Raw genomic sequence first — 57,671 nt, forward strand, 5'->3', positions numbered from 1 at the left:
TCGGTGGTGATCAAAAAGAAAAAGGAGAAGAAGGAGGGTATGATCATTCCGGTGGCTTAGGAGGTGGGATGGGATTAGAAATTGAAACCCTGCACCAAACCATTCGTAACATCCCAAAGCCTGTCATCGCGGCAGTGAATGGATATGCCATTGGAGGGGGGCATGTTCTACACGTCATCTGTGACTTGACAATTGCATCAGAAACGGCAAAATTCGGGCAAAGTGGCCCAAAAGTAGGGAGTTATGATGCAGGATTTGGTTCTGCGTATCTTGCCAGGATAGTCGGTGAAAAGAAAGCGAGGGAAATCTGGTATTTGTGTGAACAATATTCCGCACAGGAGTCAAAAGAGATGGGACTTGTGAATAAAATCGTCCCTGCAGATCAGTTGCAACATGCGGCAAAAGAATGGGCGATGAAGATTCTTGAGAAGAGTCCGACTGCATTGAAAATGCTTAAGTATTCCTTTAATGCCGATAGTGCAAACATCCAAGGGATATCCCAGTTATCGATGGGTAGTTTAGCGATGTTTTATAACACACCAGAATCAGAAGAAGGAAAAAATGCTTTTCTAGAAAAAAGGCCAGTGGATTTTAAACAATTCAGAAGATGATAAAGGGGATGAACTCTATTGAAATTCGATACGATTTTGAGTCAGGAATATGTGGAAAAATACCAATCTATTTGGCCAAATCGAACGATTCTGGATTATTTACATGATGTAATAGAGAACAATCCGGAGAAGACGGCAATCATTGATAAAAAAAGCCGTTATACGTATAAGGAGTTGGGAAAGCTAGTCGATCGGGTCGCTTTAGGTCTCATTCATATAGGAATGGGAAAGGGAGACGTCATCTCTTTTCAACTACCAAATTGGAATGAATTCATTATTCTCCATTATGCCGTCACTCGGATAGGGGCGATAAGCAATCCCTTGATTCCCATTTATCGTGATAGGGAAATTGGATTCATGGTGGAGATGGCGGAATCTAAGATGATTGTGGTTCCGGATCGTTTCCGTGACTACTATTATCCAGACATGATTGAGAGGCTAGCTCATCGGTGGCCTTCATTAGAGCATGTTTTTGTGGTCGGTGAAGAAGTACCGAATGGAATGAAAGCGTTCTCTTCCCTGCTTGAGGAACCATGGGAAGAGCGGATGGATGTTTCCATTCTAGATGCCATCAAGCATGATCCGAACGATATTACAGAAATCATCTTCACCTCGGGAACGACCGGGAGTCCAAAAGGGGTCATGCATACACATAATACGCTTTGTGTATCAACAAATTATTGGATTGACCATCTGCGTTTAACATCAGATGACGTGCTCTTCATGGCATCCACCTTTGCCCATCAAACGGGATTTGGGTATGGTGTGCGGTTACCTACCCATTTTGGAGGTACTGGTGTCTATCAAGACATTTGGAACCCGAATGAGTTTATTGAGTGGATCGAGAAGGAGAAGATAACGTTTACTGCGGGTGCAACACCCTTCCTGCAAGATACCGTTCAATTGGAAGGGATAGAAAGGGGTCATATTCAATCACTTCGAGCCTTTGTAGCTTTAGGGGCCCCAATTCCTAGACAGCTTGTGAGAGAAGCGAAAGAAAAAGTCCCATTCAAAATACTGTCGGGGTGGGGACAAACGGAAAATGGCTTAGTGACATTGACAAGACTTGATGATTCGGAAGAAAAGTTAACGAGTACGGATGGAGCCCCTTTTCCTAATATGGAGCTCAAGATAATCGATTTTAAAGGAGAAAGTTGTCCTCCTAATGTAGAAGGTGATTTACTCGCAAGAGGCCCTGCGATGTTTGTCGGGTATCTCAAACGAATGGAAGACACTATAGCGGAACATAAGAATGGTTGGTTCATTACCGGGGACCGGGCGGTAATGGACGAGGATGGATATATCCGAATTTCCGGTAGAAATAAAGACATCATCATTCGAGGCGGAGAAAATATCCCGGTTGCATATGTAGAAAACGTATTATACGAACATCCCGATGTTTCAACCGTACAGGTTATTGCTGTACCTGATACACGCCTTCAGGAAAAAGCATGCGCTTGTATCAGCATGAAACCAGGGAAGGTTCCCATTACAATGGATTCAATGAAGGAATTTCTCTCGAAGAAAGGCTTAGCTAAACAATATTGGCCAGAACAGCTCGAAATTTTGACGGAATTTCCACGTACCCCAAGCGGGAAAATTCAGAAGTTTCGTCTGAGGGAAATGATAAATGAAAAGATTGGAGACAACATTTATGGCCAGGGTAAATGATCGATTAAAAGATAATGAGAAATTGGAGGGATTGATATGACTAAACGAGTCGCTTTTATCACGGGGGCAGGAAGTGGCATTGGCAGAGAAATCGCAAAAAAACTGGCTTCAAGAAATATGAGAGTGATTGTGGCAGATATCAATAGTCAGAATGCGGATGAAACGGTTACTTTAATTGAGCAGGAGGGGAATGAAGCTAAATCCGTTTATTGTGATGTAACGAATTTGGATAGTGTAAAAAAAGCTGTGGAAGATTCGGTGGGCCATTATAAAAAGATTGATGTATTGGTCAATAACGCAGGGTGGGACAAGGTAGAACCGTTCTTAAAAAGTGATCCAAGCACGTGGAAAAGACTCATCGATATTAATTTACTCGGCCAAATTCATACGTGTAAGGAAATTTTACCGCTTATGATAGAAAATAATTATGGGAAAGTAGTCAATATTGCTTCAGATGCTGCAAGGGTCGGCTCTAGCGGGGAAGCGGTCTATTCCGCAGCAAAGGGTGGTGTCATTGCTTTCACGAAGACAATTGCAAGAGAAATGGCCCGTTATAAGCTTAACATCAATTGCATTGCCCCAGGACCAGCGGACACTCCATTATTTCAAGAGATTGGTTCGTACAATGAAGGGATCACAGGGGCCTTGGTAAAGGCGATACCATTCCGTCGTTTGGCTCAACCGGAGGATATTGCGGGTGCTGTTGCGTATTTTGTTTCGGATGAAGCGGGATACGTCACAGGGCAAACCCTATCTGTCAATGGAGGATTAACGATGGCTTAACAAGCCCAATGAGTAAGGGTTTTCCTTGTAGAGTTGAATGACCTGTAAAGAATGCATGTTTCATAGAATGGAAGGAAACTAGATAGGGAATGACTTATGAAGGGAGTGGATTTTTTTGGATTTTGAATTTTCAGACGATGTTACCTTGTTAAAACAGGGTATCCGAGAGTTTATTGATAATGAGGTAGAGCCACATGCTATGTTAATTGAAGAAAGTGATGAAATTCCAGAAAGCATTTTACGGAAATCCAAAGAAATTGGTCTATTTGGTCTTAGTATTCCTGAGTCATATGGTGGACTGGGAATTGATATGGTGGGAAAATGTGCCATTCTGGAAGAGCTGGGGAGAACGCATAACGGCTATACCACTGTCATTGGCGGACATACGGGGATCGGTGGCGTCGGAATAGTAGAGATGGGAAACGATGCACAGAAACGAAAATATCTTCCCGATATGGCATCGGGTGAAAGAATCGGGGCTTTTGCTTTAACTGAACCCAGCGCAGGATCGCATGCTACCAATCTTAAAACGACCGCGATTAAAAGAGGTGATAAGTATATCTTGAATGGGAGCAAGCATTATATTACCAATGCGCCTATTGCGGACATTTTTACAGTCATGGCAGTTACGGACCCATCAAAAGGGGCAAAGGGCATCACTTCCTTTATTGTCGAAAAAGATTTTCCTGGATTCCACATAGGAAAAATCGAGAAGAAAATGGGTCTTCATGGATCGCATTCTTCAGAGGTTTTCTTCGAAGATTGTGAAGTACCTGTTGAAAATGTTTTGGGTGATGAGGGGCAAGGGTATGTTAATGCATTGAAAATTTTAGCAAATGGACGTGCGGGAATGGCAGCAAGAAACTTAGGTTCGTGTGATAAGTTACTCGAGATGTCGATTGAATTTGCTCATATGCGAATTCAATTCGACAAGCCAATCTTTGAGCAGCAAGTCATTCAACATTACTTGGCCGAGATGGCATTGGATACGGAAGCTCTTCGTTCAATGACCTATCGTGTAGCGTGGATGGTAGATCAAAAAATGAACATTATTAAAGAAGCGGCCATGGTTAAATTATTAGGGTCGGAAACGTATAATCGGGTGGCAGACAAAGCTCTCCAAATACATGGAGGGATTGGCTATATATCTGAATATCCAATCGAACGTTTTTATCGGGATGCACGCATTACCAGGATTTATGAAGGGACTTCTGAAATTCAAAAAAATATCATAGCGGCACAGCTGCATAAGCAATACCAAAGAAAATCAGGGAGTCAAAGGATAGGGGTATAGAGCTATGGATCTTAACCTTATGGGGAGAAATGTTTTAATAACGGGTGCAGCCAAAGGGATAGGTAAGGAAATTGCTTTAGCAGCGGCAAGAGCTGGCGCCAATATTGCACTCCACTACCATGAATCTCAGAAAGAGGCAGCAGAAACAGCAGAAAACATTAAAAAATATGGAGTGAAACTTGTACTTGTACAGGCTGACCTTTCCAGGTTAGAAGAAGTCCAAGAAATGAAAGTGGTCACTAAACGTGAACTGGGAACCATTGATGGTGTCATTAATAATGCAGGATGGACACAATTTAAATCATTTTTTAAATATGAACCGGGTGAATGGAAAAAGGAAGTGGAGGTTTGTTTTTATGGAGTCCTTCATTTGGCACATGCATTTATGCCGGATATGATGGAGAACAATCAGGGCAAATTCATTAATATCGTGGGAGATTCCGCCCGGACTGGTGATAAGAACCTAATCATATCAGGTGCAGCGAGAAGTGGGACTATCTCTTTTCTAAAATCCCTATCCCAAGAAGTAGGGAAGAGCAATGTTCAGTGCAATACCATTTCACTAGGATTAATCGATCAAGGTCAATCATTTGATACCGTCATGTTAGAAAAGCTAATCAAGCAATACCCGATGGGACGATTAGGAAAGGTGGATGACGTGATTGGAATTACCCTCTTTTTGTTGTCCAATTGGTCTGATTGGATAACCGGTCAGGTTATTCCTGTAAACGGAGGACATAGTATGATCGGTTAGAAAATATGCGGGTAACTCTGTATCTTTTAAAGGTGTTCATAAAAAGCAGGCTTCATCATTTTACTAGGGAAAAGAAAAGCTGTCGAGATTTTCTCGACAGCCTGACGAACTTGCTGGCATAGAAGTTCGTTTTTCTATTTAATGGAGTTATGATCCTGTTATTGTTACATGCTTTTAACTAGTAAATAAATAAAATAAGGTGCTCCCAAAATGGAGACAACGATACCTACTGGAAGTTCCATAGGGGCCAGGATGACTCTGCCTATCGTATCAGCGGATAACAGAAGAAGACCGCCCAATGCTGCCGTCATTGGCAGTAATCTCGTATGCCTTGGTCCCACTAATTTTCGGGCTATGTGTGGAGCAATCAAGCCTAAGAAAGTAATACCGCCACCAACGGATACACACGCGCCTGCTAAGGCCACTGAAATAAGCAATAATAGTCTGCGTTCTTTTTCGATAGGGAGACCAACCCCTATGGCAATTTGGTCACCTAATCCCATAACATCAAGTATTCTTGATTTATAGAAGGTTATCGGAATAAGGATGAGCAACCATGGTAATAAAGCCCAAACAAATGTCCAGTTCGTCCCCCAAATGGTCCCTGCCAGCCAAACGATGGTCTTCATGAAATCATTTGGCTCCATTTTCATTTGAAAAATGACCAAGCCTGCCCCAAATGCTGCATTTATACCGATACCGACCAACAATAACCTTACAGGTGTCACTCTTCCATTTTTCCACGATAGTACATAGATTAAGAAAGCGGCAAGAAATGCACCAAGTAAAGCGGTGAAAGGCATGATGAATATGGATGCCCAGCCCGTTAAGTAAGTAGTTCCCCGAAAGAAGAACATATACAATACAACGGCAAACCCTGCGCCTGAATTGATTCCGATAATCCCGGGGTCTGCTAAGGGATTTTGGGAAAGTCCTTGTAAAATGGCCCCTGAAATGGCAATTCCCATTCCGACAAGTATTGCCATGACTATACGCGGCAAACGAAATTCAAAAATGGTTAACTCGTTCTGAGGGGTGCCATCGCCCAATAGAGTTTTGATAACATCCCCTAAAGGAATTTTTATGTAGCCTGCATTAATGCTGATGAAAAAAACAAGTACGATTAAAAGGATGCTTGTAATAAGCAAAGACTTAATGTGCTTCCCCTTATTGTACATTACATTCCGCTCCCTTCTTTACGAGCTAAATATAGGAAGAAAGGGACACCTATGATGGCCGTTATGGCTCCAACAGGTGTTTCAAACGGCGGGTTAACCAAGCGTCCTAAGATATCCGAAATTAGCAATAAGGTTCCGCCCAAAACAGCAGAGCAAGGAATGATCAAACGATAATCATTTCCTACTAAAAATCGCACAATATGCGGGATGACCAATCCAATAAAGCCGATCATTCCGGCAATCGATACTGCTGCACCTGTTAATAATAACACCACGATCGTACCAATGAACTTTATCAGGGGAATGTTTTGCCCAAGCCCTCGTGCCACTTCCTCACCCAGGCTAAGGATGGATATGGAACGTGAAAGGAATAAAGCCAACAAAAGCCCTCCCAGAATAAAGGGTAGAGCAAATGAAATGTGCTGTGGTTGGACGCTCGAGATACTCCCTACAAACCAAAAGCTAATATCCTTTGAGACGTTAAATTTGATACCAATCGCTGTGGAAAGGGAACTTAGTAAGGAAGCAATGGCCGAACCGGCCAACGCCAACTTGACTGGAGTACTTCCACCTCTGGAAAGCGATGTGATTCCGAAGACAATGGCAGCACCCAATCCTGCACCGGCAAAAGAAAACATCATTAAACCTATATAGGTCATGCCAGGGAGAAAAGCGAGGGCAATCGCTATTAAAAAGGAAGATCCTGCTGTTACTCCCATAATGGAAGGATCGGCCAATGGGTTTCTTGTCATACCCTGCATAATGGCTCCAGATACGGCTAGGGCAGCTCCTACGCATACTGCAGCAATGGCCCGGGGAAATCTTAATTCTCTAATGATGACATGAGATGAATTATTCTGATCAAATTCAAATAAGGCATTAAACACATCGCGATAGTTTAAATCTGCAGCTCCAAAATTAACGGACAAGATAATGGAAATGACCATACCAGCCAAACCTACAAGTAAGATAACCATACTCACAAAGAGGTTCTTATTCGTATGAAGCGATGTGGTGTGTTCCTTTAGTTTTGAATCCATATTAACAACTACTCTCTAAAAAAATGATTGACAATATTACCTTTCTATAATTAAATTAGTTGATAACAATTATCATTACCAAACAAATAATAGTCTATCATATCTCTAGGGGGATTCAAATGTATAATGTCATGAGTAAGAAAAAAATCATTCAATTACTAGGTGCCGGCCTATTAGCAATATCTTTAGCTGCATGTGGTGACGATGATGCAACTAAAGACGATGTTTCAACAAGTCAAACTGATGAAACATCAAGTAAAGAAGCAGTTAAATCAAAAACACTGACGGATGCCATGGGAAATGAAGTGGTCATTCCAGCTAATCCAAAACGTATCATCGCTTCATATCTTGAAGATAATTTGGTGGCCCTCGGTATCAAGCCAGCCGCTCAATGGAGTGTAAGTGATGGAGCAGAAGTTCAAGGATATCTACAAAGTGAACTAGAGGACGTTCCAACCATTCCATATGATCTTCCATTTGAATCCGTGCAAAAAGTGGAACCGGATTTAATCATTATGGATTCTGCCACAATGGTTGAAGGCGGTAAATATGACCAATATAATAAAATTGCACCTACATATGTAATCGGAAACGAAGTTAATAATGACTGGCGCGATGAATTGAAACGCGTCGGTGAAGTATTCGGCAAAGAGGACGAAGCCAAAAAGGTTTTGACGGATTATGATAAAAAAGCAAAAGAAGCAAAGGGAACCCTTGAGGAAAAAGTGGGGAATCCTTCTGTAGCTGCAGTTTGGTTAGTTGGCGGGAAATTCTTCATTGTCAGCGATAACCTTTCAAGTGGAGCTGTCATGTACGGTGACTTAGGGTTAAAAGAACCGGATGTTGTGAAGGAAATCTCCGCTAACGCAACTGGGAACTGGAGTGAAATTTCTTTAGAGAAACTAGTTGAGTTGGATGCTGAACACCTATTTTTGATCAATAGTGATGATTCCTCTGGTTCAAAAGCTTTAAGCGATACGTTATGGAAAAGCGTACCTGCTGTCAAGGCTGGGAATGTTCATGAGTTCTCTCCTAATGAAAGCTGGTTGTATACAGGTGCCATTGCTAACGGGCAAATCATTGATAATATTTTAAAAAGTTTAGTAAAATAGTATAGTGTAATAAAGGCTATCACTTTTGCGAGGATAGCCTTTATTTTTTGCGGAAGTGTGTAATTGCTCTTCCTGTTTTTGTGAGTGAATATCTACTGAAAGAAGGTCATGATATGGGCCACTTATTAACAAAAGATTTGTATGTAGGCTACCAAGACCACATCATCGTCGATAATATGAATCTTCAATTCAAGAGTAACGAAATCACTACTATAATTGGGCCGAATGGATGCGGAAAATCTACATTGCTTAAGGCCATCACTAGAATCATTCCTCATATGAGAGGAAGTGTGTTGCTAGATGGTCAGTCGATAGCAAAGGAAAATACTAAGGAATTGGCAAGGAAAATGGCCATCCTGCCGCAAACCCAAGATGCTCCTGTTGGTTTAACTGTCCAGGAGCTCGTTTCTTACGGGCGTTTTCCATACCAGAAAGGGTTTGGTAAATTATCTTTAAGAGATTATGAAATAATAGATTGGGCCCTGGAGGCCACGAATACGGCAGAATTCAAATTTCGCCCCGTCGATTCTCTTTCAGGTGGACAGAGGCAACGTGTCTGGATTGCGATGGCGCTAGCTCAGGAAACGGAAATCATCTTTTTGGATGAGCCGACAACATATTTGGATATGGCACATCAACTTGAGGTACTCGAGCTGTTGAAAGATTTGAATGAAAAACAAAATCGGACGATTATAATGGTACTGCACGATCTAAACCATGCCTCGCGATTTTCACACAACATGATTGCATTAAAAGATGGTGTCCTTGTAAAAGAAGGGCTGAGTGAAGAAGTGATGAAAAAAGAAATACTGAAAGAAGTTTTCAATATTGATGCGGAAATCGTAGAGGATCCTCGTACAGGAAAACCATTATGCATGACGTATGATTTAATTCGTGATAAATGAGGTGAGAGCATGTTTTTGGTCATCAAGCGCTTTTTTGCTTATTATAAACCCTATAAAGGACTATTCATCATTGACTTTTCAAGTGCCGTTTTCATCGCCCTTTTGGAATTGATATTCCCTTTGGCCGTAAACCAGGTTATTGATGAATTACTACCGAGCAATAACTGGAGGATCATCATCCTATCTTGTGTAGGGCTCCTTGGTATCTACTTGTTGAGTACAGGGTTGCACTATGTCGTAACATATTACGGACATAAACTTGGAATTAATATCGAAACGGACCTTCGGAAAAATTTATTTTCAAAACTTCAAAAACAATCTTTCACATTTTTTGATAATAATAAAACGGGTCATTTAGTTTCAAGGATGACGAGTGATTTAATGGATATAGGAGAAGTTGCCCATCATGGTCCTGAAGATTTATTCATTGCATTTATGACCATTTTTGGTGCATTCTTCGTCATGTTTCAAATCAATTGGCAGCTAGCGGTCATCGTATTTGCCGTTGTTCCTTTTTTAATCGTTTTGTCGGTATACTTCAGCCGTAAGATGACTAAGGCGTTCCATTCCATGTTTGGTAACATTGCAAATTACAATGCCCGTATTGAAAATAATATTAGTGGCATCCGTGTTGTTCAGTCTTTCACCAAGGAATCTCACGAAATAGAGTTATTTAACCGCTCAAACTCAGAATTCCGTCATACCAAATTGTTAGCCTATAAAATCATGTCATGGAGTACATCGATAAATTTCCTTCTGATGAAATTGGTCGCCCTGACAGTATTGGGCTGCGGTGCGTGGTATGTGATTCACGGGAAAATGACGTACGGTGAATTTGTAGCCTTTATTATGTTATCCAATATTTTCGTAGCGCCGATTCAACAAATAAGCGCCATTATTGAAACGTTACCAAAGGGGTATGCAGGGTTCAAGAGGTACCTCGAATTGGTTGATATGCTGCCGGATATCCAAGACAGGGATGGGGCAGTAACCATCGAGGGGGTTAAAGGTGATGTGACATTTGAAAATGTTTCTTTTGGGTATGACTCAAATAGAAACATCCTAAACGATATTACCTTCAGTGTGCCAGCTGGGGAGACGATTGCCATGGTAGGACCATCTGGTGGTGGAAAGACCACGATAAGCAGTTTATTGCCTCGCTTCTATGATATTCAATCAGGTAGCATAAAAATTGATGGCATGGATATCAGGGATTTCACATTAAGTTCTTTACGAAAGCATATCGGAATCGTACAGCAAGATGTATTCCTTTTTGAAGGAACGATTCGTGAGAACATCATGTATGGGAACACGAATGCTACAGACAAACAATTGAACAAGGCAATCGAGGATGCTCAATTAATGAGTGTGATTGATAATTTGCCTGAGGGGTTGGATACGCTAATCGGGGAGCGCGGTGTGAAATTGTCAGGTGGGCAAAAGCAAAGGGTTTCAATCGCCCGTATCTTCCTGAAAAATCCTCCCATTTTAATACTTGATGAAGCCACCTCGGCATTGGATACCGAAACAGAGAAGGCCGTTCAAGAGGCGTTGGAGCGTCTTTCTATAAATCGAACGACCATTATCATTGCACATAGGCTAGCGACGATTAAGCATGCTGATCGGATAATCGTCGTCCAAAACGGCCAAATAAAAGAACAAGGAACTCATGAAAAATTAATTCATCACGAAGGAGCATATAAGAAATTGATTCTTGCTCAAACCGTATAATATAGCGCTCTAAAAAAGGGTTCACCAGGATATTGGTGAATCCTTTTTTTGATTGCAAAGAAAAAGCATTTTGTAGTAGAACATTTAAATGGGAATCACTTTGATTCCTATTGAATATGCGGATTATTGAAAATAAACAGAAATTAAGGTTGTAATTTTGAATGCAGTATAATAAAATAACTTAAAACCAACTAAACTAATTGGAATATTTATATATTTTAGGAGGATAGCTCTTGCAACAGCAAATCATTGAAGTAACCAATGTAAATAAATCGTTTTTAACTGGTAAACAAACAATTCATGTTCTTGATCAAGTCTCTTTCCATGTGGAAAAAGGGGAAATCGTCACGTTACTCGGAAAAAGCGGATGTGGAAAAAGTACACTTCTCAATATGGTTGGAGGCTTTGAAAAGCCGGATGAAGGTAGCGTGATTCTAGATGGTAAATCTATAAATCGCCCAACTAAAAAGTGTGTCATGCTGTTTCAACAAATCAATCTCCTTCCGTGGCGTTCGGTTCTGAAAAATGTGGAGCTCGGTCTTACCGGAGAAAAGCTATCTAATGAGGAAAAAAATGAACGGGTGATGGAAGCATTGAAGTTAGTAGGGCTTGAAGCACATCTGCATCAGTTTCCACATCAATTATCTGGCGGGATGCAACAGCGTGTTGCGATTGCACGTGCACTTGCCATTGCACCTGATGTCATTTTAATGGATGAGCCTTTCGCGGCACTGGACACATTCAACCGGTATCATTTACAAGACGAACTTCTTCGAATACAAGAAAAGAAGAAGACGACGATTTTACTTGTTACTCATGATATAGATGAAGCTGTCTATTTGTCGGACAGAATATTGATCATGGAGTCACACCCAGGGAGAATATTTAAAGATATTCCTATTAAGCTTGTAAAACCACGTGATCGGGCACATGGGGATTTTCATTATTATCGAAAGAAGATTCTAGAAGAATTCAAGTTGAGTGGTAATCAATTCGTTCCGGAGTATAACATCTGAGAGGGAGTGGGGTTTTGAGCAAGAAAAGGTGGGGTGCTTCGATACTAATGGCTTTCATTTTGCTGTTTACGACTTCATGTGCACAGCCTACACAGCAACCAGAAGGCAAACCAACTATTAAAATTGGCTATCTTCCCATTACTCATGCTGGTGTTCTCTATATGGATAACCACCTGTATGGTGGGGAGTTTGCAGAGTACAATATCGAGCTTGTTAAGTTCAGCTCCTGGCCCGATTTAATGGATGCCTTAAATACGGGTCGGGTGGAAGGTGCCTCTGTTTTAGTGGAGCTAGCTATGAAGGCGAAAGTGAAAGGTATTGATTTAAAAGCTGTTGCACTCGGTCATAAAGATGGGAATGTTATCATTTCATCGAAGGAGATTGAAAGTACAAAAGATTTAATAGGTAAAACATTTGCGATTCCTCATAAATACTCGACTCAGAATATTTTGTTGAATAAAATGCTTAAAAAAGAAGGATTGAACTATGAGGATGTGGACGTTGTCGAGATGCCTCCTGCTGAGATGCCGGCAGCACTGTCCGAAAATCGAATTTCGGGTTATGCAGTAGCCGAGCCGTTTGGAGCGATGGCCGTTCAACTTGATAAAGGGAAAGTGCTACACCAATCGGATGAAATATGGCCTAATTCGTATTGTTGTGTACTTGTTTTGAGGAATGACTTTATTCAATCCAACCAAACCGCCACCCAATCACTGGTGACACAATACGTAAAAACCAGTGAACAGGCAGAACATAAAGATAAAGATTTATTTAATTCATTTGATCAATATATGAAGGTAGAGAAAGAAGTACTCGACTTATCACTTGAATGGATATCATTTGATGGATTACGCATTGAAAAAGATGAATACAATAAGCTCCGCAATTCAGTGATCGAGATGGATTTATTTGAAAACCCGCCATCTTTTGAAGAATTCGTGGACAATACATATATTGATAAAGCGATGTGATTATGATGATGGAACTATTAAAAAAACTAATGAATTTTTTTATCGGAATGGTTGTATTAGTTCTACTATGGCAATTGATCATTTGGATAGGGGGGTATGAAGAAGCCCTCTTACCTACACCTTTAAGTGTTGGTAAAGCGATCGTTGCTCTCATAGTTAATGGAACGTTATTTGTCCACCTAAAAGTGAGCCTCGGGAGGTTTATTGCAGGTTATTTATTGGCGGTCATTCCAGCGGTTCTTTTAGGAATGTTCCTAGGTAGATCTCCTCGTCTCTGGAATATAGTGGATCCCATCGTACAAGTGCTGAGGCCGGTTTCACCGGTAGCCTGGTCCCCATTTATCGTCCTATGGTTTGGCATCGGAAACATGCCAGCAATTGCGATCATTTTCATAGCAGCGTTTTATCCTGTACTATTAACGACTGTAGCGGGGGTCAAGAAAATTGATCGTTCTTATTTGAAAATCGCGGAAAACCTAGAAATCAAGAAGCTGCAATTAATGATGAAGATTATTTTTCCAGCGGCTTTTCCTTCCGTCGTGAGTGGTCTTCACCTTGCGCTTGGTACGGCCTGGATTTTCTTGGTTGCAGGTGAAATGGTAGGTGCCCAATCAGGTCTTGGTTATTTAATCGTGGATGCAAGGAATACATTAAATCTTGATTATGTATTGGCTGGAATTGTCTTCATCGGTGTTTGCGGCTTTCTATTGGATCGATTGATTGGTTTGTTTGAGCGCTGGGTAGGCAAGCACTGGGGAAGCTTTTCAAATTAAACAGTGATTATAGTTCAAAAACTGAAAGAAACGCTAGCCCAGTGCTAAGCCTTTCTTTCAGTTTTTTCGTCTATGATATTCTTAGTGATGGTGCTGCTCAATCTTTTCCTTTTCGTCATACGTACCTAAAGTTGTAGCTACTGTGGATACGCCTAGTATTAATACAGCCAACGACACGGTCACAATAATTGTGGAAGGAATGGCTTTCCTGAAAATGGGGTATTCTTCTTTATTCCATAGCCCGATTGCCATGATTACGCTCGCAATATAGATTGTTGTAAAAAATACAATACTTAGTTCTAGATAATTTGTTGTCATAAAGCTAAGCATTGCTCCCATCATCGCTCCCATAAATAGTGCCCCTAGGCTTTCGATGAATATTTTTACAGGCAACTTATAGGTTAATGCTATAACTAAAACCAAGCTTCCTATCATAGCGATTATGGTGGATAGCACCATGTCTGGAATCCATATAGCTACTAAAATTCCGATAATTGTACTCATGGTCATTGTCACAAACATAGCTAAACAACTAGCCATATGATTTTGTTTATAATGTTGTCGAAAGGTGAAGCCAGTTAACACCGTTAAAATTACAACAATACTAAGACTGACTAGTCCTATCATAAACTTCCTCCATTCAGTTTGTGTAAGAAGTGAAATAATGGTTTCTTAATGTGAACAGGTTGAAGAAGTATTCTTGACGGAACATGAATTTTGTTTTGCGGCACGCGGTACATCAAGCGCGGGGTTACGATCAAAGAAGCCAACAGGTTTCAATTGGAAATTTATATAGGCAGTAGGCATAACCGGCCAGTCTTCCGGACGTGTAATATGATGATGTCCCATTGTATACCATACAACGATATCCTCATTATCGATCGATCGATTTGCTTGAATATATTTGGGAAGCCCGTCTCCACCTTTATGTTGATTGGGGTAATTTCCTGTTGCATACAATTCATTACGGTTAAATTGTGTTACATGTAAATGATTTTTGATAAATCCTGCGCGCTTGATGACGCTTGCGCTTTCATGCGCAAATGGAAGGCAGTTCTCACCAGCCATAATTTTATAACCAATCGGCTGATTAACGACATTCTTTGAGTTTTTATTGATGATTTTCCATGTACGCTGGGTTGGCATATCTAAAATACGTACAGCTTCTTTTTCATGTTGGAATGTACGTGATACTGGATAAAATGCATTTGAATATGGATTGTTCGGACCTTCTGGTTCAGCAAGTGTTTCGGTTTCCACCACTGAATTTTTCACACCATCGAGCAATGTATCCAACCGGAAGTTAAAGAAATGTTGATGATGTACAGCGTTTAAGCCAGGGGCAATTTCCGTACCGTATTTTGATTGCCCGGTTTCGTTAAATGTACCGGTATTTAATATACCTGTTAGCTTAACTTCAACCTCAATCGTACCATCTTGATAGAAGCTCCAATAGAAACCATAATCATAATTTCCTACTGTACAGAAGAATGAAATGACTAAGCGCCGTGAGCGACGTACCTCTACATGGTCAGTACGCCAGTCTGTATGTTTCCATCCGATTCCATAATCTTCTTCGTGTAGGCAAATTGCATTTTTAATCGTACGAGGACTGCCAGCCCCATCCGTTAATACCGCGTCGAAATAATGAATGTGTCCTAAACAATCACAACCTAGCTCAAGCGAATTAGCTAATTGACCCATTCCATATTCTCCGGCATCAAAAGCATTTTGTGTGTTATGTGCAAAGGATGCATCTCCATAAGGGACGACCATTTCAGACAATGCTCCGCGATATAGGATGGGCCGGTCCTTTCCTTTATCATTGTAATTCACAGTGTAAAGCACAAGTCCTTCGCGAGGGGTAAACCCGTATCGGAAACTCCATTTTTGCCATTTGATTAAATTTCCTTCTACCGTAAAACTTGCACCTTCTGGCTGAATGATCTCTAGTGGCTTCAGGTCCGTTCTAAACTCTATTGAATCACTTGTTTCAGGATAATAGTTAGCATCAACAGTAGGTATCTCACGTACACCGTAGTCTTCGATACGATCAACTTCCATTTTATTCAAATCAACGTACGCGACAATTCCTGTTAATGGATAAGCGTACCCATTATCATCCGCGAATTTTTTCTGCCAACAGATAGCACGAGCGATCCGTTTACCCTCATTTTCAGGAATATTAAAGTATCCTGCCGACCATGGGTCTACCATGATTAAATCTGGGTTATCAATTCCCCGTTTAGATAAAGCTACTTTAAAGTCAGGGTCTGCCTTAACCAAATTCTCGCATTCTAAGAACTCATCAAGCATTATTCCCGGCTGTACACCTGGGATTTCTTCAAATCGAACAATGGACGATGTATTTAATGAGACAACGACTTCAAACGTTGTCTTTAATTCGTTATCTAGTAATACTATAAAAACTTCTCGTTCGAAGTCATCTCCATCAGTGTAATTTAATACTACTTCTTTTAAAGGCTCATGTAATGTTACTGTTGGGAAGCGCACCTTTTCGCTTAAATTCTTCTCGATTTTCACTATGCTCACAGCTTTTTGAATCTCTTCAACGGTAAGTGGTGCTAACGGGTGATTTACCTTTATAGTTTTTTCTTTTAAAATATCCACATGTAACATCTCCTTTCGTATATAAATTTATTCTATAGTCAGAATATTTAGTTTACAATGTAAAAAACGGAACTAATAGTATCCAATAGTAGATTGAAAATCCTAAAGAAAATAGTCAGTATTTTTGACATGAATATAAAAATTCCTTAAAAATATATTTCTAGAGGGGTATAACCTATGGATACAGTATTTAAGCCTATTCAACCTGAGTGGAATCAAAGATTACAACATATCAACTTGCTCGAACCCACATTATTTTTAAAAAGTTCTGTTGCATATGTATACCAATTTAAAGTGTCATCAAATGTAGAACCAACCGTTTTATTACCCGGAATACCTGATGGGTGTGTCGATATTATCTTTAATATGGAGGGGGATCAGGGCGATTGTTTCTTGATTCCAAGTCCCAAAATAAGGCAGGCCTATAGCTTTAAAACAAACACGACATACTTTGGCATTCGTTCACTTCCACTCCAGACATTGTTTTCTTTTGTATTATCTATGAAAGAAATCAACCAGTATATTCAGTTAGCCTTATTTGAGGTTGCCCCTTCCTTTTCCGTACTTTATAATCAACTCCTAGAAATTTCTACATTAAAGGAAAAACTACACACACTCGAATCATTTCTTCTAAGTAACTGTACTTCCCATTCACCTAATAGTGCTATTGTGAAATGTTGCATGGACATTAGCATACGTTCGAAAGGTAATATACACGTCAAGGATTTTGAAGCGCATACAGGGTACTCTGAGCGTTATTTGCGTACGCTTTTTCAAAATGAGGTCGGGATACCACCAAAACTTTTTTTGGAACTGTTGAATTTCCAATACACGCTTCAAGAAATCTATAGTGGCACATTTAATCTAGAAACGCATATTGTCGAAAGCGGTTCCTATGATACTTCTCATTTCTATAAGAAATTTAAAAAATTCACCCAAATGACGCCTTTCGAATATAGAAAGCTACTAAAAGAAGTTATTTCTTAAAGTGGTTCTTTCAAAGTGTTCTATTATTCTTTTTTTATGTAAATGAAGTCTAGCGTGTTATACAGCACTTAAGTGTTGTAGAAGAAAGATAAATTGAATGTATAGCGGGAAAATAAAGGTTGGATTAAGCCAACGAGAGATTGGCTATTTGGGGAAGATAAAAAGAGAACGTCCTGATACTTTTCAAGTGTTAGGACGTTCTCTTTTTTTATGGTGATGGATAGGTGCTTACCTTTGAAATTCTTTCTCTACTGGAACAACTTTTATGTCCTGAACTAGTTCTCCCGTTTTTTTAGAATAATAGCCTATGCTCACTTCGTCGCCTGTTACAGGGTCGATTAGTTGTTTATAGCATTTTTGCAGATGGTGGCTTCCCCAAATGATAAGTGAATTGAAGACATCTTCTAACTCTTCGCCACTTTTAGTCAATGTATAACGGTAACGAGGAGGGTGGTCCGTATAAAGTTCTGCTGTAACGAGACCTTCCTTTTCTAAGTACTTCAACCGTTCTGATAAAAGATTGGAAGAAATTCCATTTAGCGCTTTTTTTATTTCGTTAAACATGGTATGCCCGTTTAGTATTTCATGTACTACCAATAAGGTCCATCGATCACCGATGATATTAAGTGACTGTGCGATATTACAAGGCAAATCGTACCTAGTTTTCATAAGTATCCCTCCAATGTTTGATTTGATTTTACCATAGTTAGTTAAAAAACAACAAAGTTGCTTTTTTTAACTAAGTATAATAAAATAACCTTATAAAGATTTCCACTTAAAAAATACAAAGCGAGGGTTTTATCATGGGACTATTTTTAATTGAATCATCATTGAAAGATATCGTGTCAAGTAAAGAAGAACTGGATCAAAAGGTGTCAAAACTTCAAGCGGATTTAAAGGAGAGCAACGCTTCATTAGTGGAGCTTCAACTATCGAAAGATTTCTCCCGTTCATTCTTCATTATTGAAGGGGAAGACCAAAATGCTGCAACTGAGACATTAAAAGGTTCAAGTATTCCTGTGGAACTTGTGAAAGAAGTTCGCCTAGTTGGTAAGGAATTAGAAGATGTGAAGAAAAACAATGAAGTCGTCAATTATTTAGTTGAATGGAATATCCCGGAAAATCTTACGATGGATCAATACTTGGCAAGAAAGAAAAAGAATTCCGTACATTATCAAGAGGTGCCTGAAGTGGCATTCTCAAGAACGTATGTGTGTGAAGATATGACTAAATGTCTTTGCTTCTATGATGCACCTGATGAAGCTGCAATTAAGCGTGCTCGTGAAGCAGTACAAACACCCATTACTTCCATTACCGAAATTCATACAGAAACTAAATAATTTTTATTTGAGAAACGAGGGACGCCTAAACTTTAAGTTTGGGTGTCCTTTTTTACTTAAAATTATAATCTGAAAATTTTGATTAGATGGTTGCAATTTTATATACAGTATAATAAAATAACCTTAAACCGACTAAACTAATATGAATAAGTGTTTTTCCAAAGCATTTAAAAAATACAGGTTAATATAGTCGTCCGATCCTATACATAAAAGAACCATCATTAAAGTCATTACTTTTAAGGTTTTATACAAAGGCGGAATGAAAATAGGGGAGTTGTGGTCATGGAATCATGCTTAGTGGATAAAAAACCTATGATCGAACAATTAATTGAAAAGGAGTTAAGACCATTCGTAAAGAAAATAGATGCTGAGGCTTTTTATGCTGAAGGATTTTTGAAAAAGCTCGGTGAGGCCGGTCTGTTTTCTTCCACTAATAAAACGGAAAAAGAAATTTTATTAGATGAAATGTATGTAGTTAAAGAAACAGCTAAAGTATGCATGACAACAGCGTTTTGTCTCTGGTGTCATTTGGCTGCCTTAACCTATATCCGAAATACCGATAATGTAGAAATGAAAACTAGGTTATTATCAGCTTTTGAAAACGGTGAAGTCCTAGGGGCAACAGGTTTATCCAATCCAATGAAGTATTACGCGGGGCTAGAAAAACTGAATTTGAGCGCGAAACCGACTGAAGGTGGCTATATTGTTAATGGTGTATTGGCGTCCGTTTCCAATCTTGGAGAGAACCATTGGTTTGGATTAATCGCAGGTGTTAGCGAAAATGAACGAATAATGGCCGTGGTTCCTTGTAAATTAGACGGCCTAAAGCTGAAAGAAAAGGTGGATTACCTGGGGATTAATGGGAGTTCTACATATGCATGTTCCTTTAATGATGTATTTATACCTAAAGAATGGGTGTTGTCTGAAAATGCCGATTTGTTCGTGGGAAAAATTCGTCCGGCATTTATTGCCTATCAAATTCCTCTCGGCCTGGGCGTCACCCAATCATCTATCATGGCGATTGAAAAGGTATGTCAAAAGCAGAATGGCTGTAATCAATTCTTGAGAACCCAATCAAATGAACTGCAAGAAGAAGAGCGACACATACAGGAAAAGATTTTAACCTTATTCAATAATGATTCACTTGACTGGAAAGAGGTTGCAGATATTCGTCTTAAAACCGCTTACCTAACCCTTAAGGCTGTTCAAACGAATATGCTTCATAATGGGAGTGCCGGTTATCTGAAAGACAGCGCACCATCGAGGAAACTTAGGGAAGCGTATTTCTTTGCAAACTTGACACCGACAGTTAAACATTTGGAAAAAGTCCTTACTGTATAACCTAACCCTCATGAGATTTTCTACTCATGGGGGTTTTTTAGTGAAGAAAACAACTCTATTACATCTTAAATGGGTATAAAGGCCCGGTATTTTTTAAAAAGATAAAGGATCAGAACTAAAATAGTACAAGAAGATTAGTGTGGTAAATGGGAAAATGGGTTATTTTAATTTTGGGAATATTATCTAATTTATTCCCGAAAAGGGGGATGTTTCATTGAAAAAGTATTGGAAAAGTATATTTTGTGCGTTAGCCGTCCTTGTGCTATCGCTAACGAGTTTGCAACCTGCTTTAGCAGCGACGGATTTGAAAAAAGCGAAGACGATAAGTCTTGACAAAAACTATACGGGACAGCTATCTGTTACTAATTATGAACAGGTTTTCAAAGTCAAACTCAAGAAAAATGGAAATTTGAAAGTTTTTGTTAAAACGTATAAAAGTAGAAGTTGGTATGTTGAAGTCTTGGACAGCGAGGGCAACCGACTTGATGACTATTACACAAAAACAACCAATGGTACCGAAACCAACGAAATCGGATTAAAGAAGGGTACATACTATATTGTCATCTCCGGAAATAAAGATAAGCCTTACAAGGTGCAAGCTAAGTTCAAAGCGAGCGAGTATTATGAAAGGGAAAGTAACAATACAGTAAAAACAGCAAACACGATAAAAACAGGTAAAAACTATTATGGTGCCCTACAAGAATTTACGGATAAAGATTATTTGAAGTTCACCGTGAAGAATAAAAGGAAAGTGTCAATCACTTATAACAATACACCCAAAGAACAAAGAGATATCTTGATAGTGAATGCGAAGGGGAAGGTCTATAAAACGGTACACACCGACTATCATGTTAAAAAACCTAGTACTAGTTCATTCAGCTTGTCTTTACCAAAGGGGAGTTATCATGTTCTGATTCAATATGGGAGCGGAGCATATAAAATAAAGGTGAAGTAAACAAAAAAACGGTGCAGTCCAGCTAGTGACAGCACCGTTTTTATTTACATATCGTGACTACTGTTATGTTTTTGTCGAGAGTGCTGTCTATTCTTTACTTTGTGAGAACCACTTAGAGGTTCAGGCTGACCTGATTTTTTTTCTTGATTCTTTTGCATGCCTTTTCCATCATTTTTACTCATATGAATCCCCTCCTACTTATTAAGATAATCAGTTCGTTGAAAGTTATTCACAAGCATATTTATAAAAGCATCGTACATCCTAAAGATGAAAACTTATTGAGGAGCTGAATTTGATGCAGGACAAACAAGATAAGCGGAGATCTTTTCAAGAAGCCCAGCAAAGCTACAAACAAGTAAATGATGCCTATTCTTCGATTGAAAAGACGGCACCGAATTATGGAACGGAACTGAAACATGTGAAACAGGAAGTGAATGAAGCTTATCAGCAAATTCAATCTGCTTTAGTCAACGCATCTGAACACCAGCGTGAACAATTGAAGCAGTATGAACAGGATATACAGGAAATCGTGAACGAAGTCAATTCAGATGACTATTGAAAAAGGAATCCTATAGGCCCAGATTTAGATGTGCGTTTACCTAATAAAATGGGCTTTTTGAAGATTAGCACCTTCAAAAAGCCTCTTTTATGGATTCCTTCTTATTTATTGATTCTTCTTGCGCTTTTTATTGTTTTGCCTTTGTACCTCGGTTAAGGGTGGTTCATTACCTAATTCATCATTGTAGCCCACGCCATTGCCTTGTGCTTTTGCTGCGTTCATTCCCGGTATTACATGATTTGCTTTTTGCTTTGCCATTAGATCACCTCCATTTCATAGAGTGTCATAAGGAACGATGATTATGTATTAACTTCAAATATGTTTTGTTGGAATAATTTATCAGCTTGTTTTTGCGAAAAGCTAAGAATAATGAAGCCTTTAATGGGCGTGCTATGGGCATCTTAATAAGAAGTAAGGGATTTCACATAAGCTAAACTTATCAAAAACAATAACTTTCTTGTTATTTACTTATGCTGAATTCTATATTACTATTAGGTAGAAGGAAGAGTTAGGGTGGGAGAAGAGAGATAAATTTCATCAAACTAACTTTTTTACTTATATCCATTGTAAACATGGTTTTAATGACCAGGTTTTACTTTTATGTGCAGAATTGTTCTGACAGTTTAATAGGGGGTAATATTCATGACAAAGAATGACGTATATCAAGCGCGTAAGTCTTTTGAAGTTGAAGGACAACGCTACAACTACTACAGCTTAGATGCTATTGAAAAAGCAGGGGACGGCAAAGTATCACGCCTACCATATTCCATTAAAGTCCTACTTGAAGCGGTACTTCGCCAAGTAGACGGAAGAGTTATTACAAAAGAACATGTTGCAAACCTTGCTAAATGGGGAACAAGCGAGCAACAAGATATAGATGTTCCATTCAAGCCATCACGCGTTATCCTACAAGATTTCACTGGTGTACCAGTAGTCGTAGATTTAGCTTCTCTACGTAATGCATTCGCTGCACTTGGTGGAGATCCTGATAAAATTAACCCGGAAATTCCGGTTGACCTTGTAATTGACCACTCAGTACAAGTTGATAAAGCAGGAACTTCTGATTCTCTTGATGCCAATATGGATCTTGAATTTGAACGTAATGCAGAGCGTTACCAGTTCCTAAGCTGGGCTCAAAAATCATTCAACAACTACCGTGCTGTTCCACCAGCAACTGGTATCGTTCACCAAGTAAACCTTGAGTTCCTTGCGAACGTAGTCCATGCTGTTGAAACACCAAACGGAGACTTTGAAGTATTCCCTGACTCTGTATTCGGTACAGATTCACATACTACAATGATTAACGGTATCGGTGTTCTTGGATGGGGTGTCGGTGGTATTGAAGCTGAAGCAGGTATGCTTGGACAACCTTCATACTTCCCAGTTCCAAAAGTAGTTGGAGTAAAACTTACTGGTCAACTTCCTAACGGAACAACTGCTACTGACCTTGCATTGAAAGTTACTCAAGTTCTTCGTGCACACGGCGTAGTTGGTAAATTCGTTGAGTTCTACGGCCCAGGAGTTGGATACCTTCCACTTGCTGACCGTGCAACAATCGCTAACATGGCACCAGAATACGGTGCTACAGTTGGGTTCTTCCCGGTTGATGCTGAAGCAATCGATTACATGCGCTTAACAGGCCGTGATGAAAAACAAATTAAAGTAGTTGAAACATACTGCAAAGAAAATGGATTGTTCTATACTCCTGAAAACGAAGACCCAGCATACAATGATGTTGTGGAAATCGACCTTTCAGCTATTGAGCCAAACCTTGCAGGACCTAAACGTCCACAAGATTTAATTCCACTTTCTCAAATGAAAAAATCTTTCCTTGAAGCAATCAATGCACCTATGGGTAACCAAGGTTTTGGCATGACTGATGCTGAATTGGATAAAGAAGTAACAGTTAAATTTGCTGATGGCAAAGAAACTACTATGAAAACAGGTGCGATCGCTATTGCTGCAATCACAAGCTGTACAAATACTTCTAACCCATACGTAATGCTTGGAGCAGGTCTTATTGCTAAAAAAGCGGTTGAAAAAGGCTTGACTGTTCCCGATTATGTTAAAACATCATTAGCACCAGGTTCTAAAGTTGTTACTGGTTACCTTCGTGATGCAGGTCTTCAACCATACTTGGATCAATTAGGATTCAACATCGTTGGTTACGGATGTACAACATGTATCGGTAACTCAGGTCCATTAGCAGACGAAATCGAAGCAGCAGTTGCTGAAGCAGATCTTCTTGTAACATCTGTACTTTCTGGTAACCGTAACTTCGAAGGTCGTATTCACCCATTAGTGAAAGCAAACTACCTTGCTTCTCCAACATTGGTTGTTGCCTATGCACTTGCTGGTACTGTGGACTTCGATCTTAACAATGATTCTCTTGGTAAAGACAAAGACGGTAACGATGTTTACCTTGCTGATATCTGGCCATCACAAGAAGAAGTTAACGCAGCTGTTAAATCAACAGTTACACCGGAATTATTCCGTAAAGAATACGAAACTGTATTCAACGATAACAAACGTTGGAATGATATCGAAACAAGCAATGAAGCTATCTATGCTTTCGATTCTAAATCAACATATATTCAAAATCCTCCATTCTTTGAAGGATTATCACCTGAACCAGGTTCAGTTAACCCACTTACTGGATTGCGCGTAGTTGGTAAATTCGGTGATTCAGTTACAACTGACCATATCTCTCCTGCAGGTGCAATCGGTAAAGATACTCCAGCTGGTATCTACTTACGTGAAAACGGAGTGAAACCACGTGACTTTAACTCTTATGGTTCTCGTCGTGGTAACCACGAAGCGATGATGCGTGGAACATTCGCCAACATCCGTATCCGTAACCAAGTTGCTCCAGGTACAGAAGGTGGTTACACTACTTACTGGCCTACAGGCGATGTAATGGCTATCTATGATGCATGTATGAAATACAAAGCTGATGGAACAGGTCTTGCTGTCATTGCTGGTAAAGATTACGGTATGGGAAGTTCTCGTGACTGGGCTGCAAAAGGTACGAACCTTCTAGGCATTAAAACAGTTATCGCTGAAAGCTTCGAGCGTATTCACCGTTCTAACCTTGCATTGATGGGTGTTCTTCCTCTTCAATTCAAAGAAGGAGAAAACGCTGAGACTCTTGGCTTAACTGGTAAAGAAGCGATTGCTGTTAAGATCGACGAAACAGTTAAACCTCGCGATATGGTAACTGTTACAGCTACTGATGAAGCTGGCAACGTAAAAGAATTTGATGTATTGGTTCGTTTCGATTCTGAAATCGAAATCGACTACTACCGTCACGGTGGTATCCTTCAAATGGTATTACGTAACAAACTTAAAGGTTAATTAACTTTTAGAAGACGACAAACCTGCCTGTCAGGTTTGTCGTTTTTTTTTGTGTCAAAGTTATGAAATATAACAAGGGACTTCGGTTTTACCTTTTCTGAGCATGATTTTATTGGTAAGATGATGTAAGAGGCTGACAGATATGGAATATGTACTATTTCTTTTGGCGAATGAATATTTTTATTGTAACGGAATTAGGGGGACGGGGTCATGTTAAAGAAAATTATTGCCTCGGTTGTCTTACTATCGCTGATAGCGGTGGCAATCGTTCAAGCAATGGATGATAAACCTGATAAAAATGAAGAAGGAAATTCGATGGGGGGGCTGAAAATTGGTGCCAAAGCACCTGATTTCACCTTAGAAACTTTGGATGGGAAACAGGTGAATTTATCTGACTATAAAGGAAAAAAAGTGATGTTGAATTTCTGGGCAACTTGGTGTCCTCCTTGTAAAAAAGAAATGCCAGATATGGAGAAATACTCAAAGCAGGCTGGGGAAGATGTCGTTATATTGGCTGTTAACATTGATCCAGAAAATGATGTGCAGGCATTTATTGATGATAATGGGATAACATTTACCATTCCATTGGACAGTCAAAGCGCTAAACAACCGGTAAACGATCAATATAAGGTTATGGCCATACCTACAACATACTTTATTGACAGTGAGGGCATTATTCGAAATAAAATGGTTAAAGCGATGCAATTTAATGAAATGGAACAAAACATCAATAGTATGAAATGACGGGATCAATAAGATTCCGTTTTTTTAGTAGGGTTTAAAAAATGTGTCTAATTTGTCACAAGTTTTTAGAAAAATCAAAAAACATTACAAAAAATAGATTACTCACCACCAATTTGGGTTAAAGTATAGAAGACGCGTGAAATGAGTTTGGTACGAACTAAAATAACTGATTATTCAGACTTTATATCAGGCTGTCTGTATAGTCATAATTTTACGTTAATTTGGAAATGATGGAATATACACTATATAGTAAGAAGGTGAAAATATGAAGAAAAGAAAACGATCTTTTGAAGAACTGATTAATGAAAATAAAAAGGAATTGTTAATGGATACAAAGCTGATGGAGAGACTTGAAGAACGACTTGAACAAAAACATATGCAAAAGGCTGAATAATAGCATAAGGGTATGAAAAAGAAGGGCTAGCGATGAATATTTCATTGTTGGCTCTTTTTTACATGCAGTGGTAAAAACATTTGAATTCTCGGAAAACCACTCAAAAACTGGAACTCATGAATTTCATTTTTAAAACCATTCTAAAAATAGGAGGCGATTTATAATGAGTAACCCAAAAAAAGATTCACAACACTTTAGACCGAGCCATCTGGGTACACAACCGAGAACAGGTGGAGGAAATAAAGGAAAGCAAATGCAAGATACTTCAGGAAAGCATGCCCAAGTCATTCAAACTAAAGGTGAGTAAGTAAGAATTCATGTCTTTAAAGGCTAGGTGGAGAAGGGAGTTATTCTTTCTCTACCTTTTCTATTTCAATAACCGAATAAGAACGGAGACGCTATTCTTTAAAGGTATTCTGCAATTATGATAAGATGATGACAGTACGATTGAAAAGAAAGTGGGGAAACAAAATGTGGATAGCAGAAAATGAAATAGAGGTTCGGTATGCTGAAACGGACCAAATGGGAGTCGTGTATCATGCTAATTACTTTGTATGGATGGAACTTGGCAGGACGAAATTAATTAATGATTTAGGTTTCCGTTATGCAGATATGGAAGCGGAGAACATCCTTTCCCCCGTGATGGATATACAGGCTACTTACAAAATACCTGTACGTTACGGTGAAAAAGTGCTGATCAAGACATGGATTGAAGAATATGATGGGCTCCGTGTCGTTTATGGATATGAAATCATGAACCAGGATAATAAAGTGGCGGCAACCGGCCAATCTGTGCATGTTTGCGTAAAAAAGGAAAACTTTAAACCTGTGTCCATCAGAAGGCTATTTCCAGCGTGGCATGAAGCCTATGAAAAAAATAAAAAGTGATATATGTACATAACCGAGGTGAACAGTATGGCGTTCGGGATTAAGCGGGTCGACGTTATTAACTGGAAACGTCAAATCGACCAAGGAAAAATTGCGTTTTTAACTCACTATTGGCTTGATGATCGTTTTCCTGGTTGCAAGACAGTGACCAAAGTCGGATGTAAGGACATGGATCGTTTAGCGGAGTGGGGAGAAAAATATGGTTTGAGAAAAGAATGGATTCATCACAGGAAGGATGGTTATTCCCACTTTGACCTGTTGGGGGATCGGCAAAGAGACATTCTTAAAGCTGAGGATATCAAAGAAAGATTAGTCAAGTAAAAGGCGAAACAAGGGAAACTGACAGCAGCAGGGTTCCCTGCTGCATGGTCAAGCTCCTTTTTTGTATACGAATTCAGGTTCAGCGGATTTCTCATTGAAAGTGATTAATAAATCATGTCCATCGAAAAACCATGTATCTTTTTCTTCTACATAAAAGGTGATTGATCTCATTGTATCTGAAGCTGCTATGGCTTCAGGTTCTTCCTGAATGATGCCCAATGAAAATCCGCTTTGGACAGTACTTACCCCTCCGTATCGTGCATGAAAGCGCAGATAAGCCCCTTCAGGCAATTCTAACTCATCGATATACCATTTGGCAGCCCGGTCGGAAATTTGTAGTTTCAAAAAGTGAACCTCCTCCCTTTAATTGAACATGTTCATTATAAGATAAATGCAGTAAAGATGCGAATAAAGTATGTTGTGGAGGAAAATCAAGAATGAATATACCCTATACGATTTGTTTTATTACCCGAGTAAGATCAGGCAGGGTCGAAATTCTTATGCTTTTGCGTAATAATGAACCTAATAAACATAAATGGAATGGCGTTGGTGGAAAAATCGAGGAAGGAGAGACCGTCAATGACTCGATGGCTCGAGAAATAATCGAAGAAACAGGGCTGAAAGTGAATAATCTGTGTTTCCGTGGTATCGTAACATGGAACGAGACGAGTGGAATGTACGTTTATCGGGCCGAAGACACAGGTGGAGAACTCATAGCTTGTGATGAAGGTGAACTTGCCTGGAAGCCCTACGAGTGGGTCATGAAGACTGATGAAGCTGTGTCGAATATTAAACATTATTTAAATGAAACTTTATTTGAGCAGTCTTTATACGAATTTGCTTTGACATATGAAAATGAACGACTACTTTCCTTTGAAAAAAAATCCTTACCTGATAATTATCCGCTACTACTTACTAAATAAAAGAGCATTTTTTATTTATGAATCATGCACTAAAATGAATTTTCCTGTACATATGTAGATGAATATAAAAGTAGGGGTAATGAAGAATTCCTAACATCACACATGGGAGTTAAGGGTACGAAGAAGTGAGAGATGAAGAAACGGTGTTTTTATAGGGATGTATTTTTCGGAATCGAATTATGTAATGGATATTGATAAAGATGGCATGCTTTCCATGCAAAAAGAAAACATGCCTAAATCGTACCTGCGGATCATGCTATTTTTTGTTTTCTTTTTCTTCGGCCTCAGCTAGTTTCTTTAACAAGATGGGTGTAGGCATATGCATAATTTGCTCTAAAGGTAGGTTAAGTGTCTCAGAAAGCTTTATTGCGGTATCTGATGAGATTTGTAAAGGTTTCACGGTTTCTCTCCTAATCTTCTATTCAATATTTAATGGTAAAAAAGTGATGAAAAGCCCATCTAATGGGCTTTTTCTCTTGCTGAATTATAGCCATTTCACTTTCGGTTCCGTCTTATCGATAATTCGTTTAATATTGGCACGATGACGGTAAAAAATGAAAACGGTCAGTATACCGATCACGATGATAAGAGCCCAGTCGCCGAAATGGAATACTAGGCTGTATATGAGGGCCAGTAGGCAAGCAATCATTGATGATAGTGATACATATTTGGTTATGTATAAGGATATAAAAAATATGAGAACGGCAAAAAGGAAAAATAAAGGTTCATAAGCCAGTATGACACCAGCTGATGTTGCAACTGCTTTTCCACCCCGGAAATTCGCAAAGATGGGGAACATATGACCGATTACTGCACAAATTCCAGCTAGTAATTCAGGCATATCCGCACCTAGGAAGAATGGGAGGAGCGTGGCTAATGTACCTTTAAGTATGTCCATGATCGTTACGGTCAGCCCAGCCTTGACACCAAGCGTTCTGAAGGTGTTCGTGCCACCTAAGTTTTTACTGCCATGCTCCCGAATATCAATGTTGTAAAAGGTTTTTCCGATTATCAAACCTGATGGAATCGATCCGATTAAGTAGGCAGCCAGAATAATGATGATTGTAAGCATTCGATAACCCTTTCTTAAAGAAGAATATTCATATTTTATCGTGCATGAACAGGCTGAAAGTGATAGAAGGACCAAATCAGCCTCAAATACCTGATAAGTTTATCTTATTGTAACATTTTCATGATAAAATGGCATGGCTGTCTGGAAAAATCCTTATGAATTTTTTTGATATATCTTCGAATTCTATGATTTGAATGGTTTATAAGAAGGGTTTATCGTTAATATAAGAAATGTAACATGTACTTCCATCCAAGTATCGGGATAACCATTCCTTTATGTCTGAAATGAAATTAATCGACGAAATATCTGTTCGGTAAGAATGAATTTTTGTATAATGGTTTTCTTAATAATGGTATTAAACTGCTTTTCTTTGTAAAATATTCTTAATGAGGCAAAACTATTCGTTAGTATTGTATTTTATATTAAAGGGGACTGATAAAAGTGATTGAAAATCCTAGTAGGGAAGAAATGGGCAAGATGTTAAAAAAATCGAAACGGATTGCTGTGGTAGGACTATCGAATAATCCTGATCGAACTTCATATATGGTTTCAAAAGCTATGCAGGATAATGGATATGAAATCATTCCGGTCAATCCTGCCGTATCCGAAGTGATGGGGGTTAAGGCGGTTGCATCACTAAAAGATATTGTTGGACATGTCGATATCGTCAATGTTTTTCGCCGCTCTGAATACCTACCGGAGATTGCAAAAGAATTCGCAGAAATTGATGCGGATATCTTTTGGGCACAACTAGGGGTTGAAAACGAAGAGGCATATAATTTTCTAAAAGAAAAAGGCTATACTGTTATTATGAATCGATGTATAAAAGTTGAACACGCTCTTACAAAATAAAGTAAAGAGCGGATTTTTCCGCTCTTTTTTTTATAAGTGGGGAATTAAATTTTTTGAAAAACATAGCTTGAATTGAAAACGAAACATAGTTATCGCAATTAAACTACATATAAAATTTAAGAGAAATAGTAAAACGCTATTTGCCAAATGAAAATTTACGGCTACAATTAGAACGGTGGATCAGATAGATTTTACAATAAAACGAACATGATAAATTCCGATCAAGAATATTAACGTTTAATAAAGGGACGAAAAAAATAGAACACTTGTTCTTTTTGTTCGAAACCATTATACTTTATGTAAAGATAACGAACATATAAATTATTTGGTTTAAGGTTAAGAGTCATTTCATTGCAGTATGATTTGGCCCGGAAATTGTGTTTAGTAAGGAAAGGGGAATTTCTGTGGCAAAGAAAGTAAAGACAATCGAGTACAATGATGATGCAATTCAGGTACTGGAAGGACTCGAAGCGGTCAGAAAACGTCCCGGTATGTATATCGGCAGTACGGATGCACGTGGACTTCATCATTTAGTGTATGAGATTGTGGATAACTCCGTAGATGAGGTTTTGGCCGGTTATGGAGACCACATTAGTGTGAAAATACATAAAGATAATAGTGTAAGTGTAACGGATAAGGGTCGGGGGATGCCTACAGGTATGCATAAAACGGGGAAACCTACACCTGAAGTCATTTTGACGATTCTTCATGCCGGAGGTAAGTTCGGACAAGGTGGATATAAAACAAGTGGCGGTCTGCACGGGGTTGGTGCATCAGTTGTGAATGCATTGTCTGAATGGCTTGTCGTCACGATTAAAAGAGACGGGTTCATTTATGAACAACGTTTCTTCAACGGGGGTAAACCGGAAACCACCTTGGAGAAAATCGGCAAAACCAATCAATCCGGGACAAGAATTCATTTTAAGCCGGATCCTAAAATATTTTCGGTTACCACATTTAATTATGATACGCTCTCTGAAAGACTTCGTGAGTCTGCTTTTCTTTTAAAGGGCATGAAAATAGAGTTGATAGATGAACGGAAAAATGAGCATGAAATATTCCATTATGAAACTGGGATAGAAGCTTTTGTAGAATATTTAAATGAGGAAAAAGAGACGCTCCATAATGTTGTCAGTTTAGAAGGGGAACAGAATGGAATTGAGGTCGACCTGGCTTTTCAATTTAATGATGGATATTCAGAAAACATCCTAAGCTTTGTCAATAATGTCCGCACGAAAGATGGCGGGACCCATGAAATTGGGGCTAAGACAGCGATGACACGTTCATTTAATGATTACGCCAGAAAGATGGGGTTATTAAAGGAAAAAGATAAAAATCTTGAAGGATCGGATATACGAGAAGGATTATCTTCAATTATTTCTGTCCGCATTCCGGAAGAGCTCCTGCAATTTGAAGGTCAGACTAAAAGCAAGCTGGGTACCAGTGAAGCGCGGTCTGCTGTCGATTCAATCGTTTCAGAGCATTTAGCATACTTTTTTGAAGAAGATCCGACGACTACCACACTATTAGTGAAAAAGTCCATCAAAGCTTTCCAAGCTCGTGAAGCGGCCCGAAAAGCTCGGGAAGATGCTAGAAGCGGAAAGAAACGGAAAAAATCCGATGGTAATCTTTCGGGGAAATTGACGCCAGCCCAATCGAAAAATCCCGAGCGAAATGAATTATATCTTGTTGAAGGGGACTCTGCAGGAGGATCTGCCAAGCAAGGTCGGGATCGACGTTTTCAAGCGGTGCTACCGCTAAGGGGTAAAGTCATCAATACCGAAAAGGCTAAGCTTGCCGATATTTTCAAAAATGAAGAAATAAACACGATTATTCATGCCATAGGTGCAGGAGTGGGGGCGGAATTCAATACCCCTGATACCAATTATGATAAAGTCATCATCATGACTGATGCCGATACGGATGGAGCACATATTCAAGTATTACTGCTTACATTCTTTTATCGTTATATGAAGCCATTAATAGAGGCAGGAAAGGTATTTATCGCCTTGCCGCCATTATATAAAGTGAGTAAAGGCACGGGAAAGAAAGAGATTATAGAATATGCCTGGAGCGATGATGAACTTCAGGGTGCAATTGATAAAATAGGCAGAGGCTATATGATCCAGCGCTATAAGGGTCTTGGTGAGATGAATGCCGATCAGCTATGGGATACGACCATGAATCCGGAAACAAGAACATTGATTCGCGTCAAAATCGATGACGGGGCACGTGCTGAAAGACGTGTAACAACGTTAATGGGTGACAAAGTAGAGCCGCGCCGTAAATGGATTGAAGCCAATGTTGCTTTTGGTCTCGAAGAGGAATCGAATATTTTAGATAATGAAAATATGTCGATTGAAGAGGAGGTCAATAACGATGGTATTTGAAGAGTCATTTCGTGATTTACCGCTAGAAGAGGTTATTGGAGATCGCTTCGGGCGTTATAGTAAATATATTATTCAGGATCGTGCATTACCAGATGCAAGAGATGGATTAAAACCGGTTCAGCGCCGGATTTTATATGCCATGTTTGTAGAAGGGAATACCCAGGAAAAAGGGTTTAGAAAATCTGCCAAAACGGTCGGTAATGTTATTGGTAACTATCACCCACACGGTGATTCCTCAGTTTATGAGGCCATGGTACGGATGAGTCAGGATTGGAAGTTGCGGAAGGTCATGGTTCAGATGCATGGAAACAACGGTAGTATCGATGGTGACCCACCAGCTGCAATGCGTTATACGGAAGCAAGGCTTTCAGCCATTGCCTCCGAGATGTTACGTGATATAGACAAGCGGACTGTTGATTTTGTCTCCAATTTTGACGATACATCCGAAGAACCTATCGTATTACCGGCTATGTTCCCGAACCTGCTCGTAAACGGTTCGACAGGTATATCTGCTGGTTATGCAACGGAGATTCCTCCACATCAATTAGGCGAAGTCATTGATGCAGCCATTATGAGGATCGATAACCCGAAAGCGACAGTCGCGGATTTGATGACAGTTATCAAAGGTCCCGATTTCCCAACAGGCGGTATCATTCAGGGAATCGAAGGCATTCGTAAAGCCTATGAAACCGGCAAAGGTAAAATCATCGTCCGTGGCTTGGCTGATGTGGAAACGATACGTGGAGGAAAGCAACAAATTGTCGTTACGGAAATCCCTTATGAAGTCAATAAAGCGAATCTTGTAAAGAAAATAGATGAGTTCCGGCTTGATCGTAAAGTTGAAGGAATTGCGGAGGTTCGTGATGAAACCGACCGTACGGGACTTCGAATCGTAATTGAATTGAGAAAAGAAGCAGATGCAAATGGTGTCTTGCATTATTTATATAAAAATTCCGATCTCCAGGTTTCTTATAATTTTAATATGGTGGCGATTTATAAAAAACGGCCGACATTGATGAGCCTGCCTAAAATGCTTGATGCATATATTGACCATCGTAAAGAGGTTATAATTAACCGATCTCGTTTTGAACTTCAAAAAGCACACGATAGGGCACATATTGTAGACGGCTTAATAAAGGCTCTATCCATTTTAGATGAAGTCATCGCTGTCATCCGAGGTTCTAAGGATAAAAGAGATGCTAAAGATAACCTGATTGCCAAGTTTACCTTTACCGAAGCTCAGTCCGAAGCCATTGTATCTTTACAGCTCTACCGTTTGACCAACACGGACATTACAGCTCTAAAAGCTGAAGCAGCAGAGTTAAACAGTAAGATTGAGGAATTGACTAAAATACTTGGTAGTGAGAAGGTTCTACTTCAAGTCATTAAAAAAGAATTACGATTTATTAAAAAAGGGTTTGATGACGGCCGACGTTCGAAAATCGAGAATGAGATTGAAGAAATCAAGATCAATCTTGAAGTCTTGATAGCAAGTGAGGACGTTATGGTCACTGTAACGAAAGAGGGCTATGTCAAGCGTACATCGCTACGATCTTATTCGGCATCCGGTGGGCTTGATTTTGGCATGAAGGATTCAGACCGCATGCTTCAGAAACTGGAAATGAATACGACAGACGTACTGCTGTTGTTCACTTCCAAAGGTAATTTCCTATATTGTCCAGTCCATCAGCTTCCAGATATTCGTTGGAAAGAAACGGGCCAACATATCGCGAATATCATCCCAATAGATCGGGATGAGCAAATCATTAAGGCCATTCCAATAAAAGATTTCAATCAACCAGAGTTTTTACTGTTCATAACGAAAAATGGCATGGTCAAAAAGACCGAACTAGCTTCCTATAAAGCACAGCGTCATTCCAAAACCCTAGTAGGCATCAATTTAAAGGGTGATGATGAATTGGTTGATGTTCACCACACCGATGGCAAGGCTGATCTATTCATAGTCACCCACAATGGTTATGGCTTATGGTTTGATGAAGAAGAAGTGAGTGTTGTAGGCATCCGTGCTGCTGGTGTGAAGGGAATCAATTTAAAAGAAGATGATTATGTCATTGGCGGTAAGATATTAGCCAAGGATAGTAAGGAATCCATTTTGATCGTCACACAACGCGGGGCCATCAAGAAAATGAAATTGACGGAGTTCGAAAAAACAAGCCGTGCTAAACGTGGGGTTGTCGTATTAAGGGAACTTAAATCAAATCCTCATCGTGTCATTGGATTTGATACAGTCAATAAAACCGATAGTTTGTTCATTCTTTCTGAAAAAGGCAAAATTGAAACCGTTCATGCATCATCATTGAAAAATCATGATCGCTACACAAATGGTTCCTTTATTTTTGACGAAACGGAAAGCGGAAAAGCAAAAGAATTATGGAAAATTTCATTAGAAGATGAATCTGTAAAAGATTCGTAACATCCATTCATTTTATAGTAGGGATGCTGACTTGGTCAGCATCCCTTTTCTGTATTTCTATGGTTGGTCTGTGTTCAAATCTAGGCTCATTCGTCCCTTACTGTCCGTGTAGTCAAATAACACCATTTACATTTACCCCGATGCCTTCTTTACTCCCTAACTACTTAATATGTTCTTAATTCAAAAGTGAATGATTAAGTCAAAATTAAATCGTTGTAGTGTCCATGAGAAAATCTCAATAATTGGATGATTAATTCAAATTTGAATTTTAATGAAACCAGATTGCTAGCCTGGTAGCGTTTTTAATTTGGCACATTACTTGCATATGATAATTGTATCTTCTTGATTTTTGTGAATTAGGAAAGGGAGCAAAAATGGATAGATCTTATAACAAGAATTCTAATCTTTAAAAATTGAAATGACCTTCCTACATGCTCGTCAAAAAGACATATTTTTTAATCTTCGACTCGTATTTCTATTAAACTGCGGTTCATTTAAACAAAAGCCTATACATAGTGCTTTAAGTTAAGAAACAACTCATGTGAAAAAGGTTCGATCGGCAGAAACCAATTTTGAAAAAAGGGGGGCTAACGGCATGGACTTTCGCTTTGATGCAGAGACTCTACTTTTGAAAGAAAATATCCGGCAATTTATTCAAGACGAAATCGAACCATTTGCCATGCAGATTGAAGAGGAAGACCGTATCCCTGATTCTCTCATTCAATTATCTAAAGAAATGGGCTTATTCGGTCTTAGTATCCCTGAGAGGTATGATGGACTAGGTATCGGTATGGTCGAAAAATGTGCCTTATATGAGGAAATAGGAAAAACACATAATGGGTATACGACGTTGATAGGAGCCCATACCGGTATCGGAACAGTCGGTATTGTGGAGATGGGGAATGAAGAGCAAAAGCAAAAGTATCTTTCTGACATGGCAAGTGGAAATCGAATCGGAGCATTTGCTTTAACGGAACCAGCTGCAGGATCACATGCCACAAATTTAAAAATGACCGCGGTAAAATCAGGTGATAGATATATCCTGAATGGAACAAAGCACTATATAACGAATGCGGATGTGGCAGATATTTTCACCGTCATGGCTGTTACGGATAAGGAAAAAGGAGCAAAAGGAATCACTTCATTCATCGTAGAAAAGGGATTCCCAGGATTCCAAGTAGGTAGCATGGAAAGGAAAATGGGGCTACGAGGTTCCCACTCTGCAGAACTGATTTTTGAAAATTGCGAGGTTCCTTTGGATAATGTACTGGGGGAAGTTGGCCAAGGATACGTCAATGCCCTTAAAATCCTGGCAAACGGTCGAGCAGGACTCGCAGCACGCAATTTAGGTTCATGTCAGTACTTATTGGATTTATCCATTCATTATGCAATGGAACGGGAACAATTTGATGTACCGATTATTGAACACCAGGCTGTATCCCATATGATAGCTGAGATGGCAATGGAAATAGAGGCACTTCGTTCTTTTACCTATAGAGTGGCCTGGATGGTCGATCAGGGAGAGAAAATCATTAAGGAAGCGGCCATGCTGAAGCTTTTCGGTTCGGAAGTATATAATCGGGTGGCTGATAAAGCGGTCCAGATTCATGGAGGACTCGGATATATTAAGGATTTTCCTATCGAACGTTTCTTTCGGGATGCAAGAATTACTAGAATTTATGAAGGTACGTCGGAAATCCAGAAAAACATCATTACAGGGCAATTGAAGAAAGCGTATTCAAAATAATTTTAATGGAAGCTGGAGGGATTGTAATGGATTTACGTTTATCGGATGAACAAAGAATGGTGCAAAAAACGATTCGTAAGTTTGTCGAAAATGAACTGATTCCACTGGAAAATGAAGTGCTCCGGAATGAAATAGCCGGAAAGCCCAGTTTACCTGCAGAGACATTACAGGAATTACAGGAAAAAGCAAAAAAGGCGGGGTTTTGGGGAATTAATACACCTGAAGAATATGGTGGGGCTGATTTAGGGCAAATGATGATGGCCATCGTGCTGATGGAAGTTTCGAAGACATTCGTTCCTTTCAGTTTCGGTGGATCAGCTGATAATATTCTGTATTATGGAAATGAAGAACAGAAGAAGAAATATCTGATTCCAACAATCAATGGGGAGAAGAAGTCTTGTTTTGCGATGACGGAACCAGGGGCTGGATCCGATACACGCAACATAAAAATGACGGCCATTAAGGATGGAGACGAGTGGGTGCTGAATGGCGAAAAAACGTTCATCACCGGTGGAAATGATGCAGATTTTGTCATGGTCATTGCGGTTACGGACAAAGAACGTCACCAGGCAACGGGGACGGAAGGCGTCACCTGTTTCATCGTGGATCGGGACATGGGATGGAAATCAGAATATATCAATACGATGGGCGAATGGGGACCTGCCGGTTTAGTGTTCGACAATGTACGGGTACCTGAGGAGAATATATTAGGGGAGATACATGGCGGCTACAAATTGGGTCTCGAGTGGATAGGTTTTGCAAGATGGATTGTTGGGGCAAGGGCAGTGGGTTCAGCTGAACGATTACTCCAAATGGCCATCGACTATGCAAAGGAGCGGGTAACTTTCGGGAAGCCTATTGCGGAACGTCAGGCCATTCAATGGCAGGTTGCAGACTCTGCTGTTGAAATTGAAGCGGCAAGGTGGTTAGTCTTAAATGCAGCTTTCACACTTGATAATGGAGAAGACAATCGTCATCTAGCCTCGATGGCTAAACTTTATGGCTCGAATATGGGGAATCGAGTCGTCGATCGTGTTTTGCAAATCCATGGTGGCATGGGTTATACAAAAGAACTGCCTATTGAGCGTTGGTACCGTGAAGCAAGGCTCTGGAGAATATACGATGGTACAGATGAAATTCAGCGTATGATCATTTCAAGGAACTTAATTAAAGGACATGTTAAACTAGGACAATTTTTATAATAGATGAGGAGGAACAAACATGACAGGAAGATTTTCAGGAAAAACAGCATTAGTAACTGGTGGAAGCAGGGGGATTGGAAGGGCAATCGTTGAACTACTAGCAAGTGAAGGAGCAAAGGTAGGAATCATCGATATTAATGAAGAAGTCCTGAATGTAGCGGGAAATGAACTACGTGACCAAGGCTATACCATTTATACAAAAGTGGCAAATGTAGTCGAGGCAGAAGAGGTGGAAACTGCTGTCAAGGAAATAGCGGAAACATTCGGTTCGCTTGATATCCTTGTCAATAACGCGGGGGTCATTCGCGATAACCTAATATTCAAAATGACCGATTCGGATTGGCAGACAGTCATGGATGTACATTTGAAGGGTACGTTCAATTCAGTCCGTGCTGCTCAGAAATACATGGTTGAAAGAAAATATGGAAGAATCATCAATATTTCGTCCACTTCGGCTCTCGGCAATCGAGGACAATCGAATTATGCAGCTGCAAAGGCGGGGCTGCAAGGGTTAACGAAAACTTTAGCGATTGAGCTCGGTAAATATGGAATCACAGCTAATTCGGTAGCCCCTGGATTCATTGAAACGGAGATGACGAAAGAAACTGCACGTCGTGTGGGGGTCAGTTTTGAGCAGTTCGTTGAGGGAAGTGTGAAGAAGATTCCAGTTGCTAGAAGCGGGAAGCCAAGTGATATCGCAAATGCTGTTGCTTTTTTTGCTGATGAAGCTTCTTCCTTTGTTAATGGTCAAGTTCTTTACGTTGCAGGTGGTCCAAAAAATTAACTGATTAGGTGGGGATGATATGTTTAAAGATTGTATCGAAAAATGTTCCAAACCGGTCAAAAATTCAGTCGAACGTGGGGCCGTGAAAAAATTCGCGGAAGCAATCGGTGACTTGCATCCTATTTTCATTGATGAAGAGATAGGAAAACAATCAAGGTACGGCACGAATATTGCCCCTCCTACATTCCCACGGGTCTTTGATTATGGAGTGATTGAAGGGTTGAACCTCCCTGCTAAAGGGTTAATTCACGGCGAGCAGATTTATCATTATAAGCGGCCCCTTCTGGTAGGGGAAGAAATCACGTGTTATACAGAAGTGAAGGATTATTATGAGAAGAGTGGAAAACAGGGGGATTTGGGGTTTCTAGCATTAAAAAATTATGGAACCGATGCAAATGGTGAGATAGTATTTACTGCCGATCAATTGGTCATCATCAATGATACGGTAAGAAAGTCGGTGGGGAGCCGATGAGTTTGTTAAAAGAATTGAATCCTGGAGATTCTGTACAATCGATAAAGTTGAATCCTGTTTCACGCCTAGATCTCATTAAATACGCTGGTGCTTCCGGTGACTTCAATCCCATTCATACCATTGATGAAGAAGCTAAAAAGGCCGGTCTACCTGGAATCATTGCCCATGGAATGTGGACGATGGGAAACCTTGCAAAGTTATTCAGTGATTCTTATGACATCGGATTTATTGAAGAGTATAAAATACGATTCAAGAGTATGGTTTTTCTAGATGATGTCATCACGCTTCAAGCCTATTTAAAAGAGAAAAAGGAAGATACGTACCATTTTGTTGTAGTTGCCGTCAATCAAGTAGGCAAGGAAACAATCAGTGGGGAGGTCATATTCAAAGTATATTGAATGATAGGTAGTGATGAAGTTATTTCATCACTATTTTTTATTGGAATTTCGACATTATTAAAGGGGATTCGAAAGATATCGAGAATTGAATTAGAAAGAATTCTTTTGCGGTGGTGAATGTATTGAATCAACTGAAACAGGATTCCCAGATCAAATGGATCAAAGAATGGCCATTTCCTGCCATTATCCTTGATGATGAAGGCAAGATTAAAGAATGGAGCCAATATTTTAAGGAACAGATGCAGAATAGAAATACCCTTTCAGATTTATTTGATAGATGGATATTTTTTGATAATAATAGGCTGGCAACAGCATACCATGGCACCAATCGATATGTATTTATCTCAGTGATGCAATTGGAAAAAGGCGAGCATTTATATGTAGGGGGTCAAACTTCATATGTCGATGATGTAATGGAAGAATTCGGGGAAACCAAAAAAATGAACCGCGCATTGGATGCCATCATTGAGAATTCCTATGATGGCATTTATATCACCGATCCTGATGGAGTGACAATATATACAAACCCGGCTATTGAGAGAATTACGGGGATTCCTAAAGAGTATTATATCGGCAAATCAGTAAATCAGTTGATTAAGCGTGGAATACTGAATGCCTCGGTTACACATAAAGTGGTAAAGCAGAGGAGGACTGTATCAGTCGTACAGGATAACTTCGCCGGAAAAGAGACGCTGATCACGGGAAGCCCGGTGTTTAATGGTGAAGGGGAGATTGAACAGATCGTTACGAATATACGTGATTTATCCGATTTGAATGAACTGATGCATGAATTGACGAAAGTGAATGAATTGAACAATCAGTATAAGCAGGAAATCGAAAAGCTAAGAAAGATTACAAATCAAGATGGAGTCGTTTTTGTTAGTGAAAAGATGAGGAAGATTTACGAAATTGCTGAAAGGATTTCAGACATTGACGCGACAGTCCTTATATTAGGGGAAACGGGTGTGGGAAAGGACGTATTGGCCCGCAATATCTTTAACGGGAGCATCCGTTCAAAAAAAGGGGATTTCGTTAAGATAAACTGTGGGGCGATTCCTGCCGATTTATTGGAGTCTGAACTGTTTGGCTATGAGGGGGGAGCGTTTACCGGGGCTAATCACAAGGGGAAACCGGGGATGTTCGAAATAGCTGATAACGGAATATTATTTTTGGATGAAGTCGGTGAACTCCCACTTCAGCTTCAGGTAAAATTACTTCGTGTTCTTCAGGAAAGGGAAATACAAAGAATCGGAGGAACGAAACCGAAGAAAATCGATGTTCGTATTATCGCGGCCACAAATCGAAATCTATTGGATATGGTCAAAGCGGGAGAATTTCGCGAAGATTTATATTATCGCCTGAATGTCATCCCCATTGTGATTCCACCTCTTAGGGAAAGAAGAGAAGATATCCTCGCATTGTCTGATTTATTTTTAACCAAGGCCAACAACCAATATAAATTGACCAAAAAGTTAGATTCAGCGTTAAAAGATTATTTTTTTCATTATGATTGGCCGGGAAATGTCCGAGAACTGATTAATATAGTGGAAAGACTGGTCGTGTTAACGAATGGTTCCGTCATCTCGGTAAGCGACTTGCCTGTAGAATATCAGCAAGAAAACATGAGCCAAACCAACTCTCGTGATTCTCAGTCTCTAAAGGAAGCGGTGGAGGGAGCTGAAAAAGAAATATTGACAAAAGCAGCGCAAACTTATCAGACCACATATGAAATTGCTGAAGCTCTTGATTCAAGCCAGGCTACGGTTGTCAGGAAACTAAAAAAATATGGCTTGAGAGTCAGTGAAAAGAATAGGTAAGCAAAGGGGGATTTCCGTAAGGGGAATGCCCCTTTTCATTTCTTCCCTAGTAGTCATCTGGATAAAATCTATTTTTGCAAAGACAATCCATTCTAATTCAAAAGTGGTTCATTCAGTCAAAAGTGAATGATGGTCATGCCATGTGGATTCAATTATTTGAATCAAAAGTGAATCATACTTATTTCGTAAAGTGACTTAGTATGGCTTTTTCATGATGGCATAGTACTTGCATTGTTATTAAGGAAATGCTTTACAAATGATCTATGGGGAATGTGAGGTGACTGTGGAACGTTTCCGACGATTGCACAGAGGTATTCAGGTGACAGATATGAAGATAGTATTCATGAAATCATAAAATGGGACGCAGACAACTAAAAAGGTAGATAAAAATTATGGGAAAATGGGAAGAAACGAGGTTACAGAAGAAGCGGGTAGCCTTTCACTAGATTAAGCGATGAAGTAATGAAAGCGCTAACAAAAAGTTGGCATTTAACAATTCGATAGGGTTATGGAGAAGAGTTCCTTATGGTTAGGGGTGTTGTATTAAAGTAAAGGATTACCTACGAACAATTCATTGGGATAAGGGAGGCAGGAAATGGAGATTTTAGTTCAGCAATTGTTTAATGGTTTAACGATCGGAAGCGTATATAGCCTAGTTGCCCTTGGGTTGACATTAGTTTATGGGATTCTTCATATCCCTAACTTTGCCCATGGTGCTCTCTATATGATAGGAGGGTATGTCACGTTGTCGATGATGACGTTATCTGGGCTGAATTACTGGATTGCTATGTTCGTGTCCGTCATTGTCGTGGGCCTTCTTGGGGTTTTATTGGAACGATTCGTATTCCGTTTGTTAAGGGATGCTCCACCGTTGCATGATAAAATTGCAGCCATTGGAATTTTACTTTTTCTTGAAGCCTTTGCACAATTTGTCTGGGGAGCTGATTTTCAAACCATGCAATCTCCTTATGGACAAGTAGTCAATATCATGGGCTTGACGTTCACGATGCAACGTTTGTTGATTATTGTGGCGGCAATCGTGGTCATGTCGGTTCTCTATCTGTTCTTAAAGAAGACGTATACAGGTTCCACGATCATCGCGATGTCCCAAAGTCGTGAAGGGGCTTCGCTAGTCGGGATTAACATCAATAAAGTTGCCATGCTGACCTTCATGATTTCTGGGGGGCTAGCCGCCATTGCTTCCTCCCTTGCATCTCCCATCAATCTAGTTTTTCCAGGCATGGGTCATTTAGTGATATTAAAGGCTTTCGTGATTATCATCCTAGGAGGGATGGGAAGCGTTCCAGGTGCAATCGTTGGTGGATATATTCTTGGATTCAGTGAAAGCCTTGGCGCAACCTATATATCCAATGATTATAAGGATATCATAGCCTTCTTCCTTTTAGTAGTCATCTTAACGGTCAAACCGACGGGTCTTTTCGCAAAGGGGGAGAGGTAGTTTGAATATCTTATCAAAACGAAATGTCATCTTAATTTTGATCATCCTGGCCTTTTTATTTCCAATCATCGCGCAGAATGACTATTACGTTCATATGTTAACGTTGTCTTTCATCTGGGCAATCGCGGTATATGGAATTAATCTGTTAGCGGGCTATACGGGCTATCTTTCGCTTGCCCATGCTGGATACTTTGCCATTGGGGCGTACTCATTGGGGTTATTGACGGTAAAAGCGGGAATGAACTTTTGGTTGGCACTGGTCTTGTCTTGCCTAATTTCAGGGGCGATTGGTTTTTTGGTCGGCTTAATAGCATTGAGAACAAAAGAACACTTTTTCGCAATTTATACTTTATGCGTCGGATATATCATCTACCTGGTCATCGATAAATGGGAAGGTCTTACAGAAGGAGTTAGAGGCTTGATTGGGATTCCGGCCCCTGGAAATATCGGACCCATCACTTTCGAGACGGCCGCTTCACAATATTATTTGGTGCTCATTTTCCTACTTGGCGTCATTTTGGTCATGTATCGTATTGTTCATTCGTTGACAGGGAGAACCTATATGGCCATCAGGAATAGTGAGGAACTTGCCCAAACGATAGGCATATCCACGATGAAGAATAAGTTGACCGCATTTGTTCTTTCTACATTTTTTGCAGGCTTGGCAGGTGCCTTATATGCTTCATTCGTGCGGTTTATCGGACCGGATATCGGGTCTACGGCCATAATGTTCGACTTGTTGATGTATCTACTGGTCGGCGGAATAGGAACTCTATCGGGACCTTTGGTTGGAACTTTGCTTCTCGTCATACTATCCCAGAATCTACAATTTCTCCAAGAGTATCGAATGTTGATCTTTGGACCTTTACTTACGTTGATCATCATTTTCTATCCACGCGGTATTTCGGGTGCATTCTTTGATTGGAAAATTAAACGAAGAGATAAGAAACAACTGATTATGAGTAAGGACGTTCCGGTTAATGCGGAGGAGGGATGAAGATGTTTATCGAAACGAAGAATTTAACAAAGAGTTTCGGGGGATTGGCAGCTGTAAAAAATGTGGATTTCACCATTGAAAAAGGAAAGATCAATGCGATTATCGGGCCTAATGGAGCCGGGAAGTCTACGTTTTTCAACTTGATCAGCGGCTTCCATCGTCCAAGTTCTGGAGCAGTCCTCTTCAAAGGGAAAGACATCACGAAGCTTCCTGCCAATGAAATAGCGGGACTTGGCATAGCAAGAACATTCCAAACGACTAGTCTTTTTGAACAATCCACCATCTTGGATAACGTGATTGTCGGACATAGGCTTCGCACTAAATCGAATTTGGTAGATGCTATCCTAAGGACGAAGAGGTTAAAACGGGAGGAAAAGACCTGTCGTGATAAAGCGATGGAAGTTTTGAGAATTGTCGGCTTAATGGATGCGGCAAATAAGATGGTCTCGAGTATTTCTCAAGAGGAAAAGAAGAGGACGGCGATTGCCCTTGCCCTTGCGACGGATCCGGAAATCATCTTTCTTGATGAACCGGCTGCCGGCATAAACCCTGATGAAACAGAAGGGCTTACAGAACTGATCAAGGAGTTAAATCAGTCAGGCTTCACGATTTGCTTGATCGAGCACAAGATGCATATGATCATGAACTTAGCTGACCATATCATGGTCCTGAATTACGGGGAAAAAATTGCTGAGGGCACTCCAAAAGAAATCAGGGGGAATGAGGCGGTTATTAAAGCCTATTTAGGAGGTAGTGCTAGTGCTTAAGTTAACTGATGTTACTGTATGTTATGGGAGCTTCACTGCGATTAAGCAAGTGAATATTGAAGTGGAAAAGGGAGAAATTGTCGTTCTATTGGGGGCGAATGGAGCAGGTAAAAGCACGACATTCCGTTCTATCAGCGGCATAAGCAAGCTGGCTCAGGGTGAAATTCATTTTGAGGAACTGGCTATCGGAGGTAGGGCTCCGGATAAGAATGTCCAAGCTGGAATCGTGCAATGTGCAGAAGGGCGGAAACTGTTTCCTCAGATGACTGTCCAGGAAAACTTGAAGATGGGAGCTTACGTACATCGAAAAAAAAAGATGGAAATCAAGTCCTCGTTGGAAAATGTCTATCATTTATTTCCTATTTTAAAAGAAAAACTCCATGATGAAGCCGGAAGCCTGAGTGGTGGACAACAACAGATGCTGGCCATTGGCAGGGCTTTGATGTCTAAACCGAAGCTTTTGATGCTAGATGAACCTTCTGTGGGCCTCGCTCCTTTGATTGTTGAACAGATGTTCCAAGTCATCGAAGAAATAAACCGGGAAGGAATAACCGTTCTACTAGCCGAACAGAATGCGAATGCTGCTCTTAGCATTGCAGATAAAGGATATGTTTTTGAAAATGGGGAAATTGTCGTTGAAGGGACCGCAAAAGAATTATTGTCTAACGATGAAGTACGGAAAGCCTATATCGGAGCATAAGAGTTTAAAAATGAATGGGGGATTTTTATGAAAAAGTTGAGTGTATTCTTTGTAATGCTATTACTCGTCCTAACGGCACTAGTGGGGTGTAACAAGGGAGACAGCCCTGCATCAAGTGGGGGAGGAAAGGCCAGTAAAGGGAAGAATGTTGTCAATATCGGTTTTAGCGGCCCTTTGAGTGGAGCAGCAGCCTTATATGGAAAACGAACGTTAAATGGTATGGAGATGGCTGTAAATGAAATAAACGATGCCGGTGGATTCGAAGTGGAAGGGGAAAAATATACGCTCAACCTGGTTTCGTTGGATGATAAGTACTTACCGAATGAAACGGGTTCAAATGCTAAACGTTTAATCCAGGAATATAAAACTCCGATTATTTTCACTCCTCATAGCGGAGGGATACTCGCCCTACAGGTTTTTAACGAAAAAGAGAATTTCATCATCGGTGCCTATTCGAGTGAACCAGCTATCACGGAAAGCGGAAATTCATTAACAGTGAGGATCCCGCCAAATTATGAAGGGTATATTGAACCGTTTTCTACGTATGCAATGGAAAACTTCGGCAAAAAGATTGCGGCATTGCCACCATCTTCCCAGTACGGGAAAGACTGGGCGGAAAACCTACTTCCTCATTGGGAAAAACAAGGTGGTAAAGTCGTCTATAATGCCTCAATTGATTTTTCTAAAGAAACGGATTTCTTCACGACTGTTACAAATGCTCTAAAAGAAAAGCCTGATGTCCTTTTCATCGGTGGGGCGTCAGAGCCTACGGCCAAGGTTGCAAAACAAGCAAGAGAACTAGGTTTTAAAGGCGGTTTCATTATTATGGACCAGGCGAAACTGGATCAAATGAAGCCTATTGCCGGTTCATACGAAACATTGGAAGGTTCGATAGGTGTTCTTCCGCTTATCAACTCCAATGAAGAAGCAGCACCGGCATTCATTGATAAATATAAAAAAATTTATAAGGAAGATGCTAGTTCTGAAGTGGGGTTGAATTACATTGCTATGTATGCCTTTGTGGAGGCAATGAAAGCGGCAGGAACAGTCGATGATGTGAAAGCCATCCGTGAACATATGCAGGATGGGCTGACAAATACGGCACCTGAACAGAAAATTTATAATATACCTTCGATTGACGAAAATGGTGGATTCGCAGCAAAAGTCGTTGTAGGAGCGGTAGAAGATGGGAAAGTAGTACCCATCAGTGTAGAAGAGTGAAGTGTCATGTGCTTTCACACTAGCTACCTTTACGCCCCGAAGACTAAAAACTAATGCATTCAATAAGTTTATAAAAATCTTTAATACTTTACCTTGCGAAAACTCTTAAAATGCTGTACTCTTATATTTGCTTTGAAAAAATGAATATTTCTTACTTCTTATCAAGAGAGACTGAGGGACTGGCCCGAAGATGTCTCGGCAGCAGACTTATTTAGAGTGCTGTGCCAAATCCAGCAGGCGATCGACCTGAAAGATAAGAGGAGTGTTTATAGATTAAAAGACCTCTTCTTGTAATAAAACGGAAGAGGTCTTTTTGTACTCATAGGATAGGAATCTGTTCTTGATGGTATGTTACTGATTTTATAATCAAGCCCATATTAAAATGAAGGGATGCCGGAAAATTTAGAGAGTCCAAAAAGAGTATCCATTACCATGCAAAAATAATAAAGAGGTGTACATCATGAGTTTAGACAATAAAGGGAATCCATGGGCTTTAACGCCGTTTATCGTTTTTTTGATATTATTTATAGGTTCAGGTGTTATTACAAAAGATTTTTACACATTTCCAGTGATTGTTGCCATTGCCATTGCATCTGCTGCGGCACTGGCAATGAATCGAAAGGAATCATTCAATCACAAAGTAGAAATCTTTTGTAAAGGTGCCGGGGATTCAAATATTATGTTGATGGTTGTCATATTCCTATTGGCTGGGGCTTTTTCGGAAGTGGCAAATGGGATGGGAGCCGTAGCGTCTACGGTGAATCTAGCACTTTCGATCGTTCCGCAAAATCTATTAATGGTGGGGTTATTTATTATCGCCTGTTTTATCTCATTATCTATGGGGACAAGTATGGGAACGATAGTAGCTTTAGCACCAATTGGAGTAGGAATTAGTGGACAAACCGATATTTCAGTTGCCCTTTCCATGGCTGCGGTCATTGGTGGCGCCATGTTCGGTGATAATCTTTCTTTCATTTCGGATACGACTATAGCAGCTGTACGTATACAGGGAACGAAAATGAAAGACAAATTCAAAGTGAACTTTTTTATTGTTTTACCTGCTGCGATAATTACATGTGTTATCCTTGGTTTTCTGACAATGGGTGAACAAGCTACAATCTCTGGAGAAGCCTACAGTTGGGTCAAAATTCTACCTTACCTTTGTGTTCTAGTGGCAGCATTAGCGGGAATCAATGTATTCTTGGTTCTCTCTATCGGCATTGTCTTTGCTGGAATCATCGGTTTAGCGGATGGTAGTTATCATGCAATGGAGGTTATTCAAAAAGCAGGAGATGGAATGGCTGGGATGTATGAAATCTCCTTCTTAGCAATCTTGATTGCAGGCATGGTTTCGGTTATCAAACATAACGGTGGCATCGATTATCTACTGAACCTCGTGACGAGAAAGAGCAAATCAAAAAAAAGTGCAGAGTTCAGCATCGCGGGATTGGTTGCTTTAACGAATCTTTCAACGGCAAATAATACCATATCCATCATCATTGCTGGTCCACTCGCAAAAAACATTGCCGAAAAGTATGAAATTGATCCCCGGAAATCTGCCAGCTTGCTCGATGTTTTCGCTTGTAGTATTCAAGGATTATTGCCATACGGGGCACAACTACTTTTAGCTGCCGGTGTTGCACACATCTCTCCTATCAGTATCCTACCCTATTCTTTCTATCCAGTCTTGATCGGGATTTCAGGAATCATAGCCATTTTAATAGGTTTTCCCCGGTTCTCTAAGAAGAAATAAAAATAGTATGGTTGGAAGAGTATCGATGAATCATGAATGTTGCCCTGGAGCATTGTCTCCAGGGCTTTTTTAGGGTAAGGTAAGTGACTTCGAATGGAAAGTGTAGACGAAATCTTTAATTCTTTAATATTCCAAAAAACTAATAACCTCCTTCAATAATATTAAAATAGTATAATTACATACAATATACGGAGTCATTTTTATTCTTAAGTGTTTACTATTTTGTAAAAGCGGGAACTCTAAAGGTATTGTATTGAAATAATTAGAGGTGGGTTCGTTTAAAAATGGAGATAGTAGAAAAGTTTATTACTGAAACAAATGATTTATTATGGTCATCTATACTGATTATATTATTAATTGGAATGGGCATTTATTTTTCTTTTCGGACTAAATTCGTACAATTTAGAATGGTGAAAGAAATGATTAGGTTATTAGGAGAAGGTGCTACAGCAGATAAGAAAGGTGTATCATCGTTTCAGGCCTTTTGTATCAGCACGGCTTCCCGGGTAGGAACGGGGAATCTGGCAGGTGTGGCTATAGCCATAACAACTGGTGGTCCGGGAGCAGTTTTCTGGATGTGGTTAATCGCATTGATCGGATCTGCTTCTGCTTTCATTGAAAGTACACTTGCTCAAATTTACAAGGTCAAAGACGGAGAAGCATTCCGTGGTGGTCCAGCTTATTATATGGAAAAAGCATTAAATGCACGTTGGATGGGTATCACGTTTGCTGTTTTGATTTCATTGACTTTTGGACTTGCTTTCAATTCTGTACAGGCCAATACGATTACAAGCGCATTCCAAGCATCTTTTGGGGTCGATAAATGGATTACTGCACTTATTTTGGCTATCATAACGGCTGTTATCATTTTTGGCGGAATTAAGATGGTTGCTAAAGTGTCTGAAGTCATCGTGCCAATCATGGCAGGAGCTTATGTGTTAGTAGCTTTAGTTGTCATCATATTAAATATAACCGAGTTACCTAGTGTTCTTGCTTTAATCTTTGAAAGTGCATTCGATGGATTAAGGGAGATTGCTAGTGGTGCACTGGGTGCAGCCATGATGAACGGAATCAAGCGTGGCTTGTTCTCAAATGAGGCTGGAATGGGGAGCGCACCTAATGCGGGTGCTACAGCAGATGTCACCCATCCGGTAAAACAAGGTCTAATCCAGTCACTAGGCGTTTTTGTTGATACGCTCATCATATGTAGCTCGACGGCCTTTATCATCTTGTTTTCCGGCCTATATTCATCAAAGGAAACGGATGGAATTGTTCTTACGCAGAATGCTCTTAGCGAGAGTTTAGGATCTTGGGCTGGGATTTTTCTTGCCATTATTGTCCTATTATTTGCGTTTAGTTCGATTGTTGGAAACTACTATTATGGAGAATCCAATATCAGTTTTATTAATGAAAAGAAAGTTTGGATAAATATTTATCGTGCAGCAGTCGTTGGAATGGTCATATTCGGATCAATGGCTTCGCTCGAGTTTGTATGGAATCTAGCAGATTTGTTGATGGGATCAATGGCCATCATAAACCTGATAGCCATAGCCTTGCTAGGGAAAATAGCTTTCGCCGCACTTGCTGATTATCAAAAGCAAAAGAAAGATGGCAAGAATCCCGTTTTCCATGTAAGTAACATTAAGGGATTGAAAAATGTTGAATGCTGGGGTGAACCAACCGATTACGTGGAAGAATCCAGTAAAAAGGAATTCAAATAGAATCTAAATTATGGACAAAAGGGACCTCGATACTATTTCGAGGTCTTTTTTTATACCTCTTGATAGCCCAATATAACCACACATCTTAATCCAGGTTATGTCTCTTTCTAATATTCTATTACCCTGTGAATAAATACCTTTATAAAATGGACCAATTTATAATTCAATATTCCTATTTATTTATTGGTAATATATAATAATGTTGGAAAATGTCGGTATTTAAGGGTATCTTTAATTATGTAGCTGAGATACTATAATATTATAAGGCTCTACCAATATTTTGAAGCTAAAACGCAACCTTGTAGTTATTTGGTGCTCAACTAAGTGAGTGGAGGAATAAAAATGAGTATGATCCTCGATAAGGAAAAAGTAGAAAACCCTACACAAATGGAAGATGCAATATTGATAGGCAAATTTCAAGATGGTGATGATGAGGCACTGAATCAATTAATTACGAAGTATAAAGGTCTTGTCAAAACTAAAGCAATGAAGTATTTTCTAACGGGTGGAGATAAGGAAGATGTTTTTCAAGAAGGCATGATTGGACTGTATAAGGCTATCCGGGATTATCGAGATTGCAAAAATTCGGCTTCCTTTAAGTCATTTGCTGAACTTTGCATTACTAGACAAATTATCACTGCTGTCAAAGCGGCCACTAGACAAAAGCATTCTCCTTTGAATACCTATGTTTCACTGTTTAGACCTATTTACCAAGGGGAATCGGAGCAAGCTCTTATTGATGTCGTTCCTGAGCAAAAGCAGATGGATCCGGTTGCCATTTTAATAGGATTAGAAGAATTCAGTGAAATTGAACTGAAATTAACGGAACTCCTTAGTGACCTGGAAAGTACAGTCGTGGGCTTGTATATGGGCGGACAGACCTACTTGGAAATTTCACTAGAATTGAATGTTCAAGTAAAGACAATAGATAATGCACTTCAACGTGTAAAAAAGAAGTTGGATAAGTATCTGGAATCACGGTTGATGGTTGAATAGGTAATACAGTGAGCATCACTTTAAATTATAGATTTTCTTTATCATCATGATAACCGTCATTTAATTCATGGAGAATAATACTTGAAAGTGGAGTGTGTATGCGCAAGGTTAAGTCAGTAAAAATAGATGGCGAAAGTGTTTTTATGTTTAATAGTGCTATATATATATTCGAGACAGATTCAAGGTATACATTGGAATTGGATATAATAGTGAGTGAAATAGTGTTAAAAAAATTCGGCAATAACGAAAATTTAATTATCGAAATAAAATTGGAAGATGGTAAAGAAATCAGTGCGATTATGCATCTGCGTGGTTTAGTGGGGGAAGGATTGCCCCAGCTTAACCTATATTGTGAGATATATGATCTAGAAGGCTATGAAGATTTCCAGATAGTACATGAGAATGAAACATCCTTCCCGAATGTTGAAGAGGGCATTACTCTGAAAGAAATAAGAAAAGTGGAAATGCCAAATGAAAGAATAAACCTTAAACTACTATTACCGATAGATCAGACGGAATGGTTAGCGAAGCAAGGAAAAAATCTAAATGGGATATTGAAAGAAGCTATATATGACTACTGGAATAAAGAAAAGAAACTACAAGAATGAAAACTGGTTAAATGACCATTGAGATAATTGAAAATTAGGATAATATAAAATCCTATCGTTAAATATTTTTTGGTTGTCTTTTTTATGGGTGAAAATCAGGATCATAAAAAAATATTGAGGGAAATGCATGCAGTTTTAAGCCAAAAACTCACCTTGTATGGTATGTCCTTGAAACGGCATATCATTTTTATTAACTACTTATCTACTTTAAATGATAAAAATCGACAAAGTAGGTACATGAATCTTTCATAACGATAGTGAGGAAAGAGGAAGACTATTTTGTTCTATTTATGCAATGGAGTTTTCAATATTGTTCAATTGCTTACACCGTTCACTTTGAACGGTGTTTTTTTTTTTTTTTTTATGGGGAACAGCGTAAACCTATGGTATAGCATCCAGCAACAAACCCGTTATTTTTCGAGGTCGCTCCTCTATGTTATATCTTACAATCGACCTCGATAGTATATATATAATTCCGAAAAAACAAGATTATAAGTATCTCACAATAAACCTCGTCAGAATAAATAGGATTTAAAATAAGAAAAAAATGTCAGTAACAAAAGATAAAGAAGATGTATGGAACTTTTTTTAATATTTTCCTTTTGTGTGGAGAAGCTAACAAGAATAAATTAGGTTAGAAAGGAAAAAAGTATGGATCACTTACAAATGGCAAGGGCAATGTTCGGGACTAATATGGGCGTACATATTATATTTGCCACTCTAGGTGTGGGATTACCTATGATGATGCTGGCAGCGGAATTGATGTATCAAAAGACGAAAGATCTCCAATATGTGGTCATGGCTAAACGCTGGACCAAAACATTAGGGATTTTATTAGGAGTGGGAATCCCGACAGGTACAATTGCCGGTGTGCAGCTTTCTCTTTTGTGGCCTGGATTTATGGAGGTCATAGGTAGAGTTATGGCCCTTCCGTTCCAAATTGAGATTTATGCTTTTATGGTTGAGGCACTATTCATGTCCATCTATGTATATGCAGCTGAAAAAATCAGGCCATGGGCTAGAATCTTGAGTTTATCCTTTGTCGCTTTTGGTGCTTTGGCTTCAGCTGTTCTAATTGCAAATGTCCATGCTTTCGAGGGGACACCTGCTGGTTTCCGGTTCGAAAATGGTGAAATCGTCGATGTGGATCCGTGGGCAGCTTTTTTCAATCCGAGTTTCTTCGTAACAGCAGGACATACGGCGCTCACTGCTTATATGACAGGAGCGTTTGCGATTGCTGCTGTTGCTGGTTATAAAATGCTTAAAAATAAGTATGGATCCACCGAGTATAACTTTCACCAAAAGGCATTAAGGTTAAGCATTGTATTGGGGTTGGTCTTTTCATTTTTGACCGCACTTAATGGTCACTCGACGACCCAGCATTTATATCGGGAACAACCAGAAAAATTAGCAGCTGCGGAGGGCCTGTTCGAAACGAAGGATCATGCAGGTCTCACATTATTCGGTTGGACAGACCGAGAAGCGCGGGAAGTGAAATATGGCATAGAATTTCCTTGGGTACTGAGTATTTTGTCAGGAAATAGTTTTGATACGGTAGTTACCGGTCTGAATGATTTTCCAGAGGAATATTGGCCTCCGCTATATGTTCACACATTATTCAATGCAATGGTGATCATTGGGGGGGGATTAATAGTACTGTCCTTGTTCGCATTAGTGTGGAATAAGGTCTTGAAGAAAGCGCGATATCCAAGGTGGCTTTTATGGTTGTTTGTGGCTTCGGGACCATTGGCCGTACTATCCATCGAATGTGGTTGGATATTCGCATGTACGGGAAGGCAACCATGGACAATTTATCGAATGCTTACCACGGCAGATTCGGTAACCACCTATGAAAATCTGGGGTACCTATTCACATTATTCATTATCGTTTACATCATATTATGTGTGTCTGTTGTATTTACACTTACCTATTATTTCAAGCGTCATTCCATAACGGATGATCTTTATAAAGCTGAACAGAAGGATGTCCAGTTATTCGATTCCAATTCATGAAAAGGAGGAATAGTGAATGAATGAAGCACTTCTAGCGATAACGCTTGTGTGGGGCTTTATTTTCTTGTATGCCATCATGGCGTCCATGGACTTTGGTGCAGGATTCTGGGCAATGATCTATATCAAGAAAGAGCATACGAATGCCACAAAGATAGCAAATAGTTATTTATCTCCGACTTGGGAAGTGACGAATACATTTGTTGTAGGCCTTGTCATTGCCATTTATAGCCTATTTCCAGGTGCTGTATTTTCTATTGGAGTAGCATTAATTGTCCCCGCCAGTTTAATTTTACTTCTTCTTTGCATTAGAAGTGCTTTTCTCGTCTTCTCTCACAGCCTGGACAAGTATGCAAAGATGTTGACTTATATATCTGGAATAACGGGTCTCATTATACCTGGCCTATTAATCAGTGTTTTACCGATTACCCATCTTGGATTTCTCGAGAATGTAGGGGGGAACGAGGAATTAAATTTAGTTAAACTTTTCACTAGCGCAAATGAATATGCCTTTTTAGGCTTTGGTATTTTAAGTACATTGTTTCTCTCATCTTTGCTTCTGTCTGATTATTCGAAACAGGCTGATGAGCTAAAGTCGTATAAGATCTACCGCCGTGACGCAATGATTACAGGTCCATTGGTGTTAATCATGGCATTTCTCGTAATGTTCACACTGAAAAAAGAAGCATCGTGGATTTACGAAGGAATGATGGAGAACTCCACACTGCTATTGGTCTCCCTTGTCTTTTTTATCATTAGTGGTGTAGCTCTTTACCTGCCCTATTTTTCCAAACAAGAGGTAAAGGGAATGCCAAGGCTCGCCGTAATAGCGATTATCATCCAATATATGATAGGAAGCTATGTCTATGGGGTCGCACATTTACCATATATCATCTATCCGAATGTCAGGATAATGGAAGCATTTACAGACCCGACTTCATTCAGGGCCGTGTTCGCTACCTATATTGTGGGATTTGCGATATTAGTTCCTGGTTTTTATTACTTCTGGTCCATTTTCATGAAAGATCAACGAAGAAAGTTCAAAAAGCGGAATATTTCGAATTAGTCAATTTGATATAAGAAAGGGAATTGCCATGAAAAAGTTAAAATTACTAAAATACTCGGTTTTAGTACTTTCAATCTTTTTAAGCTATCAAGCGGTCGAAGCACATGATAAAAATTTCCCAGAGAATGGGACCTATATCTCTTCGAAAAGGGATGTTACGGGGGATAAAAAAATTGACATAATCCAGGTCCAAGGCACACCTTTCGACAAAGGTAGCAAGTTCCTTAAAGAAATCGAGTTGCGAGTAGAAAGTAATCGCAACTCAATCAGTGTCCCACTCGAAGCCGGGTATAAGCCGGAACTTTCACTGGTCGATTTGAATAAAGATGGGACACAAGATGTGCTTGTTACTGTCCTGACGGAAGGGATAGAGCGTACACTAAAGTGTTATGCTTATACATTCAAAGATGGAAAGGCCAAGGATTTGGATGTTCCGCCGTCCGTTCCAATCACCGCCCAATTTCTCGATGGGTACAAAGCGGAATTCAAAATTGAAGGGAAAAAGCCTGTGATTGTAGATGTCAGTTCAAGGAAGAGAGAGTATGAAGAGTTGGGGATTTATCAGGATGGCATGTTAAATGAGTCGACGGAGTTATTGGTTCATTCATACACTTCTTTGAAACCAAAGACTATCTTTGGAAAAGGGAAGGGATTATCGGGTGTCCAATATATAATGGGAATGGATGGGAGAGATCCATTGTTAGAAATCAAATCGGTTTGGTCATATAATAATGGGTGGAAATTGATGAAAACAGTGGTGAAACCCGTCAAGAAAAAGTAGATATTCACCAGGGATGGGCGACTGTCATAGTATAAGGTAAACCTGTATTTTTCAAAAGGAGTATGAAGGGATGCCAGAATTTCATCCGGAAAAATTAACGGTTAAGTTTATGCCACCCACGACCCCATGTCTCCCTGTAGACGGAAGGAAATATACACTGACTCATTCTGATGAAACAGGTGATCTATACCTTACCATCGGTACGCAATATGAGTGTTCTGCCTTGGATGCAAAAAAAAGAGATGAAGTGTTGGCTAATTGGGATGCATCTCTTGGTCAATATCTCTTAACGGTCAATGTGTTTGTAGATGGTTTGGAAAATGAGTATGATCAGGCAAAAGCCCGATATACAATTTTTCAGCAAAACCTGGATTTAGCTATTACGGCGATAATTAATGGAGATAAAGAATTTTATTGCTTTTTCCCATGGTTGATTGATTGCCCGATTCATGTTCAATTTCAATCCGGTTTCCCCGAATTCAATCAGCGTATCTTTTACGACACACCTCGATGCTATTGGATCAATTGAATTGTTCCCCACTTATCACTTTTCATGTGTTAAGTGGGGAATTCAATGTATAGATTCGAATCATCCACGATTATATATTAAAAAATTGACAAACTGATAATATTTGGTAAAATCTAATTAAATCCACTTGGTGAACAAACAAGTTTTTGTTTAATGGATTTTATGTAAGCGGATACATAAGGAGTGATGGCCTTACGGAGTTAAAAGATAAAATTATTGAAACATCACTGAACCTTTTTGAACAAAATGGATACCACGGAGTTTCTGTGAACGAAATCGTGAAAGAATGCGGAACGAGCAAGGGGGGGTTTTATCATCATTTTTCCTCTAAAGATGAGCTCTTATTTGTCATTCATGATTGCTTTATATCCTATGTTTTAACGAAAGCACAGGAAGCCACCTCAGATAACATACACCCTTCGGCAAAAATGCAAAAGATCATCCTATCGTTTGTTAAAGTGTTTGACCTCTATAAACCACATATTTCGGTTTTCTATCAAGAAAGCATATATCTTAAACCACCTTATGTAGAAGCAATCAAAAAAAAACGTCACCAGTATAAAGAAATTGTATTCTCCGTTATTCAAGAAGGAATTGAAAAGGGAGAATTCCGTAGCGAGTTACCGGTGGAAATTACCGGGATGTCCATACTAGGCATGGTGAACTGGACCTACAAATGGTATAAACGGGACGGCGGAAAGACAATCGAAGAAATCGGACGAATCTATGTCGATTTAATTTTAAAGAGCCTATTAACGGAAGAATTCAAAAATGATGCAAGCATCCAACCTTATTTACTAAAGAATCAAATGGATATCGATTAAAGTTAAAGCGTTTACATTCGATACAGACCGACTAGTTGGTCTTACTATGAAAGGGGAATGAATAAATGGATTTCTCACTTACGAAAGAGCAGCAAATGATCAAGGAAATGGTAAGGGAATTCGCAGAAAAAGAGATTAAACCAATTGCTATAGAACTGGATGCGAAGTCCATGTTTGCAGAAGACGTTTTCAAAAAGATGGGAAAACTCGGGTTACTTGGTATTCCATTCCCGGAGGAATACGGGGGTTCAGGCGGTGACACGATTTCCTATGCGATTGCTGTTGAAGAAATTGGTAAAGCTTGTGGAGGGACAGGATTAAGCTATGCTGCGGCCGTTTCGCTAGGGGCGAGCCCAATTTATTACTTTGGTACCGAGGAGCAAAAGCAAAAATACCTAATCCCGATCACCACTGGTGAGACACTTGCAGCATTTGGTTTGACTGAACCGAATGCAGGTTCCGATGCGGGTGGTACGAGAACGACGGCTGTAGTGGAAGGTGATGAATATGTAATCAATGGCGAGAAGACCTGGATAACGAACGCAAGCTATTCAAGGACCATCACAGTTACAGCCGTTTCAGGGAAAGATAGCAGGGGGAAAAATATCATCTCGGCTTTCATCGTCCCAACAGATACACCGGGATTAACGATAAATAGTAATTACGAAAAAATGGGAGTGCGAGCTTCTAATACATGTGAAATCATTCTTGATAATGTACGGGTGCCAAAAAAGAATCTGTTGGGTGATCCGGAAAAGGGATTCAAACAATTCTTATTTACCTTGGATGGAGGAA

Annotated in this window: 57 protein-coding genes and 1 riboswitch (2 of these 58 running past the window's edge); of the genes, 47 read left to right on the forward strand and 10 right to left on the reverse strand. The window is 39.7% G+C overall.

Annotation, left to right across the window (positions count from 1 at the left end):
• The 5 genes from menB to ACQKIC_RS15570 all read left to right on the forward strand — a co-directional run.
• Positions 1-611, forward strand: the 3' portion of a protein-coding gene (gene menB, locus ACQKIC_RS15550; RefSeq protein ID WP_402989529.1) for a 1,4-dihydroxy-2-naphthoyl-CoA synthase. 190 nt of this gene lie to the left of the window's left edge; only the last 611 of its 801 coding nucleotides appear in the window; its start codon lies beyond the left edge, outside the window; its stop codon occupies positions 609-611.
• A gap of 18 nt (positions 612-629) precedes the next feature.
• Positions 630-2,282, forward strand: a complete 1,653-nt coding sequence (locus ACQKIC_RS15555; RefSeq protein ID WP_427591872.1) for an AMP-binding protein — start codon at positions 630-632, stop codon at positions 2,280-2,282.
• Positions 2,283-2,318: 36 nt separating this feature from the next.
• Positions 2,319-3,065, forward strand: a complete 747-nt coding sequence (locus ACQKIC_RS15560) for an SDR family NAD(P)-dependent oxidoreductase (protein WP_407408726.1) — start codon at positions 2,319-2,321, stop codon at positions 3,063-3,065.
• 115 nt (positions 3,066-3,180) lie between these two features.
• Positions 3,181-4,359 carry an acyl-CoA dehydrogenase family protein gene (locus ACQKIC_RS15565; RefSeq protein WP_427591873.1) on the forward strand — a complete coding sequence of 393 codons (1,179 nt, stop codon included), beginning with the start codon at positions 3,181-3,183 and terminating at the stop codon, positions 4,357-4,359.
• Positions 4,360-4,363: 4 nt separating this feature from the next.
• Entirely contained in the window at positions 4,364-5,113 is a 750-nt protein-coding gene (locus ACQKIC_RS15570; protein ID WP_427591874.1) for an SDR family NAD(P)-dependent oxidoreductase, read from the forward strand.
• A gap of 164 nt (positions 5,114-5,277) precedes the next feature.
• On the opposite strand, the gene ACQKIC_RS15575 is transcribed toward ACQKIC_RS15570, so the two are convergent.
• A complete protein-coding gene (locus ACQKIC_RS15575) occupies positions 5,278-6,291 on the reverse strand; it encodes a FecCD family ABC transporter permease (RefSeq protein ID WP_427591875.1) in 1,014 nt (337 codons plus the stop codon).
• Entirely contained in the window at positions 6,291-7,331 is a 1,041-nt protein-coding gene (locus tag ACQKIC_RS15580) for a FecCD family ABC transporter permease (RefSeq protein ID WP_427591876.1), read from the reverse strand. Before ACQKIC_RS15580 ends, ACQKIC_RS15575 begins: the two co-directional genes overlap by 1 nt.
• 119 nt (positions 7,332-7,450) lie before the next feature.
• Here ACQKIC_RS15580 and ACQKIC_RS15585 point away from each other — a divergent pair, with 119 nt between their 5' ends.
• The 6 genes from ACQKIC_RS15585 (at position 7,451) to ACQKIC_RS15610 (ending at position 13,839) form a co-directional block, all read left to right on the forward strand.
• A complete protein-coding gene (locus tag ACQKIC_RS15585) occupies positions 7,451-8,443 on the forward strand; it encodes an ABC transporter substrate-binding protein (protein ID WP_427591877.1) in 993 nt (330 codons plus the stop codon).
• Between the two features lie 113 nt (positions 8,444-8,556).
• Positions 8,557-9,348 carry an ABC transporter ATP-binding protein gene (locus ACQKIC_RS15590; RefSeq protein WP_427591878.1) on the forward strand — a complete coding sequence of 264 codons (792 nt, stop codon included), beginning with the start codon at positions 8,557-8,559 and terminating at the stop codon, positions 9,346-9,348.
• 9 nt (positions 9,349-9,357) lie between these two features.
• Entirely contained in the window at positions 9,358-11,079 is a 1,722-nt protein-coding gene (locus ACQKIC_RS15595) for an ABC transporter ATP-binding protein (protein WP_427591879.1), read from the forward strand.
• A 233-nt stretch (positions 11,080-11,312) separates the two neighbouring features.
• The gene (locus ACQKIC_RS15600) at positions 11,313-12,095 is read left to right on the forward strand and encodes an ABC transporter ATP-binding protein (RefSeq protein WP_427591880.1); all 783 of its coding nucleotides are present in this window, start codon (positions 11,313-11,315) and stop codon (positions 12,093-12,095) included.
• A 47-nt stretch (positions 12,096-12,142) separates the two neighbouring features.
• Positions 12,143-13,066 (forward strand): ABC transporter substrate-binding protein, encoded by a 924-nt coding sequence (locus ACQKIC_RS15605; protein ID WP_402959206.1) that lies wholly within the window; start codon positions 12,143-12,145, stop codon positions 13,064-13,066.
• Positions 13,067-13,074: 8 nt separating this feature from the next.
• A complete protein-coding gene (locus tag ACQKIC_RS15610; protein ID WP_402989806.1) occupies positions 13,075-13,839 on the forward strand; it encodes an ABC transporter permease in 765 nt (254 codons plus the stop codon).
• An 81-nt stretch (positions 13,840-13,920) separates the two neighbouring features.
• Here the strand turns inward: ACQKIC_RS15610 and ACQKIC_RS15615 are convergent, their stop codons facing one another.
• Positions 13,921-14,343, reverse strand: a complete 423-nt coding sequence (locus ACQKIC_RS15615) for a hypothetical protein (RefSeq protein ID WP_402959136.1) — start codon at positions 14,341-14,343, stop codon at positions 13,921-13,923.
• Positions 14,344-14,511: 168 nt separating this feature from the next.
• A complete protein-coding gene (locus ACQKIC_RS15620; RefSeq protein WP_427591881.1) occupies positions 14,512-16,470 on the reverse strand; it encodes a primary-amine oxidase in 1,959 nt (652 codons plus the stop codon).
• Positions 16,471-16,647: 177 nt separating this feature from the next.
• Between ACQKIC_RS15620 and ACQKIC_RS15625 the strand changes: the two genes are divergently transcribed.
• Positions 16,648-17,457 carry a helix-turn-helix domain-containing protein gene (locus tag ACQKIC_RS15625; RefSeq protein WP_402872630.1) on the forward strand — a complete coding sequence of 270 codons (810 nt, stop codon included), beginning with the start codon at positions 16,648-16,650 and terminating at the stop codon, positions 17,455-17,457.
• Positions 17,458-17,685: 228 nt separating this feature from the next.
• On the opposite strand, the gene ACQKIC_RS15630 is transcribed toward ACQKIC_RS15625, so the two are convergent.
• On the reverse strand, positions 17,686-18,126 hold the full coding sequence (locus ACQKIC_RS15630; protein WP_402872632.1) for a winged helix-turn-helix transcriptional regulator: 441 nt from the start codon (positions 18,124-18,126) through the stop codon (positions 17,686-17,688).
• Between the two features lie 134 nt (positions 18,127-18,260).
• Here ACQKIC_RS15630 and ACQKIC_RS15635 point away from each other — a divergent pair, with 134 nt between their 5' ends.
• The 3 genes from ACQKIC_RS15635 to ACQKIC_RS15645 all read left to right on the forward strand — a co-directional run bounded on the left by ACQKIC_RS15635 (position 18,261) and on the right by ACQKIC_RS15645 (position 21,093).
• Positions 18,261-18,797: a DUF4242 domain-containing protein gene (locus tag ACQKIC_RS15635; protein WP_402872634.1), complete on the forward strand. Its 537-nt coding sequence runs from the start codon at positions 18,261-18,263 to the stop codon at positions 18,795-18,797.
• Positions 18,798-19,079: 282 nt separating this feature from the next.
• A complete protein-coding gene (locus tag ACQKIC_RS15640) occupies positions 19,080-20,138 on the forward strand; it encodes an acyl-CoA dehydrogenase family protein (protein ID WP_427591882.1) in 1,059 nt (352 codons plus the stop codon).
• 214 nt (positions 20,139-20,352) lie between these two features.
• Entirely contained in the window at positions 20,353-21,093 is a 741-nt protein-coding gene (locus ACQKIC_RS15645; RefSeq protein WP_407408722.1) for a hypothetical protein, read from the forward strand.
• A gap of 44 nt (positions 21,094-21,137) precedes the next feature.
• On the opposite strand, the gene ACQKIC_RS15650 is transcribed toward ACQKIC_RS15645, so the two are convergent.
• A complete protein-coding gene (locus tag ACQKIC_RS15650; protein WP_403080153.1) occupies positions 21,138-21,275 on the reverse strand; it encodes a small acid-soluble spore protein P in 138 nt (45 codons plus the stop codon).
• A 113-nt stretch (positions 21,276-21,388) separates the two neighbouring features.
• Between ACQKIC_RS15650 and ACQKIC_RS15655 the strand changes: the two genes are divergently transcribed.
• Positions 21,389-21,652: a hypothetical protein gene (locus ACQKIC_RS15655; RefSeq protein ID WP_402872642.1), complete on the forward strand. Its 264-nt coding sequence runs from the start codon at positions 21,389-21,391 to the stop codon at positions 21,650-21,652.
• Positions 21,653-21,757: 105 nt separating this feature from the next.
• On the opposite strand, the gene sspO is transcribed toward ACQKIC_RS15655, so the two are convergent.
• Positions 21,758-21,910, reverse strand: coding sequence for a small acid-soluble spore protein O (sspO, locus tag ACQKIC_RS15660; protein ID WP_402872644.1), 153 nt, complete (start codon positions 21,908-21,910; stop codon positions 21,758-21,760).
• 384 nt (positions 21,911-22,294) lie between these two features.
• On the opposite strand from sspO, the gene acnA reads away from it, so the two are divergent.
• From acnA to ACQKIC_RS15690, 6 genes are all read left to right on the forward strand, one after another.
• Entirely contained in the window at positions 22,295-25,006 is a 2,712-nt protein-coding gene (gene acnA, locus ACQKIC_RS15665) for an aconitate hydratase AcnA (RefSeq protein ID WP_402959126.1), read from the forward strand.
• A 210-nt stretch (positions 25,007-25,216) separates the two neighbouring features.
• Entirely contained in the window at positions 25,217-25,750 is a 534-nt protein-coding gene (locus tag ACQKIC_RS15670) for a TlpA disulfide reductase family protein (protein ID WP_407408721.1), read from the forward strand.
• A gap of 265 nt (positions 25,751-26,015) precedes the next feature.
• The gene (locus ACQKIC_RS15675) at positions 26,016-26,144 is read left to right on the forward strand and encodes an FbpB family small basic protein (protein WP_402872652.1); all 129 of its coding nucleotides are present in this window, start codon (positions 26,016-26,018) and stop codon (positions 26,142-26,144) included.
• Between the two features lie 163 nt (positions 26,145-26,307).
• Positions 26,308-26,451 carry an acid-soluble spore protein N gene (locus tag ACQKIC_RS15680; RefSeq protein WP_402872655.1) on the forward strand — a complete coding sequence of 48 codons (144 nt, stop codon included), beginning with the start codon at positions 26,308-26,310 and terminating at the stop codon, positions 26,449-26,451.
• Between the two features lie 164 nt (positions 26,452-26,615).
• Positions 26,616-27,032 (forward strand): acyl-CoA thioesterase, encoded by a 417-nt coding sequence (locus ACQKIC_RS15685; protein ID WP_402872658.1) that lies wholly within the window; start codon positions 26,616-26,618, stop codon positions 27,030-27,032.
• Positions 27,033-27,059: 27 nt separating this feature from the next.
• Positions 27,060-27,353, forward strand: a complete 294-nt coding sequence (locus ACQKIC_RS15690) for a hypothetical protein (protein WP_402873200.1) — start codon at positions 27,060-27,062, stop codon at positions 27,351-27,353.
• A gap of 48 nt (positions 27,354-27,401) precedes the next feature.
• On the opposite strand, the gene ACQKIC_RS15695 is transcribed toward ACQKIC_RS15690, so the two are convergent.
• Positions 27,402-27,698, reverse strand: coding sequence for a HesB/YadR/YfhF family protein (locus tag ACQKIC_RS15695; RefSeq protein ID WP_402872660.1), 297 nt, complete (start codon positions 27,696-27,698; stop codon positions 27,402-27,404).
• A gap of 92 nt (positions 27,699-27,790) precedes the next feature.
• On the opposite strand from ACQKIC_RS15695, the gene ACQKIC_RS15700 reads away from it, so the two are divergent.
• Entirely contained in the window at positions 27,791-28,276 is a 486-nt protein-coding gene (locus ACQKIC_RS15700; protein WP_427591883.1) for an NUDIX hydrolase, read from the forward strand.
• A 256-nt stretch (positions 28,277-28,532) separates the two neighbouring features.
• Here the strand turns inward: ACQKIC_RS15700 and ACQKIC_RS15705 are convergent, their stop codons facing one another.
• Positions 28,533-28,676: a YycC family protein gene (locus tag ACQKIC_RS15705; protein ID WP_402872669.1), complete on the reverse strand. Its 144-nt coding sequence runs from the start codon at positions 28,674-28,676 to the stop codon at positions 28,533-28,535.
• Between the two features lie 84 nt (positions 28,677-28,760).
• Positions 28,761-29,348 carry a glycerol-3-phosphate 1-O-acyltransferase PlsY gene (plsY, locus tag ACQKIC_RS15710; protein WP_402989500.1) on the reverse strand — a complete coding sequence of 196 codons (588 nt, stop codon included), beginning with the start codon at positions 29,346-29,348 and terminating at the stop codon, positions 28,761-28,763.
• A gap of 468 nt (positions 29,349-29,816) precedes the next feature.
• Here plsY and ACQKIC_RS15715 point away from each other — a divergent pair, with 468 nt between their 5' ends.
• The 24 genes from ACQKIC_RS15715 to ACQKIC_RS15830 all read left to right on the forward strand — a co-directional run.
• A complete protein-coding gene (locus ACQKIC_RS15715; RefSeq protein ID WP_402873203.1) occupies positions 29,817-30,200 on the forward strand; it encodes a CoA-binding protein in 384 nt (127 codons plus the stop codon).
• Between the two features lie 404 nt (positions 30,201-30,604).
• Positions 30,605-32,590: a DNA topoisomerase IV subunit B gene (gene parE / locus ACQKIC_RS15720; RefSeq protein WP_402872675.1), complete on the forward strand. Its 1,986-nt coding sequence runs from the start codon at positions 30,605-30,607 to the stop codon at positions 32,588-32,590.
• Positions 32,580-35,024, forward strand: coding sequence for a DNA topoisomerase IV subunit A (gene parC, locus ACQKIC_RS15725; protein ID WP_427591884.1), 2,445 nt, complete (start codon positions 32,580-32,582; stop codon positions 35,022-35,024). Before parE ends, parC begins: the two co-directional genes overlap by 11 nt.
• Positions 35,025-35,619: 595 nt before the next feature.
• The gene (locus ACQKIC_RS15730) at positions 35,620-36,771 is read left to right on the forward strand and encodes an acyl-CoA dehydrogenase family protein (protein ID WP_427591885.1); all 1,152 of its coding nucleotides are present in this window, start codon (positions 35,620-35,622) and stop codon (positions 36,769-36,771) included.
• 26 nt (positions 36,772-36,797) lie between these two features.
• Positions 36,798-37,973, forward strand: a complete 1,176-nt coding sequence (locus ACQKIC_RS15735; protein WP_427591886.1) for an acyl-CoA dehydrogenase family protein — start codon at positions 36,798-36,800, stop codon at positions 37,971-37,973.
• A gap of 19 nt (positions 37,974-37,992) precedes the next feature.
• Positions 37,993-38,757 (forward strand): SDR family oxidoreductase, encoded by a 765-nt coding sequence (locus ACQKIC_RS15740; protein WP_427591887.1) that lies wholly within the window; start codon positions 37,993-37,995, stop codon positions 38,755-38,757.
• 19 nt (positions 38,758-38,776) lie between these two features.
• On the forward strand, positions 38,777-39,229 hold the full coding sequence (locus tag ACQKIC_RS15745) for a MaoC family dehydratase N-terminal domain-containing protein (protein ID WP_427591888.1): 453 nt from the start codon (positions 38,777-38,779) through the stop codon (positions 39,227-39,229).
• Positions 39,226-39,627 (forward strand): MaoC/PaaZ C-terminal domain-containing protein, encoded by a 402-nt coding sequence (locus ACQKIC_RS15750; protein ID WP_402959120.1) that lies wholly within the window; start codon positions 39,226-39,228, stop codon positions 39,625-39,627. The genes ACQKIC_RS15745 and ACQKIC_RS15750 overlap by 4 nt, the downstream gene beginning before the upstream one ends.
• A 122-nt stretch (positions 39,628-39,749) precedes the next feature.
• Positions 39,750-41,444, forward strand: a complete 1,695-nt coding sequence (locus tag ACQKIC_RS15755; protein WP_427591889.1) for a sigma-54 interaction domain-containing protein — start codon at positions 39,750-39,752, stop codon at positions 41,442-41,444.
• Positions 41,445-42,039: 595 nt separating this feature from the next.
• A complete protein-coding gene (locus tag ACQKIC_RS15760; protein ID WP_402959118.1) occupies positions 42,040-42,903 on the forward strand; it encodes a branched-chain amino acid ABC transporter permease in 864 nt (287 codons plus the stop codon).
• Position 42,904: 1 nt separating this feature from the next.
• Positions 42,905-43,900 (forward strand): branched-chain amino acid ABC transporter permease, encoded by a 996-nt coding sequence (locus ACQKIC_RS15765; protein ID WP_427591890.1) that lies wholly within the window; start codon positions 42,905-42,907, stop codon positions 43,898-43,900.
• 2 nt (positions 43,901-43,902) lie between these two features.
• Entirely contained in the window at positions 43,903-44,667 is a 765-nt protein-coding gene (locus tag ACQKIC_RS15770; RefSeq protein WP_402989492.1) for an ABC transporter ATP-binding protein, read from the forward strand.
• Positions 44,660-45,367: an ABC transporter ATP-binding protein gene (locus ACQKIC_RS15775; RefSeq protein WP_402959114.1), complete on the forward strand. Its 708-nt coding sequence runs from the start codon at positions 44,660-44,662 to the stop codon at positions 45,365-45,367. Before ACQKIC_RS15770 ends, ACQKIC_RS15775 begins: the two co-directional genes overlap by 8 nt.
• 27 nt (positions 45,368-45,394) lie before the next feature.
• Positions 45,395-46,588 (forward strand): ABC transporter substrate-binding protein, encoded by a 1,194-nt coding sequence (locus ACQKIC_RS15780; RefSeq protein ID WP_402989489.1) that lies wholly within the window; start codon positions 45,395-45,397, stop codon positions 46,586-46,588.
• A gap of 155 nt (positions 46,589-46,743) precedes the next feature.
• A riboswitch (SAM riboswitch) is annotated at positions 46,744-46,848 on the forward strand.
• A 200-nt stretch (positions 46,849-47,048) separates the two neighbouring features.
• Positions 47,049-48,341: a Na+/H+ antiporter NhaC family protein gene (locus ACQKIC_RS15785; protein ID WP_427591891.1), complete on the forward strand. Its 1,293-nt coding sequence runs from the start codon at positions 47,049-47,051 to the stop codon at positions 48,339-48,341.
• A 284-nt stretch (positions 48,342-48,625) separates the two neighbouring features.
• The gene (locus ACQKIC_RS15790; RefSeq protein WP_402989483.1) at positions 48,626-50,062 is read left to right on the forward strand and encodes an alanine/glycine:cation symporter family protein; all 1,437 of its coding nucleotides are present in this window, start codon (positions 48,626-48,628) and stop codon (positions 50,060-50,062) included.
• A 342-nt stretch (positions 50,063-50,404) separates the two neighbouring features.
• On the forward strand, positions 50,405-51,058 hold the full coding sequence (gene sigH / locus ACQKIC_RS15795) for an RNA polymerase sporulation sigma factor SigH (protein ID WP_402989480.1): 654 nt from the start codon (positions 50,405-50,407) through the stop codon (positions 51,056-51,058).
• A 98-nt stretch (positions 51,059-51,156) separates the two neighbouring features.
• Positions 51,157-51,666: a hypothetical protein gene (locus ACQKIC_RS15800; protein WP_402989477.1), complete on the forward strand. Its 510-nt coding sequence runs from the start codon at positions 51,157-51,159 to the stop codon at positions 51,664-51,666.
• Positions 51,667-52,317: 651 nt separating this feature from the next.
• Positions 52,318-53,679, forward strand: coding sequence for a cytochrome ubiquinol oxidase subunit I (locus ACQKIC_RS15805; RefSeq protein ID WP_402959106.1), 1,362 nt, complete (start codon positions 52,318-52,320; stop codon positions 53,677-53,679).
• 16 nt (positions 53,680-53,695) lie between these two features.
• Positions 53,696-54,742, forward strand: a complete 1,047-nt coding sequence (locus ACQKIC_RS15810; RefSeq protein ID WP_402959104.1) for a cytochrome d ubiquinol oxidase subunit II — start codon at positions 53,696-53,698, stop codon at positions 54,740-54,742.
• A gap of 28 nt (positions 54,743-54,770) precedes the next feature.
• Positions 54,771-55,523 (forward strand): hypothetical protein, encoded by a 753-nt coding sequence (locus ACQKIC_RS15815; RefSeq protein ID WP_402959102.1) that lies wholly within the window; start codon positions 54,771-54,773, stop codon positions 55,521-55,523.
• Between the two features lie 70 nt (positions 55,524-55,593).
• On the forward strand, positions 55,594-56,052 hold the full coding sequence (locus tag ACQKIC_RS15820; RefSeq protein WP_402872733.1) for a staygreen family protein: 459 nt from the start codon (positions 55,594-55,596) through the stop codon (positions 56,050-56,052).
• 146 nt (positions 56,053-56,198) lie between these two features.
• Positions 56,199-56,876 carry a TetR/AcrR family transcriptional regulator gene (locus tag ACQKIC_RS15825; protein ID WP_402872735.1) on the forward strand — a complete coding sequence of 226 codons (678 nt, stop codon included), beginning with the start codon at positions 56,199-56,201 and terminating at the stop codon, positions 56,874-56,876.
• 65 nt (positions 56,877-56,941) lie between these two features.
• Positions 56,942-57,671, forward strand: partial view of an acyl-CoA dehydrogenase gene (locus ACQKIC_RS15830; RefSeq protein WP_402872737.1) — the 5' portion only. 413 nt of this gene lie beyond the right edge of the window; 730 of the gene's 1,143 nt are visible here — the first part of the coding sequence; it begins with the start codon at positions 56,942-56,944; the stop codon falls past the right edge of the window.

Origin of the sequence: Peribacillus sp. NPDC046944 (assembly GCF_050272735.1) — a bacterium.
GTDB lineage: Bacteria > Bacillota > Bacilli > Bacillales > DSM-1321 > Peribacillus.

Bases quoted from the DNA above. Each gene is read 5' to 3' on its own strand.
- ACQKIC_RS15810 (WP_402959104.1), top strand. From the start codon at position 53,696: ATGAATGAAGCACTTCTAGCGATAACGCTTGTGTGGGGCTTTATTTTC.
- ACQKIC_RS15615 (WP_402959136.1), bottom strand. From the start codon at position 14,343: ATGAGTACAATTATCGGAATTTTAGTAGCTATATGGATTCCAGACATG.
- sspO (WP_402872644.1), bottom strand. From the start codon at position 21,910: ATGGCAAAGCAAAAAGCAAATCATGTAATACCGGGAATGAACGCAGCA.
- ACQKIC_RS15590 (WP_427591878.1), top strand. From the start codon at position 8,557: ATGGGCCACTTATTAACAAAAGATTTGTATGTAGGCTACCAAGACCAC.
- ACQKIC_RS15610 (WP_402989806.1), top strand. From the start codon at position 13,075: ATGGAACTATTAAAAAAACTAATGAATTTTTTTATCGGAATGGTTGTA.
- ACQKIC_RS15655 (WP_402872642.1), top strand. From the start codon at position 21,389: ATGCAGGACAAACAAGATAAGCGGAGATCTTTTCAAGAAGCCCAGCAA.
- ACQKIC_RS15770 (WP_402989492.1), top strand. From the start codon at position 43,903: ATGTTTATCGAAACGAAGAATTTAACAAAGAGTTTCGGGGGATTGGCA.
- ACQKIC_RS15595 (WP_427591879.1), top strand. From the start codon at position 9,358: ATGTTTTTGGTCATCAAGCGCTTTTTTGCTTATTATAAACCCTATAAA.
- ACQKIC_RS15585 (WP_427591877.1), top strand. From the start codon at position 7,451: ATGTATAATGTCATGAGTAAGAAAAAAATCATTCAATTACTAGGTGCC.
- ACQKIC_RS15680 (WP_402872655.1), top strand. From the start codon at position 26,308: ATGAGTAACCCAAAAAAAGATTCACAACACTTTAGACCGAGCCATCTG.
- ACQKIC_RS15605 (WP_402959206.1), top strand. From the start codon at position 12,143: ATGGCTTTCATTTTGCTGTTTACGACTTCATGTGCACAGCCTACACAG.
- ACQKIC_RS15760 (WP_402959118.1), top strand. From the start codon at position 42,040: ATGGAGATTTTAGTTCAGCAATTGTTTAATGGTTTAACGATCGGAAGC.
- ACQKIC_RS15630 (WP_402872632.1), bottom strand. From the start codon at position 18,126: ATGAAAACTAGGTACGATTTGCCTTGTAATATCGCACAGTCACTTAAT.
- ACQKIC_RS15805 (WP_402959106.1), top strand. From the start codon at position 52,318: ATGGATCACTTACAAATGGCAAGGGCAATGTTCGGGACTAATATGGGC.
- ACQKIC_RS15650 (WP_403080153.1), bottom strand. From the start codon at position 21,275: ATGAGTAAAAATGATGGAAAAGGCATGCAAAAGAATCAAGAAAAAAAA.
- ACQKIC_RS15730 (WP_427591885.1), top strand. From the start codon at position 35,620: ATGGACTTTCGCTTTGATGCAGAGACTCTACTTTTGAAAGAAAATATC.
- ACQKIC_RS15635 (WP_402872634.1), top strand. From the start codon at position 18,261: ATGGGACTATTTTTAATTGAATCATCATTGAAAGATATCGTGTCAAGT.
- ACQKIC_RS15740 (WP_427591887.1), top strand. From the start codon at position 37,993: ATGACAGGAAGATTTTCAGGAAAAACAGCATTAGTAACTGGTGGAAGC.
- ACQKIC_RS15790 (WP_402989483.1), top strand. From the start codon at position 48,626: ATGGAGATAGTAGAAAAGTTTATTACTGAAACAAATGATTTATTATGG.
- ACQKIC_RS15685 (WP_402872658.1), top strand. From the start codon at position 26,616: ATGTGGATAGCAGAAAATGAAATAGAGGTTCGGTATGCTGAAACGGAC.
- ACQKIC_RS15700 (WP_427591883.1), top strand. From the start codon at position 27,791: ATGAATATACCCTATACGATTTGTTTTATTACCCGAGTAAGATCAGGC.
- sigH (WP_402989480.1), top strand. From the start codon at position 50,405: ATGAGTATGATCCTCGATAAGGAAAAAGTAGAAAACCCTACACAAATG.
- ACQKIC_RS15820 (WP_402872733.1), top strand. From the start codon at position 55,594: ATGCCAGAATTTCATCCGGAAAAATTAACGGTTAAGTTTATGCCACCC.
- ACQKIC_RS15745 (WP_427591888.1), top strand. From the start codon at position 38,777: ATGTTTAAAGATTGTATCGAAAAATGTTCCAAACCGGTCAAAAATTCA.
- acnA (WP_402959126.1), top strand. From the start codon at position 22,295: ATGACAAAGAATGACGTATATCAAGCGCGTAAGTCTTTTGAAGTTGAA.
- plsY (WP_402989500.1), bottom strand. From the start codon at position 29,348: ATGCTTACAATCATCATTATTCTGGCTGCCTACTTAATCGGATCGATT.
- ACQKIC_RS15570 (WP_427591874.1), top strand. From the start codon at position 4,364: ATGGATCTTAACCTTATGGGGAGAAATGTTTTAATAACGGGTGCAGCC.
- ACQKIC_RS15750 (WP_402959120.1), top strand. From the start codon at position 39,226: ATGAGTTTGTTAAAAGAATTGAATCCTGGAGATTCTGTACAATCGATA.
- ACQKIC_RS15780 (WP_402989489.1), top strand. From the start codon at position 45,395: ATGAAAAAGTTGAGTGTATTCTTTGTAATGCTATTACTCGTCCTAACG.
- ACQKIC_RS15580 (WP_427591876.1), bottom strand. From the start codon at position 7,331: ATGGATTCAAAACTAAAGGAACACACCACATCGCTTCATACGAATAAG.
- ACQKIC_RS15560 (WP_407408726.1), top strand. From the start codon at position 2,319: ATGACTAAACGAGTCGCTTTTATCACGGGGGCAGGAAGTGGCATTGGC.
- ACQKIC_RS15575 (WP_427591875.1), bottom strand. From the start codon at position 6,291: ATGTACAATAAGGGGAAGCACATTAAGTCTTTGCTTATTACAAGCATC.
- ACQKIC_RS15670 (WP_407408721.1), top strand. From the start codon at position 25,217: ATGTTAAAGAAAATTATTGCCTCGGTTGTCTTACTATCGCTGATAGCG.
- ACQKIC_RS15690 (WP_402873200.1), top strand. From the start codon at position 27,060: ATGGCGTTCGGGATTAAGCGGGTCGACGTTATTAACTGGAAACGTCAA.
- ACQKIC_RS15785 (WP_427591891.1), top strand. From the start codon at position 47,049: ATGAGTTTAGACAATAAAGGGAATCCATGGGCTTTAACGCCGTTTATC.
- ACQKIC_RS15675 (WP_402872652.1), top strand. From the start codon at position 26,016: ATGAAGAAAAGAAAACGATCTTTTGAAGAACTGATTAATGAAAATAAA.
- ACQKIC_RS15640 (WP_427591882.1), top strand. From the start codon at position 19,080: ATGGAATCATGCTTAGTGGATAAAAAACCTATGATCGAACAATTAATT.
- ACQKIC_RS15735 (WP_427591886.1), top strand. From the start codon at position 36,798: ATGGATTTACGTTTATCGGATGAACAAAGAATGGTGCAAAAAACGATT.
- parC (WP_427591884.1), top strand. From the start codon at position 32,580: ATGGTATTTGAAGAGTCATTTCGTGATTTACCGCTAGAAGAGGTTATT.
- ACQKIC_RS15625 (WP_402872630.1), top strand. From the start codon at position 16,648: ATGGATACAGTATTTAAGCCTATTCAACCTGAGTGGAATCAAAGATTA.
- ACQKIC_RS15800 (WP_402989477.1), top strand. From the start codon at position 51,157: ATGCGCAAGGTTAAGTCAGTAAAAATAGATGGCGAAAGTGTTTTTATG.
- ACQKIC_RS15815 (WP_402959102.1), top strand. From the start codon at position 54,771: ATGAAAAAGTTAAAATTACTAAAATACTCGGTTTTAGTACTTTCAATC.
- ACQKIC_RS15715 (WP_402873203.1), top strand. From the start codon at position 29,817: ATGGGCAAGATGTTAAAAAAATCGAAACGGATTGCTGTGGTAGGACTA.